This is a genomic window from Trichocoleus sp. DQ-U1 (assembly GCF_039961925.1).
Classification (GTDB): Bacteria; Cyanobacteriota; Cyanobacteriia; order Cyanobacteriales; family FACHB-T130; genus FACHB-T130.
Genome location: NZ_JAMPKB010000048.1, coordinates 1 through 45,234, shown reverse-complemented (window position 1 = coordinate 45,234; position 45,234 = coordinate 1). Strand labels below are relative to the sequence as shown.

41 protein-coding genes and 4 pseudogenes are annotated in these 45,234 nt (G+C 47.1%); 25 read left to right on the top strand and 20 right to left on the bottom strand.

Annotated features, from left to right (window positions below; all coding sequences use genetic code 11):
* Positions 1-207 (bottom strand): annotated as a pseudogene (locus NDI34_RS18935) (GNAT family N-acetyltransferase); the annotation flags it as partial.
* A 121-nt stretch (positions 208-328) separates the two neighbouring features.
* Here NDI34_RS18935 and NDI34_RS18930 point away from each other — a divergent pair.
* Positions 329-754, top strand: a complete 426-nt coding sequence (locus tag NDI34_RS18930) for a nuclear transport factor 2 family protein (protein WP_348233482.1) — start codon at positions 329-331, stop codon at positions 752-754.
* A gap of 209 nt (positions 755-963) precedes the next feature.
* Here the strand turns inward: NDI34_RS18930 and NDI34_RS18925 are convergent, their stop codons facing one another.
* The 3 genes from NDI34_RS18925 to NDI34_RS18915 all read right to left on the bottom strand — a co-directional run bounded on the left by NDI34_RS18925 (position 964) and on the right by NDI34_RS18915 (position 3,224).
* Complete coding sequence (locus tag NDI34_RS18925) at positions 964-1,992, bottom strand: chemotaxis protein CheB (RefSeq protein ID WP_347276233.1); 1,029 nt, start codon at positions 1,990-1,992, stop codon at positions 964-966.
* A gap of 408 nt (positions 1,993-2,400) precedes the next feature.
* Positions 2,401-2,598, bottom strand: a complete 198-nt coding sequence (locus NDI34_RS18920; RefSeq protein WP_348233481.1) for a hypothetical protein — start codon at positions 2,596-2,598, stop codon at positions 2,401-2,403.
* A 92-nt stretch (positions 2,599-2,690) separates the two neighbouring features.
* On the bottom strand, positions 2,691-3,224 hold the full coding sequence (locus NDI34_RS18915) for a vitamin K epoxide reductase family protein (protein ID WP_190430598.1): 534 nt from the start codon (positions 3,222-3,224) through the stop codon (positions 2,691-2,693).
* Between the two features lie 405 nt (positions 3,225-3,629).
* On the opposite strand from NDI34_RS18915, the gene NDI34_RS18910 reads away from it, so the two are divergent.
* Entirely contained in the window at positions 3,630-4,037 is a 408-nt protein-coding gene (locus NDI34_RS18910; protein ID WP_190436182.1) for a response regulator, read from the top strand.
* Positions 4,038-4,083: 46 nt separating this feature from the next.
* Here the strand turns inward: NDI34_RS18910 and NDI34_RS18905 are convergent, their stop codons facing one another.
* Together NDI34_RS18905 and NDI34_RS18900 are read right to left on the bottom strand one after the other, a co-directional pair.
* Complete coding sequence (locus NDI34_RS18905; RefSeq protein WP_348233480.1) at positions 4,084-5,310, bottom strand: sensor histidine kinase; 1,227 nt, start codon at positions 5,308-5,310, stop codon at positions 4,084-4,086.
* Between the two features lie 417 nt (positions 5,311-5,727).
* Positions 5,728-6,009, bottom strand: coding sequence for a hypothetical protein (locus NDI34_RS18900; protein WP_190412131.1), 282 nt, complete (start codon positions 6,007-6,009; stop codon positions 5,728-5,730).
* A gap of 364 nt (positions 6,010-6,373) precedes the next feature.
* On the opposite strand from NDI34_RS18900, the gene phaA reads away from it, so the two are divergent.
* The 5 genes from phaA (at position 6,374) to NDI34_RS18875 (ending at position 11,974) form a co-directional block, all read left to right on the top strand.
* Positions 6,374-7,567, top strand: a complete 1,194-nt coding sequence (gene phaA / locus NDI34_RS18895; protein ID WP_348233479.1) for an acetyl-CoA acetyltransferase PhaA — start codon at positions 6,374-6,376, stop codon at positions 7,565-7,567.
* Between the two features lie 333 nt (positions 7,568-7,900).
* Complete coding sequence (locus NDI34_RS18890) at positions 7,901-8,938, top strand: hemerythrin domain-containing protein (RefSeq protein ID WP_348233478.1); 1,038 nt, start codon at positions 7,901-7,903, stop codon at positions 8,936-8,938.
* 194 nt (positions 8,939-9,132) lie between these two features.
* Positions 9,133-9,855: an acetoacetyl-CoA reductase PhaB gene (phaB, locus tag NDI34_RS18885; RefSeq protein ID WP_348233477.1), complete on the top strand. Its 723-nt coding sequence runs from the start codon at positions 9,133-9,135 to the stop codon at positions 9,853-9,855.
* An 83-nt stretch (positions 9,856-9,938) separates the two neighbouring features.
* The gene (locus NDI34_RS18880; protein WP_348233476.1) at positions 9,939-10,793 is read left to right on the top strand and encodes an alpha/beta fold hydrolase; all 855 of its coding nucleotides are present in this window, start codon (positions 9,939-9,941) and stop codon (positions 10,791-10,793) included.
* Positions 10,794-10,951: 158 nt separating this feature from the next.
* On the top strand, positions 10,952-11,974 hold the full coding sequence (locus tag NDI34_RS18875) for an SDR family oxidoreductase (RefSeq protein WP_348233475.1): 1,023 nt from the start codon (positions 10,952-10,954) through the stop codon (positions 11,972-11,974).
* On the opposite strand, the gene NDI34_RS18870 is transcribed toward NDI34_RS18875, so the two are convergent.
* Together NDI34_RS18870 and NDI34_RS18865 are read right to left on the bottom strand one after the other, a co-directional pair.
* Positions 11,958-12,185, bottom strand: a complete 228-nt coding sequence (locus tag NDI34_RS18870) for a hypothetical protein (RefSeq protein WP_190536491.1) — start codon at positions 12,183-12,185, stop codon at positions 11,958-11,960. The two genes, NDI34_RS18875 and NDI34_RS18870, sit on opposite strands and share 17 nt — an antisense overlap.
* A 112-nt stretch (positions 12,186-12,297) precedes the next feature.
* Positions 12,298-12,786 (bottom strand): DUF6335 family protein, encoded by a 489-nt coding sequence (locus NDI34_RS18865; RefSeq protein WP_190426083.1) that lies wholly within the window; start codon positions 12,784-12,786, stop codon positions 12,298-12,300.
* 508 nt (positions 12,787-13,294) lie between these two features.
* Between NDI34_RS18865 and NDI34_RS18860 the strand changes: the two genes are divergently transcribed.
* Complete coding sequence (locus NDI34_RS18860) at positions 13,295-14,305, top strand: SDR family oxidoreductase (protein ID WP_348233474.1); 1,011 nt, start codon at positions 13,295-13,297, stop codon at positions 14,303-14,305.
* Between the two features lie 96 nt (positions 14,306-14,401).
* Here NDI34_RS18860 and NDI34_RS18855 read toward each other — a convergent pair whose 3' ends face one another.
* The 3 genes from NDI34_RS18855 to NDI34_RS18845 form a co-directional block, all read right to left on the bottom strand.
* A complete protein-coding gene (locus NDI34_RS18855; protein ID WP_348233473.1) occupies positions 14,402-15,532 on the bottom strand; it encodes a CO2 hydration protein in 1,131 nt (376 codons plus the stop codon).
* Positions 15,533-15,688: 156 nt separating this feature from the next.
* Complete coding sequence (locus NDI34_RS18850; protein ID WP_190412282.1) at positions 15,689-17,200, bottom strand: NADH-quinone oxidoreductase subunit M; 1,512 nt, start codon at positions 17,198-17,200, stop codon at positions 15,689-15,691.
* A gap of 90 nt (positions 17,201-17,290) precedes the next feature.
* Positions 17,291-19,162 (bottom strand): NAD(P)H-quinone oxidoreductase subunit F, encoded by a 1,872-nt coding sequence (locus tag NDI34_RS18845; RefSeq protein ID WP_190436600.1) that lies wholly within the window; start codon positions 19,160-19,162, stop codon positions 17,291-17,293.
* Positions 19,163-19,835: 673 nt separating this feature from the next.
* Here NDI34_RS18845 and NDI34_RS18840 point away from each other — a divergent pair.
* The 8 genes and pseudogenes from NDI34_RS18840 (at position 19,836) to NDI34_RS18805 (ending at position 26,465) form a co-directional block, all read left to right on the top strand.
* A complete protein-coding gene (locus tag NDI34_RS18840) occupies positions 19,836-20,144 on the top strand; it encodes a carbon dioxide-concentrating mechanism protein CcmK (protein WP_190412141.1) in 309 nt (102 codons plus the stop codon).
* 132 nt (positions 20,145-20,276) lie between these two features.
* Positions 20,277-20,618 carry a BMC domain-containing protein gene (locus NDI34_RS18835; RefSeq protein ID WP_190412142.1) on the top strand — a complete coding sequence of 114 codons (342 nt, stop codon included), beginning with the start codon at positions 20,277-20,279 and terminating at the stop codon, positions 20,616-20,618.
* 101 nt (positions 20,619-20,719) lie between these two features.
* Complete coding sequence (locus NDI34_RS18830; protein WP_190412143.1) at positions 20,720-21,022, top strand: EutN/CcmL family microcompartment protein; 303 nt, start codon at positions 20,720-20,722, stop codon at positions 21,020-21,022.
* Between the two features lie 31 nt (positions 21,023-21,053).
* Positions 21,054-22,355: pseudogene (locus NDI34_RS18825) on the top strand (ribulose bisphosphate carboxylase small subunit); the annotation flags it as partial.
* 50 nt (positions 22,356-22,405) lie between these two features.
* Complete coding sequence (locus NDI34_RS18820) at positions 22,406-23,188, top strand: hypothetical protein (protein ID WP_348233472.1); 783 nt, start codon at positions 22,406-22,408, stop codon at positions 23,186-23,188.
* A gap of 102 nt (positions 23,189-23,290) precedes the next feature.
* Positions 23,291-24,055 carry a BMC domain-containing protein gene (locus NDI34_RS18815; RefSeq protein WP_347275941.1) on the top strand — a complete coding sequence of 255 codons (765 nt, stop codon included), beginning with the start codon at positions 23,291-23,293 and terminating at the stop codon, positions 24,053-24,055.
* A 296-nt stretch (positions 24,056-24,351) separates the two neighbouring features.
* Positions 24,352-25,275: a LysR family transcriptional regulator gene (locus NDI34_RS18810; RefSeq protein ID WP_190412145.1), complete on the top strand. Its 924-nt coding sequence runs from the start codon at positions 24,352-24,354 to the stop codon at positions 25,273-25,275.
* Positions 25,276-25,424: 149 nt separating this feature from the next.
* Entirely contained in the window at positions 25,425-26,465 is a 1,041-nt protein-coding gene (locus NDI34_RS18805) for a leucine-rich repeat domain-containing protein (protein ID WP_190412146.1), read from the top strand.
* Between the two features lie 46 nt (positions 26,466-26,511).
* On the opposite strand, the gene NDI34_RS18800 is transcribed toward NDI34_RS18805, so the two are convergent.
* Positions 26,512-28,044, bottom strand: a complete 1,533-nt coding sequence (locus NDI34_RS18800) for a mercuric reductase (protein ID WP_190412147.1) — start codon at positions 28,042-28,044, stop codon at positions 26,512-26,514.
* Entirely contained in the window at positions 28,044-28,787 is a 744-nt protein-coding gene (locus NDI34_RS18795) for a TVP38/TMEM64 family protein (RefSeq protein WP_348233471.1), read from the bottom strand. The genes NDI34_RS18800 and NDI34_RS18795 overlap by 1 nt, the downstream gene beginning before the upstream one ends.
* A gap of 451 nt (positions 28,788-29,238) precedes the next feature.
* Between NDI34_RS18795 and NDI34_RS18790 the strand changes: the two genes are divergently transcribed.
* Together NDI34_RS18790 and NDI34_RS18785 are read left to right on the top strand one after the other, a co-directional pair.
* Positions 29,239-29,460 (top strand): hypothetical protein, encoded by a 222-nt coding sequence (locus tag NDI34_RS18790; protein WP_190436149.1) that lies wholly within the window; start codon positions 29,239-29,241, stop codon positions 29,458-29,460.
* A gap of 121 nt (positions 29,461-29,581) precedes the next feature.
* Complete coding sequence (locus NDI34_RS18785) at positions 29,582-30,283, top strand: methyltransferase (RefSeq protein ID WP_348233470.1); 702 nt, start codon at positions 29,582-29,584, stop codon at positions 30,281-30,283.
* Positions 30,284-30,333: 50 nt separating this feature from the next.
* On the opposite strand, the gene NDI34_RS18780 is transcribed toward NDI34_RS18785, so the two are convergent.
* Both NDI34_RS18780 and NDI34_RS18775 read right to left on the bottom strand, forming a co-directional pair.
* On the bottom strand, positions 30,334-30,834 hold the full coding sequence (locus tag NDI34_RS18780) for an ureidoglycolate lyase (protein ID WP_348233469.1): 501 nt from the start codon (positions 30,832-30,834) through the stop codon (positions 30,334-30,336).
* Between the two features lie 200 nt (positions 30,835-31,034).
* Positions 31,035-31,457 (bottom strand): DoxX family protein, encoded by a 423-nt coding sequence (locus NDI34_RS18775; RefSeq protein WP_190412286.1) that lies wholly within the window; start codon positions 31,455-31,457, stop codon positions 31,035-31,037.
* 186 nt (positions 31,458-31,643) lie between these two features.
* On the opposite strand from NDI34_RS18775, the gene NDI34_RS18770 reads away from it, so the two are divergent.
* The 3 genes from NDI34_RS18770 (at position 31,644) to NDI34_RS18760 (ending at position 35,522) form a co-directional block, all read left to right on the top strand.
* Entirely contained in the window at positions 31,644-32,708 is a 1,065-nt protein-coding gene (locus NDI34_RS18770) for a BMP family protein (protein WP_348233468.1), read from the top strand.
* 89 nt (positions 32,709-32,797) lie between these two features.
* Positions 32,798-34,306: an ABC transporter ATP-binding protein gene (locus tag NDI34_RS18765; RefSeq protein WP_348233467.1), complete on the top strand. Its 1,509-nt coding sequence runs from the start codon at positions 32,798-32,800 to the stop codon at positions 34,304-34,306.
* A gap of 175 nt (positions 34,307-34,481) precedes the next feature.
* Positions 34,482-35,522 (top strand): ABC transporter permease, encoded by a 1,041-nt coding sequence (locus tag NDI34_RS18760; RefSeq protein ID WP_348233466.1) that lies wholly within the window; start codon positions 34,482-34,484, stop codon positions 35,520-35,522.
* Between the two features lie 7 nt (positions 35,523-35,529).
* Here NDI34_RS18760 and NDI34_RS18755 read toward each other — a convergent pair whose 3' ends face one another.
* Positions 35,530-36,726 (bottom strand): histidine kinase, encoded by a 1,197-nt coding sequence (locus NDI34_RS18755; protein WP_190436131.1) that lies wholly within the window; start codon positions 36,724-36,726, stop codon positions 35,530-35,532.
* Between the two features lie 114 nt (positions 36,727-36,840).
* On the opposite strand from NDI34_RS18755, the gene NDI34_RS18750 reads away from it, so the two are divergent.
* Both NDI34_RS18750 and NDI34_RS18745 read left to right on the top strand, forming a co-directional pair.
* Positions 36,841-38,532 (top strand): DUF2079 domain-containing protein, encoded by a 1,692-nt coding sequence (locus tag NDI34_RS18750; protein WP_348233465.1) that lies wholly within the window; start codon positions 36,841-36,843, stop codon positions 38,530-38,532.
* A gap of 576 nt (positions 38,533-39,108) precedes the next feature.
* Complete coding sequence (locus tag NDI34_RS18745) at positions 39,109-40,299, top strand: glycosyltransferase family 4 protein (RefSeq protein ID WP_348233464.1); 1,191 nt, start codon at positions 39,109-39,111, stop codon at positions 40,297-40,299.
* A gap of 16 nt (positions 40,300-40,315) precedes the next feature.
* Here NDI34_RS18745 and NDI34_RS18740 read toward each other — a convergent pair whose 3' ends face one another.
* The 4 genes and pseudogenes from NDI34_RS18740 to NDI34_RS18725 all read right to left on the bottom strand — a co-directional run bounded on the left by NDI34_RS18740 (position 40,316) and on the right by NDI34_RS18725 (position 43,833).
* Positions 40,316-40,468, bottom strand: coding sequence for a hypothetical protein (locus NDI34_RS18740; protein ID WP_190436125.1), 153 nt, complete (start codon positions 40,466-40,468; stop codon positions 40,316-40,318).
* Positions 40,395-40,593 (bottom strand): annotated as a pseudogene (locus NDI34_RS18735) (serine/threonine protein phosphatase); the annotation flags it as partial. The pseudogene NDI34_RS18735 and the gene NDI34_RS18740, both read right to left, overlap by 74 nt.
* 82 nt (positions 40,594-40,675) lie before the next feature.
* Positions 40,676-43,378 (bottom strand): TIGR03960 family B12-binding radical SAM protein, encoded by a 2,703-nt coding sequence (locus tag NDI34_RS18730; RefSeq protein WP_348233463.1) that lies wholly within the window; start codon positions 43,376-43,378, stop codon positions 40,676-40,678.
* Between the two features lie 116 nt (positions 43,379-43,494).
* Entirely contained in the window at positions 43,495-43,833 is a 339-nt protein-coding gene (locus tag NDI34_RS18725; RefSeq protein WP_190412160.1) for an STAS domain-containing protein, read from the bottom strand.
* A gap of 538 nt (positions 43,834-44,371) precedes the next feature.
* On the opposite strand from NDI34_RS18725, the gene NDI34_RS18720 reads away from it, so the two are divergent.
* Both NDI34_RS18720 and NDI34_RS18715 read left to right on the top strand, forming a co-directional pair.
* On the top strand, positions 44,372-44,566 hold the full coding sequence (locus NDI34_RS18720) for a hypothetical protein (protein ID WP_190412161.1): 195 nt from the start codon (positions 44,372-44,374) through the stop codon (positions 44,564-44,566).
* A 156-nt stretch (positions 44,567-44,722) separates the two neighbouring features.
* Positions 44,723-45,121, top strand: a pseudogene (locus NDI34_RS18715) (hypothetical protein); the annotation flags it as partial.
* Between the last annotated feature and the right edge of the window lie 113 nt (positions 45,122-45,234).

Below are 45,234 nucleotides of genomic sequence, written 5' to 3'. Positions count from 1 at the left end.
GGAAACCGGGGACACAGCAACATGACCAACGATTTGTCCATTCACCTCGGCAACGAGAGAAACTGTCAAGTTCCCTGAGTTACGCAAGGCATCAACAATCAACTGCTCAGTGTAGCTAGTATGGGGGGCATTGAGAAATGCGGCAGTTGTCAAGGCTTTGATGTCCGCCACATCAGAAGTAACTTCTTTTCTGATTGTTAGATTCATTACGGAGGATTACTTGATTGATTGTGTTGCAAAATTCATAAGCGATCGCGGAAGCTAGCCGTTAGGGTTTGCATGGGTGCGTGGCATTCAGTTTCTAATCTCACTCTTAGGAGGGGCAGCGATGTCTTCTATCGAGGACAACAAAATAATTGCTCGGCGCTGGTTTGAACTCATCAACGAACACAAGATTGAGGAGATATGCGAGATGACTGCCCCGACTTGGAGGATGCATGGTGGTCCGCCAGAGCTTATCCCTGGACCGGACGGGGTTCGCGAACTCTTTCGGACAATGGGTTCTATCGAGCAGAAATGGACGATTGAAGACGTAATTGCTGAGGGTGACAAAGTTGCCGTGCGTGCGATCAACACCTGTGTCCAAGACAGTTTCCTTGGCATACCCGGTGGCGGTCAGCCTCAGACATTCACGGCTACGTTCATTCATTGGATTGCTGACGGGCAGATACTTGAAACTTGGCGAAACGCTGACGATCTCGGACGGATTCTTCAGCTAGGGGCACGGATTGAGTCGGGAACGTCTGAGCAGTAGCCTGAGCAGTAGCCGTGGAGGTAGACTCGATAGTTCAAAAGGTGCCTAGCGTATTTTTCAGTACTGCGATCGCGGGCGGTAGCCTGAAGGATGGCGGTTCAAAAGTTATTTGCCTGATTCAATATCTTCAGTGAATTGTAGATAGGGCGGTGATTTAATCGTGTCGATTTTTGGCAAACTTGGGCGATTTGTAAGCTTTTGGTTGGTCGCTACTCATACCCATCCAGGTTAATTATCTTCTCCTGACTTAGCGTTTCGTGGCTCATCACCGCCTGCCTAACTAGGCTAGCTCGCCTATTTGCTTGTTCGGATTTTTGCAAAAAGCGTTCCGCCATCTCACTATCGTTCGTTTCGCCCAGATGTTTAGCCATGTGGCTCATTAACATTTCGCTCTCCTCGATCCCGCGAAGTGTTTTCCAAAGTGAGGCTTCAATAGACTCCGTTACTTCTACAAGCAGAGAATTTAGGGAATAGGCATGTCCTGTATGGCAACGGAACCGGATAATGTTGCCTTCTTTCAGTTGCAGAAGCATCCCGTGGCACTCTGGACAGGTATAGGGAGAGAGCTTCCCAAGCTTCATGATGCCGCTCTCAAAAGCATTGTCTTCCCGCGCTACTTTGACTTCAATGTCCATCTGCTCAGACACCAGATGTCCTCCTTTCTTCTCGACGGCTTCGTTTGTCATCTCAATCAATAAAGCGCCCATTTCTGCGACGGGGACGCACCAATCAACCTCTACCGCTTTCATCGCTTGGATAGGCATGGAGGCGTGAAGTGCATCAAAAGGGTCTTGGACAATCGCTTTTCCGCCTTGCTCCTTCACTGCGTACAGCCCAGATGCCCCATCATCAAGCATTCCAGTAAGAACCACCCCGATCGCTTGATTTCCATAGCTCCGAGCGGCAGAGCGGAATAAGACGTCAATCGAGGGACGAAAGCGATTTTCTTTCGGGCCCTTCGTGACTCGGACATACCCCGATTCGACAAGCAGATGGTGATCGGGGGGAGCAACATAAACCCGTCCCGGTTTGATTGCCTCTTTGTCAATTGCATGGGCGACTGGCAGCGAGCAAACCCGATCCAGAATTTGGGGCAAAACACTTGGATACGCTGGGGCAATATGCCAAACAATAAAAATAGCACCGGGAAAATTGGAGGGGAGTTGAGCAACAAGCTTTTTCAGGGCTTCCATCCCTCCCGCCGATGCTCCAATGACGACGATCTCAGGCTTTATCACTTATCTTCCTTGACTAAAGGCCATTACCTTGCGGAATTCATGATTTTTAGCGAGAGTAGAACGCATCTACTCACTCAAGTCCAGTCGTTTATGAATGGTAAAAATAGTAAGTGGTATCCTCTTGTGACTGCTAACAGCAAAAACTTATAGGCTGCTTGCGCTTGTTCGTTTCTTCCAGCTTATCGAAACTCGCCTTTGTCTAGCAGGGGAAAAATGGTCGCTAAGAGCAACTGTCTGATTGTTGGTCAATCTAGGCAAAATTCTCTTCTCAGGAGGAGAAGACAAAACTAAGCCTGTAATGCTCTTTCTATAAGCATTACAGGCTTAACCAATCGTATCCACTGCTCATTTAACGCCTTAAATCAGCGATCGCTCAACCACCATCTGATGAAATCTCCTCAATTCCGGTCAAAGTTTAGTGACGGGTTTAAGATTTGCCAGACCCCTATGAAATAGGGCATCCTGTACAATTATTTCTGGCAAAACATCCTTGAACATTTCCACCGTCTGCTGAATCCGCTCGAAATCTTCGGGATTGTCCAAGCGATCGCGTAGCGTCTCCGAAAGAGAATCGCGCACTTCTCGCTCACCAATCGCAACAACCAACTTATTTATCCCTTACCGATCATTCATGTAGGGGCATACTGCCATGCCCCTAAGCAAGGAATTGAGGATGCTTCGCGCTTTCCTGGTATCGTTTACTGTGCGTCGTCTGCGGTGTTCTTGTCGCCCTGCCCCAGCAAGGCGCGAGTAGCGGCAATCACTTCAGGCGCTGCCAGCACTAGAGACGTTAACGAGCAAACCGTCGCCACCTGGCAGTACTCGCAAAAGGCTTTGTTCTCGCTCCACTCTTCACGAGCTAGCTCAAGATTAGTCACCACGTCAATCAGGATCTTGATACCCATTGCAATGGGTAAGAGCGGGTTGCGTCTAGCGCGATCGAGACCACCCGCAGCCGCCAGCCAAGCGGTGATGGCGTAAGTAAGCACCATTATCGGGCCATCGGGTGAGTTAAATCGGCTGTAAGCATAGTTAGATGCGTCAACGCGGTCTGCATCGAATAGCGTTTGTCCGGGAGGATCGGGTAGATGGCTAATAATCCCGGTCTGATATAGGGTAACGAGCTGTCCCATCGAACCCCCTAGCATAGACAAGCCGATAATCGCTCGGCGACGGCTCATGTGAGGGTTTTGTCCTTTCCGCAGTTCCTGACTTAGTTGTTGTGGCTCCATGAAGCGCAATCCTCGATAACGTATGCGTTGACGGTCGCATCAGCTTGCACGGAGTTTTCAACCGACGAATAGAATACGCAGTCTGCATCCAATTCGGCAGCAATCGCGCCCAATGCTGCCGATGCTGATAGTCGAATAAATTGCTTACCATTTTCACGAATCGGTTTGATGCCTACCTCTGACGCTGGAGGTAGTTATAAAATGTTACAATTCATCTTTTTTTGTATTCAAAATTACAAATTGGCTTAATATTTAGATTCTTTTTTCTTCTCACGATTTTCCGTTGGTTTAAGTGAAACTCCCCTTAGGTAAGAGGTTAGCTAGTAAGCAAATAACTATTATTTAAAAGATTGGAAAATTTAAAAGCTTTTATAAGCATCTTTCCCCAAATGGAGGGTCGATTTTATGGTATCGTCTCAATCTCAAGCTAAACGCATTTTATTGGTAGATGATCTAGAGGATAATGTATCCCTCCTAGAGGAGATATTGGCGGAAGAAGGGTATGAGATTGATAGCGCTAGAAATGGTAAGTCAGCGTTAGCCAAGATAGAAGCATCGCCACCGGATTTAGTGTTGATGGATGCCATGATGCCAGGAATGGATGGTTATGAAGTAACTCGGCGGATTCGGGAAAATCCGCAACTCCCTTTTATTCCGATTCTGATGATTACGGCAAGTGAGAGTGCTAATATCCCTCAAGGATTAGAGTTAGGAGCGAATGACTTCATTCGGAAGCCGATTGATTTTGAGGAGTTAATGGCAAGAATTAAAGCATCTTTGCGATTGAAAAGTATCGTTAATCCTTCTCAATAATTTCAAGAATTATACAGTTAAAACAAAAACCAGATAAAACCAAAATTCAAGAAATTGATTCCAGGGTTTTCACTTCTAGGGGCAAGATGACGGTGAAGGTGGAGCCAAGGCCAACCTGGGATACCAGCTCGATTTTGCCTTGCATTAGGTTTACCAGTTGGGCGACAATTGCCAAACCTAAGCCAGTGCTATCGGGCATGCGATCGCGAGTTCCAGCTTGAAAGAAGGGGTCAAAAACCCGCGCCTGGTCTTCAGGAGCAATGCCAATACCAGTGTCGCTCACTGCAATAGACCAGCGGTTATCAGATAACATCTGACACGTTAATTGGACACTTCCTGTCTCTGTGTAGCGAATTGCGTTGCTTAAAAGATTCGTGACAATTTGCTGCAATCGCAAGGCGTCTGTCAGCACTTTTTCAGGAGCGCGTGCAGCAGAACTATCGGCACTAGCCGAATCAGAATCAACCACCATTTGTAGCTCTTTGGCTGCTGCCAAAGGCTCCAACATTTCAACTACATTGTTGATTAAAGAGCGTACATCTATTAGTTCTGGGTGCAGTTTTATCTTCCCTGCTGAATACCGGGAAATTTCCAGGGTATCGTTGATCAGGCGCAGTAAGTGCCTGCTATTGCGTAGCACGCGCTCAATGTGTTCCAGATTCGGGAAATTGTCTTGAACTTCAACATTCTTTCGTGAAGAGCGTAACATCAGCTCCGAGTAGCCAATAATCGAATTCAGAGGATTTTTCAGTTCGTGGGCTAGTTGAGAGAGATTATCCTGATTCGCTTTTACCAAGCGAGTGAGTTCTTGATTGGTTAACTCTACCTGACTTTGCACCTGCTGTAGTTCTTGCAATCGCTCCTCTACATAACTTTTGAAGCATTGGGCGATCGCTTCGTCGATGGTCGCGTCAATTGCATTGTAGGTTCGCATCACTTCCGGAACCGTACCCTCTAGTAAATCTGCCTCTAAAGTGGAAAAGATCGTCTGGCGCAGTAGACGATACTCTCGCGCAATTTCAGTGGTAGCGAAACCTTGTTCAGCCCGCAGAACACCATGATGCAAACTGTTCTGGACGATGGACTGAATATCGTTTTCTTGGGAGCGGGAAAGTACAGTTGCCATCGCTTTTAGCACATCAGGAATATGATTCCGGATCGCCGATCTGGGTAAATCGTCAGTGCTGGAAATCTGCCTATCCAAGCGGACTGCTTCAACCCAGTTTTTGGCGATCGCGTCTATTTTTCTAACAAGCAATTGGCTAAAATCCATGATGGCAAGAGGCGTGAGGAGGAATCGGTCAAAACCTTCTTGGCATCATTCTACATTGAGCGATCGCGCAGTTTACTTGTCGGGTAACTAGACTTTAGGAAATCTTTCCAAAGTTCAGCTTCGGCCTTTGTATTCAAAAGTACAAGCTTGCTTAACATTATGTCCTTTCTGTAGGTAGAGGATTAAATAAATTAGCAGGTTTATTTTGGTTTGTGGCTTGTTTACTAGATTGAAAGCTTTGATGATAAGAAGCGAATATAAAACTTTTTTCCAAAACTGTTTTATAGTAAAAAAAGCTCCCAAGAAATACATTTGCGAGCTTTATTAATCCTTAGAGGATGTTTGCAAAGTAAATTGTTTTACAAACAAACTCTAAAAAACCTGAAACCACTCGTATCTCAAAAACAACTCTAATAGTCACTCAGATTTTTGGCTTTGTGTACTCCGGATCGTATTAAAATATCCCTCCCACAATTGCTTCTGAGTTTCGATTGACAGACGAGCCAGCAAAGCCTGAAATTGCAGAGAACTTGCCAGCACTTCTTCCTGGAATTTCAAAGTTTTCTCGAAATTCTCGCGGTAACTGGGTGTATTGAAACCTTGCATAGTCGGCATGGTAGAAGTCCAGCTCTTGAGAATACCACTCTGCAACTCGCTTAACTGTCTGGTAAACTGCTCAAAATTATTCGCCCAATCCATTAGTGTTACTCCTGTTACTTTCTTATGGAATACCGATGGCTTGTCCACTATTTTAATCAAATAATAATTGTTGATTAGCTCTAATGGATGATTTATAAATAAACTAAATTTTTTAAGTTAATTGTAAATATAATTTACAAAAAAGCGTCTTTTGAATTTCGGCGTTACGGTCTTGGGAAAAATCCCTTTGTCGCAGAATAGGGGTTAATTTATCTGCGGGAAGCTATCACAATTGCTGGCTTGAGTTCGACTTTATTGTAAATGGTGAAACCTTCCTGAAACTAATGAAAGTAGCCTCAAGAAATATCCCGCCTTAAGTTAGTAAAGTTACAAGACCTGACATTGTAAAAAATAATGAGGATGTATGCAAGAAGCCTATATTGTCTCGGCAGTACGGACACCGCTCGGTCGGTTCGGAGGTGCGTTAGCGGGTTTTTCCCCAGTAGAATTAGGTGCCCACGTCATGCAAGCAGCGTTGGATCGGGCGGAAGTTTCGGGGGAAGCTTTAGACCTATATATCTTTGGTAATGTACTCAGGGCGGGACACGGGCAGTCTTTGCCCCGTCAGGCAGCTTTCAAAACCGGGATTCCCCAGACGGTCAACGGGTATGCAGTGGATATGGTGTGTTCATCGGGCATGATGAGCGTGATGAACGCCGCCACCGCTATCCGCTCTGGCGAAGCGGAAATCATACTTGCTGGCGGCATGGAATCCATGTCCCAGGCAGGGTTTTTCCTATCGCATCGAGGCAGATGGGGGTATAAAATGCTACTGGGTGCGCCAGAGCAACTCAGCGATATTTTACTTTACGACGGTCTTACCGATTCCACGACCGGCGAAACGATGGGAGAGCAAGCTGAGCGGCTGGCAGCAGCTTACCAAGTGACGCGGAAGGATTTAGACGAAGTAGCGCTATATTCACAAGCTAGGGCAGCGATCGCAACCGAGAACGGCTGGTTCAACAAGGAGATTGCACCCATAAGAATAGAGGGCAAAAAAGGTTTGCAACTCGTGGACAAGGATGAGGGAATTCGCCCCGAAACCACCTTGCAGAGCCTTGCCAAGCTAAAGCCTGCTTTTAGAGAAGATGGGGTGTTCACGGCTGGAAACAGCAGTCAGATATCCGATGGAGCCGCAGGTTTAGTTTTGGCAAGCAAAACGGCGGTGGAACGCTTTAAACTCAAACCCTTAGCCCGTATCCTTGGGGGAGCGTCGATAGGTGGAGAAACTTGGCGCTTCCCAGAGGTTCCGATTCTGGCAGTCAACAAGCTTTTAGACAAGCTCAAGATGAGAATCTACGATTTTGACTTGTTTGAGAACAACGAGGCTTTTGCTCTAAGCAGCGTGCTGTTCAACCGCAAGCTGGGCATTCCTTACGAGAAGCTAAATGTCTATGGGGGAGCGATCGCGCTGGGGCATCCCATCGGTGCGTCGGGGGCGCGAATTATCGTCACCCTGCTCAACGCCTTGCAGGAGCGAAATGGACAGATGGGACTGGCATCGGTGTGTCATGGAACTGGTGGCGGAACTGCGATCGCAATTGAGCGGCTTGGATAATTGACACTTCCAAGGTTTTTACAACGTATAGCCGTAGAATTCTTGGTTCTATAATCCAGCTCAGCTTTTCGTGGACTAAACCAAAACATCTAACCTGGGCTAGGTGGAAGAGAACTGGATTAACGACAAAATCAAGATATTCAATGTTTTTTTCGCTTGAAATAACCCATTTCCAAAACTAAGGTAATGGTGTTCATTCGAGTTCTCAAAGCAAGGGGTGGACAACATCTCTAAAAGCTCTATGAGTAATATTTGGGTAACTCGTATTGAGCTACATTACCTCTGCCGTGAAGCGGGTATCAATCAAATTATTTTCCTACAGGATAACAAAGCATGGTTACAACAATAGACGATACAAAGCGGATGGCGATTGGCGAAAGATTGGCAGACCTGAGAGCCTTTCAAAGTTTAATCATCTCTAACGATCAAAAACTCATTGATGCCTGCCCTTATGAAGATGTTCGCGAACGTCTCCAGAATATGCTTTCTGATGACCAGAAAAATCTGGGCATTATAGACACTGTAATCGTTCAATACGGCATTCAATCTGAACCGAGTCCTGCAACCAAGATATTTATTCCGCAGTTTGAGCAGATGATGTCCGGCGATGAGTTTACTTATTATCAGAAACTCATTCACCATGAACTGATGAAGCATGGTCAAGCCATGAGTGGAATCATGATCCACAAAGCCGCTCAAGTTGTAGGGGCTGATATTGAACTGGCAATTGGGCCTCTCAATACTGTTAACTTCGAGGGTCGCGCTCACCAAGAACAGCTCAAGGGGATGCTCGAACAGGTGGGAGTCCGCGAAATGACTGGTCAAGACGCGCATCAGGGACTCTGGGCAAGGGTGCAAGATGCAGTTGCTGCCCTATCGGGTGTAGCTGGCAGTGTGGTTACGCAAAACACTGACAAGCAAGATATGAATATCCAGACCCTTATCCGGCTGGATCATGAGAAAGTGAATACACTTTTCACTGAAGTTGGGGCGACGAAAGATCCTCAAAAGCTCCAAGAGTATTTCGGGCAAATCTACAAAGATTTATTAGCACACGCTCAAGCAGAAGAAGAAGTAGTGTACCCGAAAGTACGCTCTTTCTACGGCGATGACAACACTCAAGAGCTTTACGACGAGCAAGCGCAAATGAAGCAGATGCTCGATGAAATTAAGGCGATTGACCCTGCTAATGCCGACCATTTCAGATCAAAAATTAAAGACCTAATGGAAGTGGTTGGCGACCACATTCGCCAAGAAGAATTTACGATGTTCACGGCAATTGACAAAAATTGTAGCACTGAGCAGAAAGAGCAAATGGCTACTGAATTCAAAGCTGCCAAGAGCAAGATTCAGCAAGAAATGTCAGCCTAATTGCAATAAAAGTCAGCATCTTGCTGTACTGATTACATACACAATTCGCGATTTGTAGGGGCATGGCAATGCCATGCCCCTACGTAGGAAATTGGGCGTTAATAAATCCATCCTCCCAACCTACAACTGCAAATATTGGCGCTAAGCGGCAAAGACACTGGAATCAGTAATAGAAATAGGGGTGAAAGTGGCTCATGGTGTCTTTGGGACTGGAAGATAAAGTCGTTTTGGTAACGGGTGGTAATCGAGGGATAGGAGCCGCTATCGTCAGTCTCTTGGAGGAGCTGGGAGCTAAGGTAGCTTACACCCACCGCAGCGCTACCAATGGTCAGCATAAAGCGATCGCAATCCAAGCTGATGTAACCGACAAAGCAGCGATGGAAGCAGTAGCAGAACAGGTTGAACAGAAACTAGGGTCAATTTACGGGATTGTGGCGAATGCTGGGATTACCCAAGACAACTTTTTTCCCAAATTGACAACCGAAGACTGGGATGCCGTAATTAACACTAACTTGAAAGGCGTTTACAACACCTTGATGCCCGTTATCCCCAAAATGTACGAGCGGAAAGAAGGCTCTGTGGTTTGCATCAGCTCGATTTCGGGTGAACGGGGAAACATCGGTCAAACTAACTACGCCGCAACCAAGGCGGCTGTGATTGGTTTAACCAAGTCCCTCGCTTTAGAGGCGGCTCGTTATGGGGTACGAGTCAACGCTGTATCACCGGGATTTATTGAGACTGATATGGTTAAGTCGGTGCCAGATAAGGTGAAAGAGCGCATTGTGTCCGAGATTCCGCTTCGTCGCTTCGGTAAACCGGAGGAAGTTGCTTGGGCAGTTGCATTCCTGCTTTCACCGAGCGCAAGCAGCTACGTCACTGGCGAAGTTGTGAGAGTCAACGGCGCTCATCACACTTAAGGGCGATAGCGATCGCATTGGGTTGAATGAACATTCAACACTAATAATTAAACTTCATTATTTAGATGGGATTGGAGCCAAGCGTGAAAACAGAGGTTGAAGAGCGGCGAATCAATGTGAGCGGTTTAAGCATCCGGTACTTTAAAGCAGGCGATGATGGTCTACCGTTAGTGCTGCTACATGGAGATAGTGCCAGCGCTCTCGATTGGTCTTGGGTGCTTCCCAACCTGGGAGCTACCTATCGTGTCTATGCGCCGGACTTTCCCGGTTTCGGTGATAGTGCCAAACCATCCCTTGAGTACACGCCAGAGTTTCTTAAGCAGTTCTTGGTCGATTTTCTTGACGCGCTGGGAATTGAGCGGGCGGTGCTAGTGGGCAACTCCCTAGGCGGTCAAGTTGCGTTACGCTTTGCCCTATCCCGTCCCGAACAAGTCGCAGCTTTGGTGCTGGTAGATAGTTCCGGGCTTGGTTACGCTGTCACCCCGTTGCTGTCTCAGTTAACTTTACCTGGGTATGGGGATGTAGCGATCGTTGGGTGCCAAACGCCTCCTGGCGCTAAAATGCGGTCTTGGTTACGGGCGACACTGTTCTTCGCCCACCCCGCGCAGGCTCCCGCGGTGTGGATAGCAGAGCAAGAGCGAATGTCTCAGATGCCCGGTTTTCTTCAAGCTACTCTGACCTCGCTGCGCGCCCAGCTGAATGTATTTGGACAGCATCAAGTATTTCTCGACTCTCTAGGAGAGTTACCGATGCCGACTCTAGTCGTGTGGGGGACGGAGGATTTGGTTCTTCCAAAAGAGCAAGCTCACGACGCGGTTACCCGCCTAAAGCAAGGACACCTGGCCTTAATCCCCGACTGCGGTCACTTACCCCATGTCGAACGCCCGGAAATTTTCAGTGCCCAGTTGAGCCAGTTTCTCGCTGGAGTTGCTGCTTAGAGAACTGTCAACCCTGCGGCTGATGTAGGCACGCTTGCTCTGGCTTATTTATTGGGTAGAAGTTGAACTCGTAGATTTCAATTAAATCAAGCATTTCTAGATTGACTTCACCTCCAGGGGTGAAGAATTTTTAATGAGAACTTTAAGGAGTAGCATTGATGCAACTGAAGGCAATCAATCAGCAGGTCGTTGCAGTCGTGGGAGCGAGCAGTGGCATTGGGCGGGAGACAGCCCTCCAGTTTGCCAGGAGAGGGGCAAAGGTGGTAGTTTCCGCTCGCAGTGAGTCGAAGCTAGCGTCCTTGGTGGACGAGATTAAAAGCTTCGGCGGTGAGGCAACTGCTATCGTCGCCGATGTGACGGTATTCGAGCAGGTGAAAGCGATCGCAGACCGTACTGTAGAGGTGTACGGGCGACTCGATACCTGGGTGCATTGCCCCGCGATTGCCGTTTATGCCGCTTTCGATAAGACAAAACCAGAAGAGTTCAAGCGGGTTATTGATGTCGGACTGATTGGGCAAGCATACGGTGCAATGGCGGCACTCCCCCATCTCAAGCGTGAGGGGCGAGGGGCGCTGATCCATCTGTCTTCAGTCTTGGGCAGGCGAAGTCTCCCGCTTCAAAGTTCCTACTGCACCGCAAAGCACGGTATGGAGGGATTCATCGAAGCCCTGCGTGTCGAACTGCAACATGAGAAAATCCCCATCAGCGTCACGAGTGTCAAACCCGCCGCCGTCAACACACCTCTGTACAACAATGCGCTCACAAGGTTAGGTGTGAAGCCAGCCAGCCTACCGCCTTTTTACGAACCGAGTTTAGTGGCTGATGCGGTTCTCTACGTTGCCGAACATCCAACTCGTGACTTCCTGGTTGGGGATGCGGCTAGAACGCTAGATTTGCTTCAACGGCTTTCACCTGGACTGGTAGATGCCATATTGCAGCGGGTTGCCTTTAAACTCCAGCGCACCGACGAGCCAAAGTCAGACGATGCGCCAAGCAATCTTTATGAATCTATCCCAGCCAATGACCGGGTTAAGGGAGATTTTAGCAACTTAGCGATACCGAGCGTTACCGACTGGGTGGATAAAAATCCCGTTCTGAAGTGGGGCGCGATCGCAAGTGTTGTTGTACTCGGAGCGATCGCCCTGCGAACCCTGCCAACAGAAGTCACTCTCCCTCACTAGCTGCTGTTGAGCGTTCGGCATCTTTAGTCTCTTCCTGGTAGTCCGTTGCTTCTGCTTCTTCCGACAGTGGCGAAATAATTAGCGGGTTGCTTGCCGAATCGCCTAAATTAACATAGGCATCTGGAGCTGGCATCGATGGTGTATCTGGTGTATCAATGTTTCCAGTGATTTCTAGGTCTATTGGTTTGGTGTCGGGATCTGGGGTTGCCATAAACTGCTCTTAGTTAGGATTAATCTAGATTGATAATTTTTTTCTGGGAGTTCCCTGATTGCAAGGGTTTACTGGAATCTCACTGAAAATGCGATCGCGCTCCACACAATACTCAATGCTCCGGATAATCTTCCGCAGACATGGGGTCTAACTCCCATCGACCAGCGTCGCGTGACTCCAAAATCTCGTTTGTCTGAAGAGATACCCCGTCGTCATAATCAAGCCCAACAGCAACTCCCAGTTCGTCAACAACATTCTGATCCGGAGTAGCAACAGTTCCCCCTACTGCTTCGTCACCAACCGCTTCCGCCTGATCCCAACGAGCATCAATATCACCGCCGGTTAGTTCTGGGCCAGCCGATGTGTACTGCTCCATGCGATCGCGCATGGTTCGCCCACCAATTTCTAGTCCTGGCTCTTGGGCAACACCCGTTCCCAAGGATTCAGTAATTGCCTGGGGTAAATCTGAAATAATTGGTTCGCCAGTATCTTCTACGGGGATATCTGAAACTAGGTCAGTATCTTCAATGGGTATATCTGAAAGATTTCCTTGTTTGCGTGTATTGCCTTCGTTGTCTGCTTTCCTAGTTTTATCAGCCATAATGCTTTATGTGAATCCTGCGAATACCTATAAATGCAACATATCTAAAGATGAGACTAGCAAAATCCACAAATAGGATGAAAATTTATTATTCCTGCAAATAAAAAACTTTATTCATCATGAATTTAAAGCTCTATGTATCTACGGGCACTTCGTAGCTTAATGCTAAACCATGCTTTGGGTAGAAGTTGAGTGAAGGCATAGTAATTATTCTGCTTAGAAGCACATAAATTTGTCTGAATAGTTATCAGTAGATTGAGCAAGCGATCGCGGCTTACAATATGCCCCTTTTAACTGATGAGGAATCAGGCAAGATCCTAATTTTTGATTTTTACAATATCCAGAGCGCTTTTAACTCTGCTTAAATACAATGTTTGTTTCTCTATTGCTTAGTATGATGTAATTATTGAAAAGTTGATTTTGTAGATTCCAATTAGACCAAACGTTCTAGAAAAACTTTACCTTTAAGGTGAATTTTTTGGCATAAAAACTTTAAGGAGTAGCATTAATGCAACTAAAACCAATCAATCAGCAGGTTGTTGCCGTCGTTGGGGCGAGCAGCGGCATCGGGCGCGAGACAGCCCTTCAGTTCGCCAAGAAAGGGGCAAAGTTAGTTGTCTCAGCTCGTAGTGAGTCGAAGCTAGCATCCTTGATGGACGAGATTCGTAGCCTTGGTGGTGAAGCAACGGCTGTGGTAGCTGATGTGTCAGAATTCGAGCAGGTGAAGGCGATCGCAGACCGTACCGTCGAAGTCTACGGGCGGCTCGATACCTGGGTACACCTCCCTGCTGTCGGCATCTTTGCCACCTTCGACAACACCACACCAGAAGAGTTTAAGCGCGTCATTGATGTTAGCTTGATGGGGCAGGTATATGGTGCAATGGCGGCGCTACCCCATCTCAAGCGAGAGAGACAGGGGGCGCTAATCCACATCTCTTCAATGGAGGGCTTGCGAAGTCTCCCTTACCAAAGTGCATACTCCGCAGCAAAGCATGGGATCGAAGGATTCCTCGAAGCGATGCGCGTTGAGCTGCAACATGAGGGTATTCCCATCAGCGTGACGAGTGTGAAACCAGCGGTGATCAATACACCCTTCTGGAACAATGGTCTCACCAAGCTAGGCGTGAAGCCGTCAGGGATACCGCCCTACTATGACCCCAGGCTGGTCGCTGACGCGATCCTCTACGTCGCTGAACATCCAACTCGTGACTTCTTGGTTGGGGATGCTGCTAGAGCGCTAGATGCGCTACAGCGGCTATCGCCGGAACTGGTGGATTCTTTGTTGCTGCTCGTTGGCTTCCAAGCTCAACGCACCAACGAGCCGAAGTCCCCTGATGATCGGAACAACCTTTATGAGCCTGTTCCCGGCGATACTAGAGTTGATGGAGATTTTAGCAATCTGGTGATACCGAGCGTTTCTGACTGGTTGGCTAAAAATCCTGCTCTCCAGTTGGGCGCGATCGCTAGTACCGTTGCCTTAGCTTTGCTCGCGACACAAGTTTTCAAAAACGAAGAGTGAATTGAGTGCTGTGTCGATCGTGTTTTAAATATCTGTAAGGGCATGAAACTACCATGCCCCTACTTCTCAAATCAACATTAACCAGTAATCGACTCTTTAACCATTCACGTCATTTAAGCGCGAGGTGATAAACCGATCCATCCATTTCGCTAAATAAGCTTGATTCGCTGCTTGCTCAGAGGGATCGGTGGTGTCAATGGGGTGGGGTGCCAGTCCCAAAATTGCAGCAGTCGTCACGCAAAACATCGACTTTTGGAAACTGATGCAAATTTGCACCCGCAAATCATCTTCTCCCCGAAGGCTGCGACGGTATAACTCGTATAAATATTCGGGTATAAAATGACGCATATCTTGCATCAGTTGCGTCGGTGGAATTCCAGCACCGCCAACCGGCAGTGGATCGGCATAGAGAGCGCCGTATTCAAATCTACTTTGATCGGGAGAAATTTGCTGAGCCTGGGCATTATAGGAAACCGTTCCTAAGAAAGGCGTCCCTCTAAAGAAAATCGTTTCCACATAGGGCACAGCGACATCAGGTAAAAAGGTTAACCCGGCTGATTTGGGAATGATGTCATAAACCTTGTCTTGAATTTTTACTGAGTAAGTAATTGGCGAAGCCGCCGCTGCGACCAAACCCGCCAGGATATGTTCTACCACATCAGGGATTGATTTGATTTCTCCTCGGTCATAGCGGTCAGATAAGGTGAGAAACATTTCGCTCATCACCTCCCAGAATTGACCGAGAGCGCTGTAATAAACTTGCTGACGGACTTGTTCGAGCAAAAACTCTGGAAACAGTTTGTCCAGACCTCTAATGGGCAAGTTTGCTTTAATTTTGGCTTCGATTGCGGTTCTCGCGTGCTGGTAGAACTCCGGTGAATCTAAGTAAGCATCCATACTACCGCCACCGTGCCATAGCATCACCTTCATCACGTACTCGGCGTACTCATAATTAATCCGGTCGTGCCACCAATGGCGCAGCAATTTCTTAAAAGTAATCTCGCCATTGAAGTATTTAAAGAAGGGAAACAGCACTAAGAATTGATGATCGGCAATGTAGAGGAGATTTTTATAATAAGCATCCAGGACGATTCCATAGCTTTTGAGAATGCCGACAACTTCTAATACATTCTCTGGCGTATCCTCAAGTAAAGCTTTTCCAGATTGCAGCCGGTTAATATACGCGGCTAGAGGGTGATTTGAAAATTTTAAAGCGGTGCTTGGCATGAGACTTATTCGTAACCGTAAAATGTGTATGAAAAAATTAAAAGAGGAAATATTTTCAGAACTGCCTGCTGATTGACTCCCCCGACTCCTTCCCTAAGAGGGGAGAGGAGTCATTTTCCCGCTTCCCTGGTCGGGAAGAAGGTTGGGGTATTGGGTCTATTCGGTTTTGATATCCACCGATTTAGCAATCGGTGAAACTTCCGCGACCATACTCGATCGGTTGAGCATGGCTGTCATCGTGGATTCACTCCAACGCACCATCCAGTTAGGCTGTATTCCCAGGATGACAATCAGAACTGCTAAAAGCATCGCCGGGTAGCGATCGCTCCACTGGACGGGTGGCAAATTCATAGCTTTTTCAGACAGGCGTCCGAAAAAGGCGCGGTTAACCAAAAGCAAAAAGTACACGGCGGTTAAACCTGTTCCCACCAGACACAGGAGGGTTTGAACCGGAAACACGGGGAAACTGCCCCGGAATACCAAAAATTCTGAAATAAAACCTACCATGCCGGGAATCCCGGAACTTGCCATGACCCCGACTATCATCAAGCTACCAATTAGGGGCAAGCCGCGCTCTGGATTGAGCAAACCCTTGAGAGTTTCTATATCGCGGGTGCCTGTCTTGTTGTAAACGACACCTACCACCAGAAACAGGAGCGATGAAATTAAGCCGTGGGCAATCATTTGGAAGACGGCTCCCATCAGGCTTAGGGGGGTGGCGGCGGCGGCGGCTAATAGGATGTAACTCATGTGAGCAATGGAGCTATAAGCCACCATTTTTTTCATATCTTTTTGAGCGATCGCATTGAATGCACCATACAACGCGCTCACGACCGCCCAAGTCGCCAACCAAGGTGCCACAACCGCCCACGCTTCGGGAAACAAACCCAATCCAAACCGCAGTAACCCATAGGTTCCTAACTTCAACAACACACCAGCCAACAGGACGGAAACGGGCGTTGAGGCTTCTACGTGAGCATCCGGCAACCAGGTGTGGAAGGGAACTAAAGGAATTTTGATGCCAAAGCCTACCAAAATTCCTGCCAACAACAGAAATTGTGTCCCCAAGGGTAGGGACAGGGCATACAATTTTTCAAATTCAAACGTCGAGGCACCACTGAGTAGCACTAACCCAAAGAAAGATGCCAAAATTAGAATTCCAGAGACTGCCGTATAAATAAGAAACTTTGTGGCTGCGTAGCCTCGCCGTTGTCCTCCCCAGATAGCAATCAACAGATACAGCGGAATCAGTTCTACCTCATAAAAGAGGAAAAACAACAGCAAATCCTGCGCTAAAAAGGCACCAGAGACAGCCCCATTCAACAATAAAATTAGAGCGTAATAGAACCGAGGTCTCTGAATAGAGTCATTCGTGCTGTAAAGCGCTATTCCTGTTAAAAGACTATTTAAAACGAGCAAAGGCAAAGACAAGCCATCCACACCGAGATGGTAGGTCAATCCTAAGGTGTCAATCCAAGGGATAAACTCAGAAAACTGTAACAGCCCCTCTGTATATTGAAACTGGCTCACTAGGAAAATAGACCAGATAAAGACACCACTAATAACAGCCAGAGCCACTTTCCGGGGGACTTGCGGGTTCATGGTTCCGGGCAGAAACCCGATTATCGCAGCGCCTATTACCGGCAACCAAATCAAAGCACTGAGCATACTAGGGAACGGGTAATTTTTAATGGGTAGTTGGTAGTTGGTCGTAAGGGTAAGAGGTAATGGATTGGGGATTCCATTACCCATTCCCTCTTACCAATTACCTAAGGACAACTCGGAACTCAAAACACTTAAAATGGGCCAGAGTATGAGAATGCTTAAAACGCTTAATCCTACGAGGATGGTGAGTAAATAAAACTGGGACTGACCTGTAGCGTTGTACTTTAAGCTTTGCCCGCTGAAAATTGTGGCAACGCCAACCAAGTTAACGAATCCATCTACTACATAGCGATCGATCCAAGCATTTAACCGCGAAAGTCGGTCAACTGCAAAAACCACACTCACGCGGTAAAGTCGGTCAATATAAAAGTCGTAGGCGAACAAGTCTTGCAGAAATCTGAAGGGAATCCGAACGGATCTAGACCAAGTTCTGGGTAGATAAATCACGCTTCCTAGAACTGTGCCAATTAAGCCGGAAATCACCAGTAGCAGCAACGCTTGTTGGTTGAGATATTCCCAATCAGGCAGCAGTGACAAGCGCTGCATCATCACAGGGACGAGCAGTGTGACTACGATCAAAGACACCATCGGCACAGCCATCGGCCAAGGAACCTCTGGTGCCCTGCGAGTTTTTGCCTGGGGTTCGCCTAAGAAAACCAGACGAAACACGCGAGTTAAATTTACGGCGGTCAGGCAGTTAACTAAGAGCAAGACTGCTACCAGCCAGGGTTGGTTTGTGAAAAAGTCATCAATTCCCAGGCGCAGTGCCCAAAAGCCTCCCAAGGGCAGGAGTCCGACTAATCCAGCGCTGCCGACCAAAAAGGCAGTGGTGGTTGCTGGCATCCGCGACCAGAGACCGCCCATTTCCGTAAGGTTTTGGTTGTTGGTGGTGATGATGATGGAACCGATACTCATGAACAATAACGCTTTGGCGATCGCGTGGGCAAACAGCAACATCAGGGCAAAACCCGTCCATTGCAACCCGACGGCGATAAACACCAAACCCAAGTAAGCGCTGGTGGAATGGGATAAAGCTCGTTTAATATCAATTTGCGCGATCGCCACCAACGAAGCACCAATCGCCGTCATTGTGCCAATCGCCACCAAGGTCGCCGAAGCCACCGGGGAAAGGATTAAGATTGGCTGGAGTTTAATCAGCACATAAGCACCACAAGCCACCACGACCGAGTTTCGCAAGATTGAAGCCGGGTTAGGCCCTTCCATCGCCTCATCTAGCCAAAGATGCAGCGGGAATTGGGCACATTTTCCCACCGGCCCAGCAATCAATGCCAATCCTAATAACGTGGATGTTAATGGCGATAAGGTAGCCGTTTCCGCCCACTCATATAAATCGGGAAAATCCAAGGTTCCTGCTACAGTCGATAGCGCTACCACCCCCATCAATAGCAAGATGTCTCCCACCCGCTTGGTTAGGAAGGCATCTCGCGCGGCTGTCACCACTAGCGGCTGAGCATACCAGAACCCTACCAGTAAATAGGTGGAAAGGGTCAGCACTTCCAACAAGGCATAGGTGAGAAACAAAGAGTCGCTAATGGCTAAGCCACTCATCGCCCCTTCAAAAAATCCCATCAAGGCAAAGAAGCGAGCTAATGCCCAGTCTTTCTCCATATACCCCAAGGCAAACAGTTGCGCCAGGAGGCTTAAGCCCGTCACTAGCTCCATTGCCCCAACACTTACGGCTGAGATATCCAAAGCAACGGTCAGATCTAAATCTGCCACCTGTAGCCAATGGAATACAAGCTTTATCGGCTCTTGGTTCCAGGTACTTCTGAAGACAATCGTGCCGTGTACAAACGCCAAGATAGTCATCAACAGGTTAAAGTAAGCTGCTGGGCGTGGGCCTGTCCGACGAATAAATCCAGTTGACCACGGCAGGGTAAGAACTGCCCCCAGTAATCCATAGAAAGGCACCCACCAACTTGTCTGGGTGAGAAACTCTGTCATATTAGGAAAGCCCTTGCTATTTTCTTCATCAATCGACTTGCTCACCAAGAGGCACTCGGAAGTAGTTCCCAGGCAAACTATGGCGATCTTGTAAACGTCAGATTAATAGGTTTATTTTTTTTTCAGTATGACGTTTTTTTGCTGTAAATTAACACTTGAGAACTCCAAAAATTATTTATACTCATCTTGAACTCTCCTCATAGCTATTAAAAACATCGGTATGTTTACCTACTATACCTATGTTTATAAAGCAAATTTGAAAAATTTATACCTTGAAAAGCTTTAGCTTATTAGTGTCTAATTTTGACACGGACTAAGCCCTAGGAAAGTCTTCATTTTTTTTTGAAAATCCCCCCCAGTGCGGTTTACAGGAGATAATCCTGTAGACTATTCAAAAGTAATAAAGAAATTATAAAACATAAGGAAGCATTCCAGAAACGGATAAGCTTTTATTGAACAGAAACGCCATTTTGACGACCGTTAAGTTTTCTTAAACTCTTTAATATAAAAATATCATAATAGTTTATATTGTCAAGTAAGCCTCGCTTCTCTATGCTTAATGATGCGAGGCTAAGCGATAGTTCTTGAGATGAAAGAATGGGTGTCCTCGTCCAAATTTTACAAGAAGTACAAATTAAGGCGAGTGTAGGTCCCACTAGGTAGGAGATAATAAATGCCAATTGCGGTTGGAATGATTGAGACCAAGGGCTTTCCAGCGATTGTAGAAGCTGCGGATGCGATGGTTAAAGCGGCTCGAGTTACACTGGTAGGCTATGAAAAAATTGGCAGTGCCCGGGTAACGGTAATTGTTCGGGGGGATGTGTCTGAGGTGCAGGCGTCAGTATCCGCCGGAGTGGATGCAGCCAAGCGCGTGAATGGCGGAGAAGTTCTGTCCACTCACATCATTGCGCGTCCTCATGAGAACCTGGAGTATGTGCTACCGATTCGATACACGGAAGTTGTCGAACAGTTCCGGACGTAAGGAGGGTGAAGACGCCAGCAGCGCTCCGGTGGCGGTGTTCCCTTATATATTTTTAGGTCGCGTCTCAACTGGAAACCCCGAAAAGTCCAAATTTTCAAGTCAAAACACTTAAATTAAGCGAAGGAAGAACTGATGGCAATTGCAGTTGGAATGATTGAAACACTAGGCTTTCCTGCCGTTGTGGAAGCTGCGGATGCGATGGTAAAAGCTGCCCGCGTCACGCTAGTGGGTTATGAAAAAATTGGCAGCGGTCGCGTCACCGTGATCGTTCGGGGAGATGTCTCGGAAGTACAGGCTTCTGTATCGGCGGGCGTTGATTCCGTAAAGCGAGTGAATGGCGGTCAAGTACTGTCCACTCACATTATTGCGCGTCCCCACGAGAACCTGGAGTACGTTCTGCCCATTCGTTACACGGAAGCTGTTGAACAATTCCGGGAAAGTGTTAGTGGCATTCGTCCTTTCAATAGGCCGTAAGATTAGGTCATGGGTAAGGGGTAATGGGTCATCGGTAATGGGAAAAGACCTTTTTCCCAATTACCAATTACCTTGTTTCCTTTTTTCCCCAATTACCGATCATGCAAATTGCCAAAGTTCGTGGCACGGTTGTTAGCACCCATAAAGAGCCTGGCCTTCGAGGCGTCAAGCTATTGCTGTTGCAATTCATTGATGAAGAGGGGCAGATCCTACCCCAATACGAGGTAGCTGGCGATCAGGTAGGCGCTGGTATAGATGAGTGGGTTTTGGTCAGCCGTGGGAGTGCTGCCCGGATTGTAGATGGCAGCGAAAAGCGTCCTCTCGATGCGATGGTGGTGGCGATTATTGACACGGTCAGTGTAGACAATCGCCTCCTGTACAGCAAGAAAGAACAATATCGTTAGTTACTTTGTTCAGTTAGTGAGGTTTAGAGATATGGCAGCCCGCAGCTTTGCGGCTCCCCCGACCCCTTGGTCAAAAAGTTTGGCGGAACCGAAGATTGACGCAAGCGCTTACGTGCATTCTTTTTCCAACATTATTGGAGATGTGCGGATTGGCCCTCAGGTGTTAATTGCACCGGGAACTTCGATCCGAGCCGATGAAGGAGCGCCATTCTACATCGGCGAAGGCACGAATATCCAAGATGGTGTCGTGGTTCACGGTTTGGAACAAGGTCGAGTCGTTGGGGATGACAATCAGGAATACTCGGTGTGGGTCGGGAAGAATGCTTCCTTAACCCATATGTCTTTGATTCACGGCCCCGCTTATGTCGGGGATAATTGCTTTATTGGCTTCCGCTCTACGGTATTTAACGCTAGGGTGGGCAAAGGCTGCATTGTGATGATGCACGCCTTGATTCAGGATGTAGAGATTCCTCCAGGAAAGTATGTACCTTCGGGAGCGGTGATTACCAATCAGCAGCAAGCTGACCGCCTATCGGATGTGCAAGCACAAGATACCGACTTTAGCCGTCATGTCGTTGGGATTAATGAGGCACTAAGAGCTGGCTATCTGTGTGCTGGAGATACTGCGTGTATTACACCTATTCGGGATGAGATGAGTCAACCCAACCAAGTTGGGCGCGATCGCCGTGCAGCTACACCAGCTTCGACGAGTGCCTCTTTTAGCGGTGACTTGGCACAACAAGTGCAAAGCCTGCTGAATCAAGGCTACAAGATTAGTACCGAATATGCGAACGAACGCCGCTTCCGTACCAGTTCCTGGACAAGTGGGAAAGCAATCGAAGCTCGGTCGGCATCGGAAGCGATCGCAGCTTTAGAAGCAATCGTAGCCGAACACCCAGGGGAATACGTGCGCTTAATTGGCATTGACTCCAAAGCCAAGCGACGGGTGCTAGAGCAAATTATCCAACGTCCCGACGGCGCACCTACGGCGAAGGGTGCCAAAACTGCCCCAGCCAATAGTTCAACAGCTAAGAGTTCAACAGCCAGCGCTCCGCAGATTGAAAACAGTTCTCTGTTAAATTCAGAAGCGATTGAGCAGGTGCGAAATATATTGGCTCAAGGCTACAAGATTGGCACGGAACACGCCGATGAGCGCCGCTTCCGCACCAGTTCTTGGCACACTTGCTCTCCGATTGAAACAAATCGGGAAGTAGAAGCGATCGCTGCTTTGGAAGCTTGCATGGCTAGCCACGCCGGAGAGTACGTGCGCTTCTTTGGAATTGACCCCAAAGCCAAGCGTCGCGTCAACAAACCGTTGCTGATTCAACAGCCAGCGAAGAGCGGTAGCCGCTAGAACAAGGATGAAGAATGTAAGGATGAAGAATGAAAAATTTCATTCTTCATCCTTTCGCAGGGATGAAGGGTAAAAAAGAAAAATTCAATTCTTGTTCCTTCAGCCAAAAGTTATTTCGCCACTCCTTACTTTCTAGCCCCATGCACTTGCCGCTACTGCCGCCACTTGGCAACTCTCAAGTTTATGTGAAAGGGGATGTAAGCATTGATGACGGTGCTGCGATCGCTCCGGGAGCGATCCTGCAAGCAGCTCCAGACAGTAAAATTATCATTGCTGCGGGTGTCTGCATCGGCATGGGAACTATTCTTCATGCCTACGAAGGCACCATAGAAGTGGAAACAGGGGCAGTATTGGGAGCTGGCGTCCTTGTCGTCGGCAAAAGCAAGATTGGTGCGAATGCCTGTATCGGTTCCACGACGACGGTTTTTAACAGTAACGTGGAGTCTTGGCAAGTCGTGCCACCGGGTTCTCTGTTCGGAGATAACACTCGTCAAATTGCCGATACTCCAACTGCTGACACCCCAACTGCCGACACCCCAACTGCCGCTTCCAGCGAGGCTGTTTTAGATCCGCAAGTCAACCAAGAGGACGTCCCCGCAGCATCCACCGGCGAGGAAACTCAAAATGGGCAAGCGATCGCTTCTACTCTCTCCACATCCAGCAGCGAAGACACCCCGAACGAGCTAACGCCGTCATCTCCAACCGCTGGGACTCCAGTCTATGGACAAGCGAACCTCAATCGGCTGCTGACGACTTTGTTTCCTCACTATAAATCCGCCAACCACCCCCCCAAAGACACTCAAAGTTCATAGTTTTGACTTTTGGCAGTTATCAGCACTAGCAATTATCAACTAATCTGTGACTGTGGGCATACTAAAGTTAGGCGCAAGAATAGTTTCTCTGGGAGGTCATCGGTGGAGGTACAACAGCCAGGACTGGCTCGATTTGAGCGGCAAAGTCAATCCAAAAGCTTTAAAGACACTGCTTTGGGCATGGTTTCGACTCAGAGTTTCCCTGCGATCATCGGCTGTGCCGATATGATGCTGAAGTCCGCTGGGGTAACGCTCATCGGGTTTGAGAAAATTGGTAGTGGTTACTGTACTGCTATTGTCCGAGGTGGCATTGCCGATGTCCGTTTAGCCGTCGAAGCGGGTGCCCAGACTGCCGAACAGTTTGGTCAGTATATTTCCTCTTCGGTGATTCCTCGCCCCCTGCCAAATTTGGAAGTCATTTTTCCGCTTGGGAAACACTTATCCCAACTTACCGATAACAACGGTTACAGCCGTCTCAGCAATCAAGCAGTTGGTTTATTGGAAACACGGGGCTTTCCGGCGATGGTTGGAGCTTGTGACGCCATGCTCAAAGCAGCAGAAGTGTATCTGTCTTCCTACGAAACGATTGGCGGTGGTTTATGTACCGCGATTATTCGGGGTTCTGTGGCAGATGTCGCCGTGGCTGTCGAAGCGGGGATGCAAGAAGCCGAGAGGATTGGGGAATTTAATTCTTTAATGGTGATTCCTCGACCGTTGGACGACCTGGAGCAATGCCTGCCTGCGGCGGCTTGTTGGATAGAGGAGAAACCCCAACCCCTGAAATTGCCAGTCGCTATCAAGGAACAGGAAAAACAGCTGGTGGAATTGCCAGATTTAGCCAAGTTACCGATTCAGGTTCAAGAATAATTTAAATCTTAGATTGTGAATGTAGCACTCAATAGAGAGGCTGAAAATTTCAGCCATAGGGAAAGCGTTGCACATTTATGACTCTGATGTTTGGGGGAAATCAGCCTGCAAAACACAGGATGAAAATGAATGATAACTTCCCAAACCAAGCATCAAGTAAATGTACAACGCCTTTAGGAAGGAAGACTGTTACTTTGTTCAGTGATTCAATCATAACCTTGAATCTTCATGGATAAAAGGTATTATTTGCGATAGGTACAATAGAGTTTTATCTATAACTGGCAGGAGAAGGGCGTTTGAAGCAGGCAACGCTACACCAGTTGAAGGTTTTTGAGGTGGTTGCTCGCCACGGGAGCTTTACCCGTGCGGCAGAAGAACTATTTCTCACCCAGCCTACTGTCTCTATGCAGGTGAAGCAACTCACCAAGGCTGTTGGGACACCGCTGTTTGAGCAGGTGGGCAAGCGCCTTTATCTTACAGACGCCGGACGCGAACTGATGGTAACGTGCCGGGAAGTCTTCGAGCGATTAGCTCAATTTGAGATGACTCTGGCTGAAATGAAAGGGCTGAAACAGGGAAATTTGCGGTTGAGTGTGATTACAACCACGAAGTATTTTATCCCGCGTTTATTAGGGCCATTTTGCCAGCGTTATCCGGGAATTGATATCGCCCTCCAAGTGACGAATCACGAGCGGATTCTGAGCCGTATGAGCGAGAATCTAGACGATTTGTATATTCTGAGCCAAATACCAGATCATCTGGATATCCGCTGCCACCCGTTTCTAGAAAACCCGTTGGTGGTGTTGGCACCCATCAATCATCCACTTGCTCAGCAAAAAAATATCCCTCTCTCTAGTCTGACGGGTGAGCCGTTTATTATGCGCGAGGCGGGATCGGGGACGCGCTCATCAGTGCAAAATTTATTCGAGCGGCATGAGGTTGCGGTGAAAGTCCGGTTGGAGTTGGGGAGTAATGAAGCGATCAAGCAAGCGATCGCAGGTGGCTTAGGGATCTCTGTCTTATCTCGCCACACGCTAGGGCTGGATGGTGTCAGCAGCGAACTCACTATCCTTGATGTGGAGGGTTTTCCCATTAGCCGTCATTGGTATATCGCTTATCCGGCTGGCAAACAACTCTCCGTTGTCGCTCGCACGTTTTTTGATTATCTCTTGGAAGAAGCGAAGCGAATTGCGGGTGAGACACCGGCAAGTAGCAATTAGATTTTTCTAGGAAGCGTTTGCCATAAAGACTTAGCTGGAATTGAGCCGTGGATAGGTGTATAGAAACACGAAATGCTGAAGTATTCGCGCCGCTTCAGTTATAGGCGACCCAATTGAGCCTATCCAACGCCGCTTAGGTAAAGGATGAAATGATGTCGCAGATGGAAGAAGTTCGACAGCTAATTCTAAATTCTTTAGATGAAACAGAACTCTCTCTGGGAGGCAAACAGCTCGCATCTCTACCAGCAGAAATTGGGCAATTGCATTCTTTGACAAAACTCAATCTGAGTGGCAACCAACTGGCATCCTTGCCAGCAGAGATTGGGCAACTACATTCTTTGACATATCTCAATCTGAGCTTAAACCAGCTTGCATCCTTGCCAGCAGAGATTGGGCAACTACATTCTTTGACATATCTCAATCTGAGCTTAAACCAGCTTGCATCCTTGCCAGCAGAAATTGGGCAACTGCATTCTTTGACATATCTCAATCTGAGCTTAAACCAGCTTGCATCCCTACCAGCAAAAATTGGGCAACTGCATTCTTTGACATATCTCGATTTGAAGTACAACCAACTGGCATCCTTGCCAGCAGAAATTGGGCAATTGCATTCCTTGACATATCTCTATCTGGAAGGCAACCAGCTTGCATCCCTACCAGAAAAAATTGGGCAACTGCATTCCTTGAGAGAGCTAGATTTGGGTGACAACCAGTTCGCATCCCTGCCACCAGAGATCGGGCAACTACATTCCTTGACATATCTCAATCTGAGTGACGATTCCATTCAAGATTTATCGCTGTTGGCCAACCATCCCAATCCAGAACTGAGGGTTGATTGTTTTGGTGTTGAGCTTCCTCGCCGCTATTGGACGCACCTGAACCAGTGGCAAGCCGAATGGCTGCTGACAGAACCCAATGCGGAAGTCCGGCGAGTGTTGATTCAGCAGATTGGTTGCGATCGCATTTGTCAGGAGTTGGCAACCCAAACAATCGATACCTGGCGCGAATATACCTTGCTCAAAATTGATGCATACGTTGATGTCGAACCCATCCATCTGCTGAAAATGACCTGTCCCAGCACGAACCACCTTCACGTTCTGCGCGTTCCACCCACCCTCACCTCTGCTAGAGAGGCGATTCGCTGGGTAAATTGGGACGTTGACCCCGAAGCATTTGCCGTCGAAACCTAAATCGACTCCTATATTGGAAATTTGCACTTGAACGTGAAATTAACAGCTATCTCGTCCAAGCCAACCAATTAGAGAATAACTTCTTCACAAACGGCGTTAAACGAGTGCGGTTATAAGCATCTGCTGCTTTGCGAATCGCTTCGGCTTGCGTGGGATAGGGGTGAATAACCGTGGCAAGAGTTTTCAAGCCAACATTTCCTACCATCGCCAAAGTGACTTCGCTAATCATGTCACCTGCGTGTCTCGCCACAATCGTTGCACCTAAAATTTTATCGGTGCCTTTCTTGACGTGAATTTTGGCAAATCCTTCTTCTTCGCCGTCAGCAACTGCTCGATCCACTTCACTCAATGGAATGAAGTAAGTATCCACCTCAATTCCTTTTTGCAACGCCTCTTTCTCGTACATCCCCACATGGGCAATTTCTGGAGCAGTATAGGTACACCAAGGCATTGTCAGCGTACTCAGTTTTTTGCGCCCAAAAAATAAACTATTCTGAATAACAATCCGGGCAGCGGCATCAGCAGCATGGGTGAATCTCCATTCCATACAGATATCACCAGCCGCATAAATGCGAGGGTTTGTTGTCTGAAGCTTGTCATTGACAATTACCCCTTTTTTGGTGTCATATTGTACGCCTACCGTCTCAAGATTTAAGCCTTCAACATTAGGCGCTCTCCCAACTCCGGCTAGGATTTCATCAACTGTTACTGAAGCTTCTTTTCCATTCGCTTCGTAATAAATAACTTTTCCAGCGCTGCTTGTTTCAACTCGCTTAATTTTGGACTGCAATATTAACTTAATCCCCTCCTGAATAAACGCCTGTTGCACAATTTCGGCTGCATCAGTATCCTCTTTGTCAAGAATATGGGCATTTTTATGTAACAGCACCACTTCTGAACCAAGCCGCTGGAACGCCTGAGCCAGTTCGCAGCCGATAGGACCACCGCCAATTACTGCTAGTCGTTTTGGTCGTTCTGTGAGGGAAAATACGGTTTCGTAAGTGAGATAACCTGCCTCTTGTAACCCTTCAATCGGGAGATTAGCTGCACGCGCACCTGTAGCAATAACTGCTTTTTTAAAACGTAATTTCTTTCCCGCCACATCGATAGTGTCAGAACTAGAAAACCGAGCATCTCCCAAAAATACATCGATACCCAACTTTTGAAATCTTTCAGCAGAATCGTGATGACTAATCCCGGCACGAATTCGCCGTAGCCGCTCCATTACGGCAGAAAAATCAACTTCTGTACCTTCAGGAATGCGAACACCAAATCGCTCTGCATCCCGAATATCTGCAACAACACGAGAAGAGCGAATCATGCATTTCGAGGGAACGCAACCCACATTGAGGCAATCTCCACCCATCAAATGCTTTTCAATTAATGCGACTTTAGCTCCTAACCCGGCTGCACCTGCCGCTGTCACCAGTCCCGCAGTACCCGCTCCAATTACAACCAAATTGTAACGAGGTGCAGGTTCGGGATTCACCCAATTGGGCGGATGTACGTGAGCCACCAAAGTTTGGTTATAAACATCCATTGGCGACACAGTCACCCGATCAACTCCTAGCTGTGGCATTATAATTCCTCCTGATTAACGCTTTTTTCTAATGCTTTTCGAGCGATGCGCGTAACATAAATTGTCACAGCAACAGTGGCAATAAATCCAACTATACGAACTACCCATTGGGCTATTTCAGTTTCGGAATTTTTGGGCTGTACTGCTCCAATGGTGGCAATACTACCCGCTAAAGAACCGATGTAAACATACATAATCGTTCCTGGAATCATGCCGATAGAGGCTAAAAAATAATCTTTCAGGGAAACTTGGGTGATTCCAAAAGAGTAGTTTAAAAGGTTGAAGGGAAAGATAGGTGAAAGCCGAGTTAAAAGAACAATTTTGAATCCTTCCTCGGCAACAGCTTGGTCGATGACTTCAAATTTGGGATTGTTTTCTATTTGCTTGGAAACCCACCCACGAGCCAAATAACGCCCCACGAGGAATGCAGCAGCGGCTCCTAAAGTGGCTCCGATGAAGACGTAAGTTGACCCTAAAATCACGCCAAAAACCACACCTGCTCCCAAGGTGAGGATGGAGCCAGGGATGAAGAGTACGGTGGCTAGGATGTAGATTAAAATAAAAGTCACGGGTGCCCAAAATCCCAGACTATCAATCCACGCCAAAGCGCTCTTCAACAGTTCCTGGACATTAAAATATCTAGCGGCAAAGATGAGAGCAGCGATAAGAGCAGCAACTAGAAAAAAAGCAAAAATCCGTTTTATCTTTGAACTGGAGGGGCTTTGTATTGGTTCATTCTCCATAACCTACCTCATTAACACAGATATGGAAGCTAACACTTAAAGATTAAGCTAATTTTTACAATCAAATTTGGCTGACAAATGATTTTTAGCTGAGAATTGATAATGATTTTATTAAAAAAAGTTAGATTTTTCTAAAAAGAAGCTTAAAATGTCTCGTAAAAACTATTCCTTTAGAAAGATGTGAAAAAGAAAAAGTAGAACTAGACAAAAGCTAGAATGGATGAAAGCTGAGATGTGTGGGGGAGTAAGGAGGCTACAAAATACTAGCTTCACCCAGATGCGATCGCTTGCGTTGGCGATTTAGTTATACCATTTCCATTTTGATGTACTACATGAAGCTCCTCCTAACCACCCAAGAGAATAAACGGAGAACAGATGTGTAGTATCAGCACCTTGAATTGGAATTGACTGTACGTAAAAAATCTAAGATGTTAACCGGAGACCTAAGGACATGGATGAGGAAATCATTAAACAACTGAATATGGAAGTTGAAGCGATGAGCTTCAACGAGTTAAACGAACTTGGCAATAGAGCAGTTAGTTTAGGGCTGATTTTGGGTCACGGCTATCGAAGTAACCAGTACGAAATCCTTCGCAAAAATGAGGTAGTCATGCTACCACCCAAAGAAGCAGCCGCTTATCTAAAAAAATTGATTGGAGAAGTTGGGGGCTAAATGATAATAGGGAATGGGAGTAAAATTGGGGATAGGAAAAGTGCATCTACCATTTACTTCCTAGTAACAGCTATCAATGACCCGAAATTAGCAATTATCAGTTTTTTATAAATTTGCAGACATGACAAATCAGCATGTATTTATTTTCGAGGGAGAACGCGCCGGAAATTATGATAAAGAAATTCTTTTCTGGGTGCCTGGATATGAGCTGATACACGATTTGTTGCAGGCGGTGCTTCAAGTGCGCCTCCCGGAAGAGTCCTCACTGTTAATTTCTGGTTCGGGTTCGGGTAAAGAACTTGAGATTCTGGGAAAGGCAAATTCCTCGTGGCGGCTGCTGGGGGTAGACCCGTCGCCGGAGATGATGAGCATTGCTAGCGATCGCATCCAGAAAGCGGGACTCCAAGAGCGCGTCAGCCTTCATCAAGGCATTGTGTCTGACTTACCTGAAGATATTTTGTATGACGCCGCCACGTTGATTCTAGTCATGCATTTTTTCCCCGATGACGGAACCAAGCTAGCAATGCTTCGCAGTATCGCTCAACGGCTCAAGCCAGGTGCTACTTTTGTGCTCGTGGATTCATACGGGGAGTCGAATTCGGGTCAAGTTGAACGAAAGTTTGAAATCCTGAAGAATTACGTTCTCAAAAAAGGTATTCCTCCAGAGCAGGTACAGCAGAGGCTCGAAAATCTTCCCAAAAATATCCACTTAGTGCCGGAAGAGCGGATCGTTGCGCTGCTTGAAGAGGCTGGTTTTGGGATGGTGGAACGCTTTTATAGTGCCTTACTCGTCGGTGGTTGGATTGCGAAACGTGGGGAATAAATAGCGCGTTGTATTAGTTCATTAGATGAAGGATAAAAGGAACAAATTCCCTAATTAGTGACAATCTCAAACTCTAGCTGATGACTTTCCTGAAAGTTATGGGTGAAATGATCGACTACGTTTGTATCGCTGAGTTCAAGATTGTAGAAATCTACAAATTCCTCATCAAAATATGGTCCAGCGTGCCAAGTTCCAACTTCTAACTTGATAAAGCAATTGCCTGGAATGTGGAAAGCTTTAATATCTTCTAATGTCGGTTGGTCAGTATTATGATTTGGAGGCGCAACCACAATTAGCCAGTCTTTCCCTTCCAGCGAACCTAGACATTGAGTGCATTGGATATGGCGCGTGATTTTGTGAAACTTGCGACCTTTGTGGTGCAGCCGCATAATGTAAAATCGGGGAATTCCATTTTGCAGGTTTAACTGCGCTTCTTCGGAATCATAAAGTTTGCCGTCAACACTTGCAGAGATTACTTGACCATAACGCCGAAAATTTTCTGGTGTTATCAATTCGGCGTGTAATTGTTGCACTGTTTTTGATGTATTCATATCAAACTTGTTTGTATTTTCATCATTTTAATGGTCATTTTCATCCGAAAAAACCTAGGAAAGCAAATTACCCACAAACTGGAAGTTTGGGGCTATACAAACCAATTCCGCCTACGCGGACTTAATTTAGCCTGCGGAGGCAGGCTTTGTTTGTGTAGCTTTGTTTGTGTAGCCGCGATTTCAATTGCCAGGTATTTTGCTTACTCAGTTTTGGGTTTGTATGGAATAATTGAAGCTTGCTTCTCCCCATCACTTGGTCTTGTATACCACCAAGCCCAAGCAATTAAGACTGCTTGGAAGGGAAGTCTTATTGCTTGGAACCAAGGTGAGTTTGGAATAGGATTGAGGTCGATACTATTCACTGCCATATTGATATTTGCAGGGAAAACAAAGATAAAAAGAGTCAGCAGTCCCCAAGCAGCCGCATGACTTACGGGAGGGACTAATAATCCAATCCCACCCAGGATTTCAAAAAAGCCGCTGATATATACCAGTTCCAGAGGGTAAGGAAGTTGCGACGGCACGAGTTTAACAAATGGTGCTGGGATGGCAAAGTGCGCTATGCCGACGCCGATGATACACACACACAGAATCACTCGCAACAGTTCTTTGTTCTTTTTGATGTATTCCATCTCACCCTATACAGACTAACGATTAGAATTTGCTGACAAATTTTGTCGCTTCTTCAGTTTATTCAGTTTGATGTTACTTTGTTTTCAGCCAACAGTTGGAAAAATAGACTGGCGTTAGCATAGCGATCGCATCCCGGAATCGCGCAAAATTAAGACTATCTATCTGAGGGCGATCGCATGATGGAATATAGTCGGCGCAAATTTCTCCTGTACGGTTCAGCTACCTTGGGTACCAGTCTGTTGCTGAAGGCTTGCAATGGCAGTCCTACCCCAACAGAAACAGCAGCTAGCGGGGATACTTCTGCTAAAACGGGTAAGGATTTAAAAGTTGCCATCGTTTTGCCAGGGATTATCACAGATAAAGCTTGGAACCAGGCTGGCTATGAAGGCGTGACAACTGCTAAAGAACAGCTAGGAGTTGAAATTGCTCACGTTGAGAAGGTGGAACAAGCGGATCAGGCAGAAGCTTTGTCAGATTTTGCGCGTCGTGGCTACAACTTAGTGTATGCCCACGGGGGACAATTTGATGCGGCGATTGAGCAGGTAGCAGCGCAATTTCCGAAGACGTTTTTTGTCGGTGTCAATGGTACGGTGAAAGGCGATAACATGGCGTCTTTGCGAATCGATCATTTGCAAACCAGTTATCTGTGCGGCATCATAGGTGCCTTGATGACAAAATCAAATAAAATGGCTTATCTAGCGGCTCAATCTTTTCAAGCAACTGATGAAGAATTGCGGGGATTAGAGTTAGGCGCGAAGTCTGTTAAACCAGATATTAAAATCGCTGCCAGTTATACGGGCGATTGGAATGATGCGGCTAAGGCGAAGGAAGCGACGCAAGCGTTGATTTCTTCAGGCGTTGATGTGATTTATCAGTGGCTGGATAATGCTTCTCCTGCGGTGCTGCAAACCGCCGCTGAGAAGGGAGTTTTTGCTTTCGGCAATACCACAGATCAACTGGATGTTGCGCCAAAGGCAGTATTAACCAGTGCGGTGAAGCGAATTGACTTAGCGATCGCATACTTAGCCGATCTTGCTGTGAAAGGCAATCTAAAAGGTGAGATTTATACAATTGGTTTGGAAAATCCTGAGATTCTCTATCTTGGTAAATTTGGGGCAATGGTGCCAAAAAATGTAGAGGAAAAAGCACTTAATACGAAGCAGGCAATATTAGCTAAGAAAGTTACATTTGAGGCGTGTAAAGAGGGGGGAAAGGATACTCGGTGTGTGAAGCAAGCTTAATTCAGTTGATATCTCTTCGCTTATCACCCGTCGGGGAATCAATTCCCCGGCGGTATATTGGCTAAGCCAATTAGCAAAAAATATTAAAAATGACTTATTTACGTCTTGAAGGTATTACCAAACGCTTTGGCACCTTTATCGCTAATAACAACATAAATTTGAGCGTTAGTTGCGGATCGATTCATGCTCTGCTAGGCGAGAACGGAGCTGGTAAAACTACTTTAATGAATATCCTTTGCGGACTTTATCAGCCAGATTCCGGTCAAATATACTTGCAAGATAATCCAGTGCAAATTGCTTCGGCAAGTGACGCGATCGCGCAGGGGATTGGCATGATTCACCAGCATTTTATGTTGGTGCCGCAACTATCAGTAACCGAAAATATTATTCTTGGAACCAGCTTCGATTTGCGGCTAAATATAAAAGAGAAAGCGCAGGCGATCGCGCAACTCGCTCAGTCTTATGGTTTAGATATAAATCCATTCGCAAAAGTGGGGGATTTACCTGTAGGAGTTCAGCAACGGGTAGAGATTCTCAAAGCACTTTACCGCAACGCCAAGTTGCTGATATTAGATGAACCGACAGCAGTGCTGACGCCGCCAGAAGTAAAAATATTAGCTGCTATCTTGCGCAAACTAGCTAAAGATGGACATACGATTATTTTTATCAGTCACAAGCTAGAAGAGGTGATGAATCTCTGCGATACTGTCACCGTGTTGCGGCGGGGTGCGGTGGTGACGACAACTAAAACCGCAGATACGAACACTCAAGAATTAGCACGGTTGATGGTAGGGAGAGAAATCTTACTTCATCTAAATAAATCTGCTCGTTCTTCTAGTGAAGTAGTGCTAGAAGTACAAAAGTTGCAGGTTGAGGATGAGCGGAATTTGCTGGTTGTAAAAGATATATCTTTTGAACTCCACGCAGGCGAAATACTAGGAGTTGCGGGTGTTGATGGTAATGGACAGCGAGAGTTAGCAGATGCGATCGCGGGTTTGCGTGTTATTACTTCGGGAACCATCCGGAGATCCCCCTCTAACTCCTCCTTAAAAAGGGGGAGGACAGGAAGAATTACAGCTTATATTCCGGAGGATAGGCAGAAAATGGGTTTGGTGATGGGATTTAGTATTGCCAGAAATCTTATTCTCAAAGTTTTTAACTTTCTACCATTTTGCCGCTGTTGGTTCCTCCAGTATGAGGTAATTAATCATCATGCGGCTGAGGCAATGGAAAACTTTGATATTCGCGCTGAAAATCCATCGATTAAAGTTAGCCAATTGTCTGGTGGCAATCAACAAAAAGTGGTGTTAGCACGAGAACTTTCTGGCAACCCAGCTTTAATTGTGGCAATGCAACCGACACGCGGTTTAGATGTCGGTGCGACTGAATACGTGCAGCAACGCTTATTAGCTGAACGAGAACGAGGTGCGGCAATTTTGTATATTTCTACCGAATTAGAAGAGATTATGGCAATGAGCGATCGCATTGCCGTCATGTATGAAGGACAATTCGTGGATATCTTAGATGCTGCCACTGCCACAGTGGAACAAGTTGGTTATTTAATGACTGGTGGTATTTCGGCGGGTGTTGAAGGGTAGCGATCGCGATCGCTGCTAAGTTCAACTGTTGTCTGACGACTGAAATCGTAGCTACACAAATAAAGACAGCCTGCGCGGTCTAAAATACAAAAATTATTCTCAGCCTTCGTAGACAGCCTGAGTTTGTATAGCCCCAGACTTCAGTCTGTGGGAGTCTTAGCGAAGTCCCACAGTTATGACAACAAATCGGATTCAACCTGTACTGCTGCCAATATTATCGCCGCTTGTGGCGATCTCATCCGCCCTCATCGTTGGTGCTATCCTCATCTTGCTGGCAAAGGCGAACCCCATCACCGCCTACGGCATTCTATTTAAAGAATCCCTTGCAGATTACTACGGCATTGGCAATACGATCGCCAAAACCGCACCCTTATTATTAGCGAGTTTGGGGGTGCTGGTGCCTTTGAAGGCGGGTTTGTTCAATATTGGCGCTGAAGGGCAAATTTACATGGGGGGACTCGGTAGCGCCTTGGTGGGGCTATCTCTGCAAGGATTACCCGCATTAATTCACGTACCGCTGGCGCTGTTGGGGGGATTTTTATTAGGGGGAATTTGGGGATTCATTCCGGGTTATCTGAAAGCAGTGCGCGGTGTAAATGAAGTGATTACCACGCTGCTACTCAATTATGTGGCGCTGAACTTTGTCGGATATCTAGTGAATAATCCCTTGAAGGCACCAGGTGCGCCGAGTGCCTTTTCTCCTTTAATCGCAGAATCCGCCCGATTACCGATTATTTTGCCGCAAACTCAAGCTCATGCGGGGATTTTTATCGGATTACTCGCTACAGGATTGTTGTGGGTATTGCTGACGCGATCGCCTTTAGGATACCAAATCGAAGCTGTCGGACAAAATCCCACAGCCGCCCGTTACGCCGGGATGTCGGTAGAACGCACTATCATCGCTGTAATGGCATTTGCTGGAGGATTCGCAGGATTAGCGGGTGCGGGTGAAGTCATGGGGCTGAAATATCGACTATTCGACCGTTTTTCACCGGGGTATGGATTTGATGCGATCGCGATCGCACTCCTGAGTCGTGGTAATCTCGCCGGTATCGTCCTCACTTCCGTATTCTTCGGTATCCTCCGCAGCGGCGCAAACGTCATGCAACGCAGCGCCAACGTCCCAGTCACCGTCGTTTACACCATCCAGGGTTTAACCGTTTTGTTCATTGCGATTAGTTTTGCAGTTGAACGTCAAATTAAGCTAAAGAGTTAATTTTTAATTATCTGTAAACTGGTAGCGTGAAGTGAAAAATACTGCCCTTATCGAGATTTGAGTCTACCCAAATCTGCCCATAATGCGCCCGAATAATCCGCTGGCATAAGCCAAGACCAATCCCATACCCGTCTCTTTCTTGGTCTCGCTCTAGGCGATAGCGATCTTCAAAGATGCGCTCTTGATTCTCCGCAGGGATACCAAAACCCGTGTCGCCAACGCTCACCTGAATTTTCTGAGTCGTGCGGTGCAGCATTGCAACTTGAATCCTGCCACCTTCCGGCGTGTACTTAATCGCGTTATCCAGAAGGTTGACTATCACTTGGCGCACCCGTTCTTCATCCGCATAGACATAGGGCAAATCCTGGGGAATATCGGTTTCCAAACATTGAGATTTCCCCTGACACCGAGCTTTCAGTGAATTAATGACCTCATGACAAAGTGCCCCCAAGTCCAACTTATGCGGTTGAATATGCAATTGGGCACTCGTACCCCTGGCGGCTTGCAGAATATCTGCGATCATCCGATCCATCACGCGGATTTGGGTACGAGCCTGCTTGCTTAACTGCTCGGTCAGTGCTGGTGTTAGCTTGGCGTGTCTGTTGCTATTGTTTGAATTTAAGCTTAATTCCAAGGTTTCCATTGCTAGAGAGGCGGCTGTGAGGGGACTCCGCAGGTCGTGAGCTAACATAGCGAGTACCCGGTCTTTGAACTGTAGCTGCTCTAGCAGTTCTTCTTTTTCTTTCTTGAGGCGAAAAATTTCGTCAGACAGTTGAATCAGTTCTGCGGAATGAGCAACAGACCGAATCGCTGAGGTTTCTGCGGTGGTCGGTGAATCTGTCTCCCGGTCCTGTGCTAAAGTCTCCTGATATTCTTCGGCACACAGCTGCCAGCGAGGCCAACAATTCTTCAATTGAGCGATCAAATTACTCCCAGCTAGCGTCTGTCGGGGTTCCGGATGAATCTTGATCAAAGCTGGGGTTGCCACCAGTTTAAAGTGTTCGGCTAAATACGGCTGCTCTCCGACCTCGACCATCTGAAGTTCAAAAGGAACCTCGGTCTTTAAGCTCTCCAGATACGTTTGGATTTGCTGGATCTGTTTACGCGAACTCGGACGTTCATCGACAAACAGCAGTAGCTGTAGCGATGCTTCAGAATGGGTAGGTTTTTCAAGAGCTGCCTTTATGTAATCTGGTTTCAGCACTGGGAACCAACCGATGACACTTTAATTCTTAGGGGTATTGACTGAGAGTGGACGAGAAGCGAAGATCCGCTTTCAATTTAATATCTATTTAACATTTATAAACGATTGTGAGTGATGTTGTTGAAATTACACAAGCAGCCAGCGTTACGGATGGTGATGGGTGCAGCGATCGCATTTTTTTTGTTTGCTCTCTTTTTCACCCTGCATCGGCACTTCACCTTTTATTCCTCCTACGATCAAGGCATCTTTAACCAAGTCTTCTGGAACGGCATTCACGGTCGCTTCTTTCAGAGTTCTCTTTCCTCGCAGCTTTCTACCAACGTCGTTCACAATGGCGAAGTCCCAGAAGTTTTTTATCACCGCTTAGGGCAACACTTCACCCCAGCCCTTTTGCTGTGGCTACCCTTGTATGCCCTGTTTCCGTCACCCGCAACGCTCACTGTTTTGCAAGTTACGCTCGTAACCGCTGCCGGTTTGGTTCTATACGTCCTCGCTCGACAGCATCTGGAACCGGGGATTTCTGCCCTAATTACTATCAGCTTTTACGGCGCTAACGCCGTTCTTGGCCCTACCTTAGCTAATTTCCACGATATTTGCCAAATTCCCCTCTTTACCTTTGGATTGCTCCTGGCAATGGAAAAGCGCTGGTGGTGGCTATTTTGGGTGCTGGCGGTTTTGATTTTGGCGGTTCGGGAAGATTCGGGCGTGAGCCTGTTTAGTATCGGGTTTTACATGATCCTGAGCAAACGCTATCCCAAGGCGGGTCTTGCGGTCTGTACTCTCAGTTTTGCTTACATGATTGTCCTCACCAATCTGATCATGCCGCTGTTCTCCGAGGATATTTCTCAGCGGTTTATGATGGAGCGGTTTGGGCAATATGCGGATGGCGAAGAAGCTTCTACGCTGGAAATTATCTGGGGAATGGTAAGCAACCCTTGGCGGCTTATCGTCGAGCTGTTTTCACCCTTCTTTGGCACGATTAAGTATTTATTAGGTCAATGGTTGCCCTTGGCTTTTGTGCCAGCAATTTCTCCTGCTTCTTGGATGGTAGCGGGATTTCCCCTCTTGAAACTTTTATTAGGGAAGGGACAGTCGGTTCTCGCTATTAATATTCGCTATGCGATGACAATCGTGCCGGGGCTATTTTACGGGGCGATTCTCTGGTGGGCAGGGCAAAGCGACTTTAGAATTTGGATAAGACATTTTAAAGGGGGGCGAAAAGCTCAGACATCAGACATTGGTGAGGCTGAGGTGCAACCTCCCAAATCGGTTTCGCCGTCGTTTCGGCGCTTTTGGGTTATCTGCCTCTGCCTTTCAGTATTTTTTACATTCACCTCTAACCCCAATCGAACTTTTTACTTTTTGATTCCAGATTCTATTCAACCTTTGGTTTACGTCCCCGTAACGCGGCAGTGGGAACACGTCAGCCAAGTTCGCCCTTTATTGGCTCAGATTCCGCCTGACGCTAGTGTAGCGACTACCACCTATCTTGTACCCCATCTTTCGGGTCGCCGCGAAATCATCCGCTTTCCTTCTTTGCAACTCCGCAATGATGCTGGTGAAGTGGTGAATGTGGATTACATTATTGCTGATTTGTGGCAAGCGCAGCAGTATCAAGCTGCGTTCAATGAAGAACGCGGATTATTGCAACAGAGTGTTCCCGCGATCGATCGGCTGTCTGGTAGTGGGGAGTACGGCATCATTGGCTTCAAAGATGGCGTTATTTTGATGCAAAAAGGAGTTGCCTCGAACGAGCAAGCGATCGCGGCTTGGCAGGCATTTCGCCAACAGATTTCTCTAACTTAAATTCGTCTTTTGTCCCATCTAGCGGCAGACTATGCGATCGCACGTACCGAGCAATTCCATATCAACCCGGCAACATCCGCATTCCCACGGAAGTCAGAGATGTTCCCAAATGGCAATATAGATGGCAAATAATGCCTTCTTTTTCACTATTAAACCAATGGGTAAGAGCATCGTTCTGGGGTGCTTAATTAATCTGAGAATTATTGTGGAAAAACCGGATAGGCAATTGAAGTGTCTTTTAGAGTTTATTTAGGGACAAACTTTGTTATTGAAATGTCTATTCGCAGTACACCAAAAGCTAGCGGTAGGCTGAAAGCGATTGAGGTATAGAGCCAGAAAAGGAATAAATTCTAGGCTTTACATTTCATAATTTATTATTTTCTTACTTCTTATTGTATTAACTGTTTATCCCTCAAATAAAAGCAACAATAGAAATAGATTGAGTGTTTATGTTTGCTCAGGGTTAAAAGATTATTTAAATCTATCACACCCTCATTGTCCCAACTAGGAGACTATAATTTTTAGAACTATGTCGATCTGTAGCGATTTGTAACTGAATTGAGGGGATTGGGGGAAATGAAGATTCTAGTCCTGACTTGGGAATTTCCGCCGCGCATTGTCGGAGGAATTGCCCGCCATGTAGGGGAGTTATATCCAGAACTGATTAAACTAGGGCATGAAGTCCACTTGCTAACAGTAGAGTTTGGTCACGCGCCGCTGTACGAGGTGGTAGATGGCGTCCACGTGCATCGGGTGCCAGTGGGCTACGGTTATGATTTCTTTCACTGGGTCGTGAATTTGAACCAGAGCATGGGGATTCACGGCGGGAAGCTGATGATGGAAGATGGCCCGTTCGATTTGATCCATGCCCACGATTGGTTAGTGGGAGATGCCGCGATCGCTCTCAAGCACAATTTTAAAGTGCCGCTGATTACTACGATTCACGCCACAGAATTTGGTCGTTACAACGGCATCTACAACGACGACCACCGCTACATTAGCGGCAAAGAAAAACTTCTCGCCTATAACTCTTGGCGGATTATTGTTTGTACCAACTATATGCGCCAAGAAGGAGAACGAGCGCTAGAAACTCCTTGGGACAAAATGGATGTGATTTACAACGGCATCCGACCGGAAAAGAAACCACGCTGGCACGAGTTTGATGCATTGAACTTCCGTCGTCAGTTTGCCGACGATCGGGAGAAAATTGTTTACTATGTGGGTCGAATGTCCCACGAAAAGGGCGTTTCCGTGTTGTTGAATGCTGCCCCGAAAGTCCTTTGGGAAATGGGGGGTAATGTCAAATTTGTGATTATTGGCGGCGGCAATACTGACCCCTTGAAGCAGCAAGCTTGGAATTTAGGCATTTGGGACGACTGCTATTTCACCGGCTTTATGTCAGATGCCGACCTAGATAAATTCCAAACCGTTGCTGACTGCGCCGTATTTCCCAGCCTCTACGAACCTTTTGGCATTGTTGCCCTAGAAAGCTTTGCCGCCCGCGTGCCCGTTGTGGTATCGGACACGGGGGGTTTACCGGAAGTCGTGCAACACACGAAGACTGGGGTTGTTACCCAGACGAACAACTGGGATTCTCTCGCCTGGGGCATTTTAGAAGTGCTAAAAAATCCAGGTTACGCCCAGTGGCTAGTTGACAACGCTTATGAAGATTTAGAGCGTCGGTTCAGCTGGTCGAAGATAGCGAAACAAACTGAAGCAGTTTATCAAAGAGTAGTGCAAGAGCGATCGCACACTCCCTGGGCTTAATCATCATTGGACTTAATCAAAAGTTGAAGGTTTGTTCTTCGTTCCCAAACTTAGCCAGAGAACCAGAATTTGGATACTCTGGATCGCAACTATCGCTAAAATTCAACAATTCCAGCCATCCGAAGCTGACCGGCTTGATTTGCCTGCCAGATTTTCCCGCTGGTTCCATCCAGGCAAATCAGCCAACCTTCATCGTAAACTCAGGTATCGATACAGACAGATGGCGTAACCGAGATTGACTGGCACGCTACTTCTTTGGCTGGTGTGTCCGCCAGCAACCATCGTTTTGCCAGACGTTCCCAAGAACAACATAAACTCAGGTTGTTCCGATAGCGGTAGGGGAATGTCGCCAATGGCAGGAATCCCGATTCGGCAATCAATCCTTCAGAAGCAGCTGACGTCGGTGAGCGTGCAACAGCTGAAACTCCCGCCCCGTCACTTGCTCCAACATCAAGACGATATGCTCTGGTCTTAGTACAGTTCCATCATTTTGACAACTGCCCAAATAACGCAGAAAAACGCCTTCTGCCGCTTTTTCTTGGCAAGCTAATGGGATATTACCCTTCGCTCCGCTGGCGCTTCTTTGAGGCTCATTGACCTCCAATTCAAACAAGCGATCGCGCAGATTTATCTGTTTCTTCTTCCCAGACTTCGTCGTTTGCTCAATTAAAATGCTCTCAGTGGCTTTAATCGCCTCTACCCAGCTTTGCCACTCCTCTGGTGACGCAGACTCAACCGCTGCCACCGCAATCAAATACTCGGCTTTTTCCAACAACTGAGTCGCGGAAGGAGCCTTCAAATCAACATCTGCCACCCGATAAACCGGGATATCAGACGGCAACTGGGCAGCTAACTTCTCCTGGAATGTCGCCACATCCATCGCCTGGGTTAGCTCAAAGTCCACAATTTCACCTTCACTGGTTGATCCCAATGACAGCGCACTCGCTGGAGAAATGCGGGGACTGGGATGAAACCCGCCCGTAAAAGCAACTGGCAATGCCGCCCGACGCACAGCACGGTCAAACAGGCGCACCAAATCTAGATGACTCACCAGCGCCATATCGCCCAGCTTACCCAACCAAACCCGCAACCGCTGCACCCTATCTGTATTCGGCGTGAAGTGTCCGGCAAATTCTGGAATCGGCAGCGGCTTGATAACAATATTGTGCCCAAAGTCAGACCCGCAAATGCCACAGTGAGAACAGCCTTCAAACGAGCAATCCGGCACTATCGCAGCTTCTAAAGCCCGTTTCAGGTCAGCGATTAGCCAGTTCTTATCAATTCCCGTATCGATATGATCCCAAGGCAACGGCGCATCGAATTGGGGATTGGGAATTGCGGATTGGGAATCGTCAATGGGTAGCGGTTGATTCCGATTCTCCACCCAGTTCCATTCGCCATTTTCAACAAGGCGGTATTTCCAGGTTAAGCCTGATTCTGCGATCGCGTCTCCCCAAGCCGCAAAAGCCCGCTCCACACTATCAAACCAGGCATCCATCCCCGCACCCAGTTCCCAAGCACGACGCAGCACTGATGCCAGACGCCTATCGCCCCGTCCAATAAAATCTTCCATCGCCGAAAGTCGCACATCGGTGAAGTTTACCTTCACCCCCCTCATCCCGCGAAACTCGTCGCGGAGAAGTTTCTGCTTCTGTTGAAACTCAGTTGTAGACACAGAGTGCCACTGGAAAGGCGTGTGAGGCTTCGGCGTAAAGTTAGAAATCGTCAGGTTGAAATGCAGACGCTTTCTGCCTTCAGTCCGACATTCTTGGTGTAGCCAACGGATAGTTTCGGCAATGCCGACCACATCTACATCCGTCTCTCCAGGCAGACCAATCATAAAATACAGCTTAATTTTTTCCCAACCCTGCTCGTAGGCGGTTTTCACCCCCCGCAGCAATTCTGCGTTCGTCAAACCCTTGTTGATAATGTCCCTCATCCGCTGGGTTCCAGCTTCCGGCGCGAAAGTCAGTCCACTTTGCCGCGTCCCGCCCAGAATATTCGCGATATCTTCATCAAAGCGGTCTACCCGTTGACTGGGTAAAGAGAGGGAAATATTTTCATCTTTGAGGCGATTTTTGATTTCCATCCCTACCGCCGGTAGAGATAGATAATCCGAACAACTCAAGGAGAGTAGGGAAAACTCGTTATATCCCGTCGCCCGCATTCCCTTTTCAATTGCCTCTACGACTTCCTGCGGTTCCACATCCCGCGCCGGACGAGTCAGCATTCCTGGCTGGCAGAAGCGACAACCGCGAGTACAGCCGCGCCGCACTTCAATGGTCAGTCGGTCGTGGACTGTCTCTACATAAGGCACTAGCCCGATGGAATAAGCTGGCAGGGGGGCAGCAACTCGTCGTAAAATCCGCTGGGGTACATCCGGGCGATTGGGATGGACTGAGCCATCTTCTGCCATGTCGTAGAACTGCGGCACATATACGCCGGGTACTTGTGCCAAATTCAGCAATAGTTGTTCTCGACTGAGTTGAGCTTTTTTGGCTTTTTCCACTACCCAGCCAATTTCTGGTAGCACTTCCTCGCCATCTCCCAGAGCCAAGAAATCGAAAAAGTCTGCGTAAGGTTCGGGATTCGAGGTTGCGGTCTGTCCCCCAGCAAAAATCAGGGGATAATTCCAGGGAAATCCTTCACTTTCCCTTGCGTCTGTGCTGGTGAGCCTCTCTCGCCACGTCAGGGGAATCCCTGCCAAATCCAGCATTTCCAGGATATTGGTGGCTCCTAGCTCGTAGCTGAGACTAAAGCCCAAAATGTCAAAATCTGTAAGACTTCGCCGCGATTCCACGGCAAATAGGGGCGTCTGTGTTTCTCGGAGTTTCGCCGCTAAATCTGGGGCTGGTAAATATGCGCGATCGCACAGCTGCCCCAATTGAGCATTCAATATGTTGTAGAGAATAATATGCCCAAGATTCGATGCACCCACTTCATAGATTTCTGGGTATGTCAGAACCCAGCGTACTGCCGCCGCTTCCCAAGGTTTGTGGACGGCTCCTAGCTCGTTTCCCAAATAACGAGCTGGTTTCTGTATCTCTGCTGTAAGTAGTTTCTCGACTGCGATTGCCACTGCAAAACGCTCCCTGCTTCCAGTGCCTCAGATTCAACCCTAGCACCAATTCAGGATTAGCACTCAGCAACAGCGCTCAACCTCTCAGTTTTTCCTTTAGAAGTATTTCCTTGTTCCTATACTCCAATGTTTGCTTCCAAGGCGGCAGGACTTTCTAAAATTTCAAAGACTCCGTCAAGTTGAGCCAGTTCAAAAATCATCCGAATGGAGGGCGACACTGAAGAGAGGCTAAACCGCCGTCCTAGACTGTGTGCTAAACGGTGAGCCGAAACAAACGCCATCAAGCCAGCACTATCGAGGAACTCTACTTGCGCCATATCAACTAGCACAATGGATTGCTCGGGTGAAGAAACAGCTGCTGTCAGTTGACCTTGGAACTCAACCGCATTCGATGCATTGATATGACCTTGGGGGCGAATAACTGCAACGTTGGGGCGAACTAGCGTATTTTGCATGACAATATCCTGTTTCAACTCTAAACAAAAATTTGTGTAATAGCTTCGACAATAAACGGTAAATATGATATTGCCTACCCCCTTTTAGGTAATTTGCTAAATCTTCATTAGTTACCTCCTTTTATATAAAGTTTTCAATAAGATTGCCTGAGAACGTGTTCTCTAATACGGACTTTCTAGAAGTTCTATATTAAGAAAATCCTTCTATTCATCTTTTACAATCGCTGCATCTAACCAAAGACAGATGTATTCTTTGTATAATCCTATGCGAAGCGCATTTCTGCAAGGCAGGGGCTTAGGTCTTCAAACAGACATCTGCGGCTATTCTTCACAAGATTAAAACTCATCAACGATAATATTATTGCTATAAAGCATCAACTCCGAAGCTTCATGGAGTTGTCGGAAATTATTTAAAAAATTAGCTGCAATTGGGGCGAAACTCACAGTGATTTAGATCACTTTACAGTCTAGTTTTAGATCACTGGTTCATCTATATATTCAAACGATAATTTTTAAATGCGGAGTTCTATCGGTTTTTATGAGAACTACATACGCGATTCGTCAACTGGTAGAAAAAGCTCTCTATATTAAGAAATTAACTCCAGATATAGAGAACGAAATAAATTATGAATTGACCAGAATGGGTCACATTTCTGACGTTGATTATGAGGCACTGGAATTACTCATGTCAGAGATGGATGCCGGTCGAATTCAACTGGTACCAAGTGCATAAAAGACATTAAAAATTCAAGGTAGATTTAGTCGATGGCACGAGACAATATTTGTGCCGTTGGAATCTTTCTAAATCAATCTTCTCATCCGTTTGACTCACCTGGCGGTCAACTGTCTAATTGTTTCTACTTGCTCTTTTTTCAGTTGTTAAATCGTCGTGCAGTTTGCCAAACGTTTAGAAAAGACCCCGTCCTACCTATTTGCCAAGATTAATCGCAAGCAGCATGAAACGGTCACCAAAGGGGTGAACATCATCAACATTGGACTTGGCGATCCAGACCGTCCGACGCCAGCGCATATTGTCCAGGCGATGCATGAGGCGATTAACGAGCTTTCGACTCATAACTATCCCCCCGATCGGAGAACTAAAGAATACCGCAAAGCTGCTGCGGATTGGATGGAACGCCGCTTGGGTGTCGCTGGCTTAAATATAGAATTTCAAAGTTTATCTAAGTCTTACAAGATGACCGCCGGGTGGGTTGGTTTTGTTGTGGGGAATCCTACCGAAATTAAGGGACTGGGACAAGTTAAAACCAATGTAGATTCTGGCATTTTTGGTAGTGCCAAAGATGTAATGATAGAGAAGTAGAGTTTCTCGCTGTCCTTCTTCCATGCCTGCCTGCCCAACTTGTGCATCTACCCACACGGTCAAGAATGGTCGTATTCACA

Coding starts and splice junctions, on each gene's coding strand:
- NDI34_RS18930 (WP_348233482.1), top strand. CDS start 329: ATGTCTTCTATCGAGGACAACAAAATAATTGCTCGGCGCTGGTTTGAA.
- NDI34_RS18915 (WP_190430598.1), bottom strand. CDS start 3,224: ATGGAGCCACAACAACTAAGTCAGGAACTGCGGAAAGGACAAAACCCT.
- NDI34_RS18910 (WP_190436182.1), top strand. CDS start 3,630: ATGGTATCGTCTCAATCTCAAGCTAAACGCATTTTATTGGTAGATGAT.
- NDI34_RS18905 (WP_348233480.1), bottom strand. CDS start 5,310: ATGGATTTTAGCCAATTGCTTGTTAGAAAAATAGACGCGATCGCCAAA.
- NDI34_RS18900 (WP_190412131.1), bottom strand. CDS start 6,009: ATGGATTGGGCGAATAATTTTGAGCAGTTTACCAGACAGTTAAGCGAG.
- phaA (WP_348233479.1), top strand. CDS start 6,374: ATGCAAGAAGCCTATATTGTCTCGGCAGTACGGACACCGCTCGGTCGG.
- NDI34_RS18890 (WP_348233478.1), top strand. CDS start 7,901: ATGGTTACAACAATAGACGATACAAAGCGGATGGCGATTGGCGAAAGA.
- phaB (WP_348233477.1), top strand. CDS start 9,133: ATGGTGTCTTTGGGACTGGAAGATAAAGTCGTTTTGGTAACGGGTGGT.
- NDI34_RS18875 (WP_348233475.1), top strand. CDS start 10,952: ATGCAACTGAAGGCAATCAATCAGCAGGTCGTTGCAGTCGTGGGAGCG.
- NDI34_RS18870 (WP_190536491.1), bottom strand. CDS start 12,185: ATGGCAACCCCAGATCCCGACACCAAACCAATAGACCTAGAAATCACT.
- NDI34_RS18865 (WP_190426083.1), bottom strand. CDS start 12,786: ATGGCTGATAAAACTAGGAAAGCAGACAACGAAGGCAATACACGCAAA.
- NDI34_RS18860 (WP_348233474.1), top strand. CDS start 13,295: ATGCAACTAAAACCAATCAATCAGCAGGTTGTTGCCGTCGTTGGGGCG.
- NDI34_RS18855 (WP_348233473.1), bottom strand. CDS start 15,532: ATGCCAAGCACCGCTTTAAAATTTTCAAATCACCCTCTAGCCGCGTAT.
- NDI34_RS18850 (WP_190412282.1), bottom strand. CDS start 17,200: ATGCTCAGTGCTTTGATTTGGTTGCCGGTAATAGGCGCTGCGATAATC.
- NDI34_RS18845 (WP_190436600.1), bottom strand. CDS start 19,162: ATGACAGAGTTTCTCACCCAGACAAGTTGGTGGGTGCCTTTCTATGGA.
- NDI34_RS18840 (WP_190412141.1), top strand. CDS start 19,836: ATGCCAATTGCGGTTGGAATGATTGAGACCAAGGGCTTTCCAGCGATT.
- NDI34_RS18835 (WP_190412142.1), top strand. CDS start 20,277: ATGGCAATTGCAGTTGGAATGATTGAAACACTAGGCTTTCCTGCCGTT.
- NDI34_RS18830 (WP_190412143.1), top strand. CDS start 20,720: ATGCAAATTGCCAAAGTTCGTGGCACGGTTGTTAGCACCCATAAAGAG.
- NDI34_RS18820 (WP_348233472.1), top strand. CDS start 22,406: ATGAAAAATTTCATTCTTCATCCTTTCGCAGGGATGAAGGGTAAAAAA.
- NDI34_RS18805 (WP_190412146.1), top strand. CDS start 25,425: ATGATGTCGCAGATGGAAGAAGTTCGACAGCTAATTCTAAATTCTTTA.
- NDI34_RS18800 (WP_190412147.1), bottom strand. CDS start 28,044: ATGCCACAGCTAGGAGTTGATCGGGTGACTGTGTCGCCAATGGATGTT.
- NDI34_RS18795 (WP_348233471.1), bottom strand. CDS start 28,787: ATGGAGAATGAACCAATACAAAGCCCCTCCAGTTCAAAGATAAAACGG.
- NDI34_RS18790 (WP_190436149.1), top strand. CDS start 29,239: ATGGATGAGGAAATCATTAAACAACTGAATATGGAAGTTGAAGCGATG.
- NDI34_RS18785 (WP_348233470.1), top strand. CDS start 29,582: ATGACAAATCAGCATGTATTTATTTTCGAGGGAGAACGCGCCGGAAAT.
- NDI34_RS18780 (WP_348233469.1), bottom strand. CDS start 30,834: ATGAATACATCAAAAACAGTGCAACAATTACACGCCGAATTGATAACA.
- NDI34_RS18770 (WP_348233468.1), top strand. CDS start 31,644: ATGATGGAATATAGTCGGCGCAAATTTCTCCTGTACGGTTCAGCTACC.
- NDI34_RS18765 (WP_348233467.1), top strand. CDS start 32,798: ATGACTTATTTACGTCTTGAAGGTATTACCAAACGCTTTGGCACCTTT.
- NDI34_RS18760 (WP_348233466.1), top strand. CDS start 34,482: ATGACAACAAATCGGATTCAACCTGTACTGCTGCCAATATTATCGCCG.
- NDI34_RS18750 (WP_348233465.1), top strand. CDS start 36,841: ATGTTGTTGAAATTACACAAGCAGCCAGCGTTACGGATGGTGATGGGT.
- NDI34_RS18745 (WP_348233464.1), top strand. CDS start 39,109: ATGAAGATTCTAGTCCTGACTTGGGAATTTCCGCCGCGCATTGTCGGA.
- NDI34_RS18740 (WP_190436125.1), bottom strand. CDS start 40,468: ATGGAACCAGCGGGAAAATCTGGCAGGCAAATCAAGCCGGTCAGCTTC.
- NDI34_RS18725 (WP_190412160.1), bottom strand. CDS start 43,833: ATGCAAAATACGCTAGTTCGCCCCAACGTTGCAGTTATTCGCCCCCAA.
- NDI34_RS18720 (WP_190412161.1), top strand. CDS start 44,372: ATGAGAACTACATACGCGATTCGTCAACTGGTAGAAAAAGCTCTCTAT.